The sequence below is a fragment of the Microcoleus sp. B4-C2 genome (assembly GCF_036705265.1).
GTDB lineage: Bacteria > Cyanobacteriota > Cyanobacteriia > Cyanobacteriales > Microcoleaceae > Microcoleus.
In genome coordinates this window covers 1-48,993 of the sequence record NZ_JAUBUB010000044.1, presented here as the reverse complement: position 1 = coordinate 48,993, position 48,993 = coordinate 1, and the positions used below count along the sequence as shown (strand labels likewise).

The window sequence follows — 48,993 nt, the reverse complement described above, 5'->3', positions numbered from 1 at the left end:
GCGGACTCGAGCCGCTCGCGCTCGACTATTATAATTTACTTGGGGACAATTAATCCACCCTGCCTAGCCCCCCTTAAGAAGGGGGGGACAAGAGTCTTATCAAAGTCAACCCCTACTCCCCTTCTTAAGGGGGATTTAGGGGGATCTAGACTTGGCTATGAACGAGAGATACCAAGGCTTTCAGGTTTAAGTTGACACCTATGGGCATGGCGCCGTGTCCTACTCTCCGCGCCGGAAACGGCGAAAGCGTTTGTCCCTATCAGATATCGCTCAAAAGAGAAGCTTTTGTTTGTTCCCCGATTGATTTTCTAAGCACAATTGGGTGATGGCCGCCGCCGGTATTGGTTTGCTAAAGAAGTAACCCTGACCCATATCGCACTGATGCGATCGCAAAAACGCCAACTGTTCTGCTGTTTCCACTCCCTCAGCAATCACCTGTAAATTCAGGCCCTGTCCCAAGGCGATCGCCAGTTTCACAATAGTAGCACCGCTGCTGCCAGTCACCAAATCGGCCACGAAAGATTTGTCTATTTTTAAATTATTGAGGGGAAAGTTTTTCAGAGACCACAGCGAAGAATAACCGGTGCCAAAATCGTCCAGAGAAATGTTAATTCCCATGTCCTGCAACTGCTGCAATACCGACACCGTAAAACTCACATCTGTCATGGCAATGCTCTCGGTAATTTCTATTTCTAAATATTCGGGATTTAACTTGGTTTCTGATAAAATTTCAGCGATGGTTTGTACCGTGTGAGGTTGCAGAAACTGGCGGGCTGATAAATTCACTGCTATCCGCATCGGCGGCAATCCCAATAACTGCCACGCTCGATTTTGCAAGCAAGCAGTCCGCATCACCCATTCGTCAATTTGGCAGATTAATCCTGTTTCCTCAGCTAAGGGAATAAATCGATCGGGAGGAATCAAACCGCGTTCGGGATGCTCCCAGCGAATCAGAGCTTCCACGCCCACTATTTTGCCAGTATTTAAATTTATTTGCGGTTGATAGTACAGGACAAACTCAGATTTTTTTAGAGCTTTGTAAAGATGATTTTCTAAGTTAAGATCCTCGGAGACTTTACTGCCGATCGCCTGCGTGTAAAACTGATAATTATTGCGACCTTTCTGTTTAGCTTTGTACATCGCAGCATCAGCATTTTTTAGCAAAGTTTCTGCATCTTCTCCGTCGTAAGGAGCCAAAGCAATTCCCAAGCTAGCCTTAATATAAAGTTCCAGACCCTCAAAATCAAAAGGAGTGCTTAAACTCTGGATAATTAGCTGGCAAATCTTAGTTGCTTCCTCTGGCGTGTTGATATTGTACAGCAGCACAGTAAATTCATCTCCGCCCCAACGAGCCATCGAATCCCCCACGCGCAAACAGTTAGTCAAACGCCGAGATACACTTTGCAGCAACAAATCCCCCACTGGATGACCGAGAGTATCGTTAACATTTTTAAATCTATCTAAATCTAGAAAGATTACCGCCAGCATTTCTCCATTTTGGTGAGCGCTAGCTAAAGCTAAAGACAGCCTTTCATTAAACAGTAATCTATTAGGTAAACCAGTTAAGGGGTCGTGAGAAGCTTGATGTCGGATCATCGCCTCGACACGCCTCTGCATGGCAGCCATGTACAGGTGAGTTCCTAAAGATTGTGCTAGCTTCTGTTCCTCGCTAGTCCACTTTTGAGCTTCGCCTGTTTTGATTTCTTTCCAAGCTGCAAATGACTGTCGGGGACGATCGTGCCGGGTGTCCGAACTGCAACGGCCCGCCCACAAAATTTCGGTTTGTATAGGGCTGCGAAAAACGGTGAGACAGCCGATGCACTGTTGGCGGTATTGCAGCGGTACTGCCAAAAATGCTCGAATGGAAGCTGCGACTAAATTGGCAGATACAGATTTGAGTTGAGGTTCTTTAGAAATATCAGAAATTGCGTACAAGTGCGGTACGATAAAACTGGAAATATTACTGTCAATTGAGCTGTAATGCTGGGAATAGAGATTTTCAAAAATACCTAATTGGCTGGTATGATTAGCAGTTTGTGCTGGATCGTCTTGGTTTGCCCTCCCCATAATCTGCTGCCAAAATGGGCTGAGTTCAAGGTCGATGTCCGCAGGCTGCTGGCCACAGGTATAAAGCAAAGCGGGCCGATCGCCAAACTCGGCTGCAATGTAGAGTCGCCCTCCTGAACCACGCAAATGCTTGACAGTTTGTTCGAGAACAGCTTTCCGAATTTCGTTTAGTTCCAGAGGAGAATGCAGCAAACTGGTAATTTGGTTGATAACGGCTTCGTCGCGCGCTTGCTGTCTAGCTTGACTCAGTAGAAAAGATTGGGCGATCGCAATTGAAAGTTGATCGACAAGCAACTGCACCATTTTCAATTCTCGATCGCTAAACCGTTTTGGTTGGCTATGGTGAGACACCAACAGCCCCCAAAGGTGATTTTGATGCAAAATCGGCACCGTCAGAGAAGAACGTGCCCCCATAGCCTTCAGATATTCAGCGTGACAGGGGTCTACAGGACGATAGCTAATATCTTCAACTGCTAAAGTTTTGCCGGTTTCGGGACAATCTAACCGATTAATTGTTTGATGCTTCAATTCCACATCTACAATCACTCGCTGCCGCGCTTTGAGAAACATTTCCCGAGCACTATGGGGAATGTCGCCTGGTGGAAAGCGCAAACCCAACATAGATGGCAAATTGTCACCGTTGATGGACTCAGCAATGACCTCACCGCTACCGTCGGTCTCAAAGCGATAAACTTTTACTCGATCGCTCTCTAAAAAGCTGCGGATTTCTCGCGCTGTGGTCGTCAAAATCTCTTGGAGTTCTAAAGAGTTGCGGATGCGATTGGTAATTCGATTGAGTAAAATCTCTTGTTCTAAAGTCGATCGTGACATTTGTCTAACTTTGGTGCGGGTCATCGCTTTTGATCTCCCGGGCTGTTGACAGCATTTTTGCGAGCCACAGTCTTAACTTGCCCTGTATTATACAATACAATACTTTCGCCCCGTCTAGGGGCTAGACCCAACCCAAGAGCGCGAAACTCGGTTTCTGGGGATATTTCCACTTTTTAGACAAATTTCAGTGATAAATCGAGTTTTTCACAGCACTTACAAGGCAAGGAAAGAGCGATCGGGCAATTAGTGAGGACGAAAGTTCGATCGAGTTGAATCAGGACTCCAGTCCTCACTACAAAGCAATTGCAGAGCTACAACACAAAAGGTATAGAAAAACCGATTTGAGCAACCAGTATTCTGCCCTCTGGAGGGAGAATACTGATTGCTCAAACCGGCTAGTAAGTATTTATACCTTAAACGGTCTTATTAAGCCGACTCCCAAATTCCCCGAATTCTGTCCGGCAAAAAGCCAGCTATTTCCTGAATTCGCTCCTCGGACAGCTCATCCTTCGTCGCCGAAAATACAGCGGCGATCGCAGTTTCCGGTTTTACTCCCGAAGGAAGTGCGCCTTCTAGTTCCACCCTCCGTGCAAACAAATTGCCATCGATCCCCGCAGGTGCAGGCGGGCCGGTCAAAGGCTGACGTATCCGGCTCAGCAATCCCACCAGCGGATTGGTATCTTTCCAGAGGTCTGCTATTTCTTGTTGCAGGGTTTTGTCATCAGTAGGCAAAACTTCTTTGTGCAATTCAGATTCCACGCGATCGCTGGCTTCTGTTGTCATCACATCGCGCATGATCCGGTACACTACTTCGGTAATGTCGCGGGCATCAAAAATATCCTCCAAGTGACCTTTTACCATCACTTTTTCCAAAAACGGCATATCCTTTGAAGCGATAGGAACTGCCGATCCTTCCTGGTGGAGCGACTTCGGAGGATTCGTCTCCATTTTGTGTAACAGTTTGCGACCTTTTTCTGTTAACTCAGCTTGTTGAAATGCCACTAAAGGCGGCAATAACTCAGTTCCTCCATAAGGCTCGCCACTAAACTGAGCTTTGATAAATTCCCTTTGGTTGAGGTAGTCTAAATGACCGAGCAATTCCGCTTCCGCCACTTGGTGACCGACATATTCTTCGGCTGCGTTCCTAATTTCCGACTCTCCCCTGCCGTTTCCGCTGCCAATCTTTTTGAGCAAAATGTAAGTCAGGTCGTCTCTGATTGGAATTGTCATTAAAACCTCCTAGGTTAATATCCGGTAAAGCTCAGGTAAAAAATGATTTTTTTTACTGGCTTAAATTGTGATTATTACTACTTAAAAACATTGAAGTCTAAAGTAGAGTAATCAAGTATCTCTCAGCAGGTGTAAGTTATTCAAATAAAGTAACGGTTAGAATATTCCTTTAGGTAGATCCAGGTAGGGAAACCCATGTTTAATGTGGTTAATATCCGAAGAAGCTGTCGCCACTCTTCAATGCTATTAAGCGAGAATGCTTTATTGGTAAGAGTTTTCGTATTTATTGCGTATTTTTACCATGGCTGACGCACCAAGAGAGCCTCAGTTGGTAATTGGCGCTGGGAGAGGTAGAATTAAGCAGATGCTATGGAATGAATCAACTGCGGTCGTTTTGCCCGCAGCTTGTAGCGATATTGTATCGGGTTAGACCAAAAACTGGTCATGGGAGAGCTACAAATACGAGCCAATCTGTGTCAAGTGCCGCAGCGCCACTTGAAGAATGCCTCGGTAACAAATTTTTTGATCGTTGCGATCGGCATTTATGAACTACCCTAATTGGAACAATAAATTGGAATCCTCGTCTCTCATTAGCGGTCAACCCCCGGTTGAAAAGCGTCCTTTAGTGTTGGCGGTAGACGACAATCCTGACAACTTAGAGCTGCTGACACAAATACTCGATTTATTCGGGTGCGAGTGTGTGGGAGCAGTGGACGGGTACGCAGCTCTTTCTGCAGCAGTCGATCGACAGCCCGACCTAATCGTACTCGACATTTGCCTGCCGGATATAGACGGTATGGAAGTAGTAAAGCGCGTCCAAGAAAACCCCGCTATCAGACATATTCCGATTGTTGCTATCACAGCACTAGCAAAACCAGAAGACCGCGCTCGAATTCTCCAAGCAGGCTGCGTGGAATACCTTTCCAAACCTTTTAACATCAAAGATTTAGAAACAGTTATCCGCCAGCACCTCAACTCTCCAATGCTTTTGGTTGAGTTTTAGATTTATAGTTAGAATCACGAACTTGAGGTGCAGAGTCCAAAATTGCGATCGTTCCAGTGCGGCCTGTCTCCAAGGTCGCATCGCGGAGCAAATCAGTAACTCCCACGCCCAAAACCTTTTGGATTAATTCTTTCAGTGGCAATTCCAGAACTGATTCTAATTGTGTCCGCACCTGCAAAGCCAAATCTTCCTGACCGTTCTGAGCCAGCAGTTTTTCGGGTTGAGTAAGCCCATTTTCCACAACTATTATCAATTTGTTATCCAAAAGATTGCACAGCGCCTGACTCGTTGGGTGTCCGAGTTTAGAGCGGTACAAAGCTTGAATTCCCTGCGAAAGAGTCCGTTCTAATTTACCGCGAGTAGGTTCTAAGGTTTCCCCTGTCATATTTTTTATTGACACCATGATAGATAAAAAATACTGTTAGCAGCAGTTAACAGTTACAGTAAACTTAACTACTGCTAACAGTCAACTGCTAACTGTTAGAAATAAAGTCGCTTTAGCCGACAGTAACTTGATTAGTTTCCACCCCAGTTGCACCCTTAACGCCTTTAGCAATTGTCACCAACTTGTTGACAATTTCCTGACTGGGAACTGTACCTTTGAGAACCACAGTAGTGCCAAGTTGAGCCACATAAACAGTCTCAATATCCGCAACATCGGGATTTGCATCGAAAGCCTGAGCTACCCGTTTAGCTAAACCGCTTTGATCGTATTCTCCGTTCAAGCCCATGCGTTCCGGCGGGATTGTCTGAGCGCTCGCAGCAGGTTGAGCTTGAGCTTGAGATTGAGCTACAGGTGCTTGATAAGCAGGAGCGTCAACAGTTTCTTGATTTTCTTTTTTTTCTAAACCAAACAATCTTTTTAGCCAGCCCATAAAGTTTGTCCTCCGACAAATTTGTGTTAATTGACGTGTTAATTGACGTATTAATTCGCGATTGGCACGTCACCCTGTAATTGTTATTCTCAATACCAGGAATTACGATCGCACTCTTGGATGCAGAAACCGAGTTTTTTTACAAAAAAGTATCGTTACAGCCATCCACCTAGGTAGAAAAACCCAGTTTGTTGAGTTGGGTGCGCCCATCCTAAATATAATTTACAGTTGTACAACTTCGCATATCATCTGCCTGCAGACATAATTCTCCGGCTCTCAAACAAATACTTGCGCTGACCATTCCGGCAAATCAAACTTAAACCCTTCTTCTCCAACTTCTACTATTTTGTTGTACATCCACTCGTACCAAGTTCCCGCAGCCGGAAGCTTAGGAATACAGTTACCAGATAGATAAGTCTCCGAAAAATTAGCGACAACTACTGCTCGCGTTCCCTCATCGCTCCAGCGGTAATAAGCCAGCACTTTGGCTTCGGGATTTTCGTGGATAAATTCAATATTGTCGGTATAAAGTGCCGACAAATGTTGCCGCAGCCGAATCACCTGTTTGTAGTATTCCAAAAACTCATGATTGGGCGGATTTTTCAACAAATACCATTGCAGTTTATGCGGCTGGTTGGGAGTTTGCCGAGAGGATTGTCCAAACTCTTCGCCCATCCACAGCATCGGTATTCCTACTGCTGTGACTAACAAAACCGGGCGTTGCTGATTTATGGTATGAAAGGCTAAATATCCAAGTCATAGAAACCATTATCTACAAAGCTTCGGGATTTTCAACTTATTTTTTTTCCTACCCTGATTAAGCAACGCCCTGAATTTTAGTGCGGAAATAACGTTTGTCATCTTTTTATCTTTTTTTAAGGGAATTTCTGCCCATTGGGAAAAGGAGCCGAGCAGTGTAGCTGCTTTGTTGTTGGAAGCAAAGAGTTTGAATTCAATTGCAGCGGCCATGAATAGCTTGTTTGGAGAACTTAAGCTGTTCGACATTTAAAGGACGATTGTAGGGTGCGGAGCGTACATAAGCGTTTCCCTTGTAACTGTAAGTGTTCGCGAATGACGCACCTTACCTGGTTCGTTAGTCGTTTAAATGCTCCACAGCTTATAAGTGTGATTAGTATTGATTTTTACAATTTGGCAGATTGGTCGCCATCGTTGTTAAGAGTTAACCCTGTAACTCTTATGTTGTAACCTGTACAGTGGGCAGCCGGAGGATTTAGTAGTAGACACTACGCACCAGCACGCGGAGGCCAGATTTAAATCAAAAATGTAGTTAAAGTAACTAAAAATTATTAAGCGCTGTTTATGAAAAGTAATTTAACTTTTGATAACTAGATAAATCGTGGTGAATATTTAAAATTTGTAACTAAAGAAACATTTTTTGCCCTACAGGAATAATACCGTAGAAAGATGTAATTTTATGCGGAAACAGCGAGGATGAGCGTGTAATTGTAAGGCAAGGGAAACCCGAACCATGAATCCTTTATTCAACTCGGTTTTCCCGCGACTTTAAGCCAAGTTTGAGCCGAGAATAGCAATGATTATTTTTGCTTATGTCTTGGTATCACTTGTTTTATAGTTTTTGACTGGCAAACTTTGTAGAACCTTTCATCAGCTTTAACGACTGCTGCTACCTCAGTAATTGGTAATTGATGAAAATCTCATTCGTCCCTATTACCCGTTAGATATTCCGAGCAGTGGCTCTAAGGCTCTAAAAGTTTAATGTGGGATGTTGGCGAATTACCGTTACTGTAAAACTCTGGAGTGTTAAAAATGCTAAAACAAATGTGTTGGTTGCCCAGATTGGGACGCAATGGAGAAAAGATATTGCACTTACGCACCGATGCCCGTCAAGGGTGGCGGCCTTATACAGCTTTTCCGCAGTTCGCTGTATCCGACTACCGGGAACCGGGCGGTTCTAAGGGATGGGCAACATATCAGAAGCTGAGAACTCAAGGGTGGAATTTAATATCGACCGCAGAAGGGCAGCAGTCGATTTTTGGCGAACAGAAAAGTGCTTAAAAAACCCGAAACCGCAGCAATAAAAGAAGAGGTAAAATCCTCTTCTTTTTATTATTTTTGGGGTGCTGCTGAATTCAAGTATGATTTTGCCTGATGAAGTAATTCTAAGTCAGCGGTGGGGCAACCACGGGGGGATTGCCCCTACAAATTTCATACCCCAATTAAGCAACGCCATTTTTGGATACAGAAACTGGGTTTTTAACCATCCTACTTGGTAGAAGGGGTAAGGTGTGCAGTGCTCACCTTACATAATTTTGAGATGTTTGCCAGTTGCAAGTAAATTAGGCGATCGCCCTTTCTCTCTCTCCTGTAATTGCTACGTTATGGAGCACCGGCTGGTGAGTTTTCAAGTTAAACCGGTATCCGTGGGGGAGGATGTGCAACTTGGCCCCGCAAATCGCCAAAGCCTCATCCTTCAACAGTCCCTCCAGATTGTCGTGGAGTTGTTCAGACGAGTCGATGACAGTTACAGAGTTTTCGCCAATGACTTCCAACTCGTCACCGTGGACTAAAATAGCTGTATTTTCGTCAATACCAAATCCCAACACGGCAGGTTGCAGCAAGAGTGCGGAAACTAAGCGTCCCAGACGACCTCGCTGGGCGAAATGTTGGTCGATGACAACTCCTGGAAGGAAACCCATTCCCGGCCCCATTGCTACCACATCAACGCGGGGATTTGTCTCCGAGTCTCCTTCAATAATCATCACGTCTGGCATCATCGCCGCGCCGGCACTGGTGCCACCAATGATAATACCTTCAGAGAAGCGTTTGTGCATAGCTGCGTCGAGTATGGTGTCTTTCAAGCAGCTAATAATCCGCGCTTGCTCTCCGCCGGTAAAGAATATGCCGGTGGCTTGTTCGATCGCTTCTAAATAATCTGGATTGTTGGCATCTTCCGGTTTCTGGGTGTCAACAACTCGCACATCTTCAGCGCCAAGTCGCTCAAACACTCGGATGTAATTATCTCCTACTTCTCCCGGCAGGCTAGTGGCAGCAGTCATGATCACAATGTGGGCTTTAGTGCCTCCGGCGCACCGCAAGAATTCCCGCAGAATTTTGCAGTCCCCCTCTTTGTCTTCCGCGCCACCGATAATTAGCAACTTCCCCTGAACTTCGTTGCTCGCCATATTATCTCTACTTTTAATTTATTTAATTTCACTAAAACACAAACTTATTTTTTCCGAAAACTGCCAAAAGGTATATATAGATACAAAAAAAGCTCAGACTTTTACCACTTTAGAACGCACACAGCAAGGGTGATATGGAAGTTTACTCATCTTCGACGATCGACAAAACAAACTTACCCCCCCTAACAGGAGATAGGAGGGGTCAAGAAATGAGCTTAAACTACAGGGCCCACGCGCGCGCGGTGATCGATCCGGTTTCTGATCCGATGCTTCGCTAATCCTCCTCTGATTGCTCGTAGAAATCCGGTTGATGAGCGTAAGTCCTTAATTAGTCCGATCGCTCGTTAGTGGGATCGATCGATCAAATTGCTCAATATGGTACTCGCCCGTTCTAAAGGTAGGTGTCTGGGTTTGCCGTTCCAGACAATCTGATATTCGTTGCTGTTTTGACCATCGCCGTAGCCAGAAATTAGCTTCCGGTGAAATGCTTCCTCAGCTAAGTGGTGAACTTTTTCTCTGAGAGCAGTTTGTGCGATCTTCATAATTTGCTGCCTCTTAAATTTTCTTTCACTGTCATAAACAATTATAAGTACACAGTGTACCTCTCAAAAGTTATAGCTTTTTTTGGGAGGGGGGAAAGAAGTAGTCATTAGTCATAAGTGCTTAGTCATAAGTGCTTAGTTATCAATGCTTAGTTATCAATGCTTAGTCATCTATACTTAGTCAGATGTTAAAGGAAGAAGGAATACTTTCCTACTCTCACCCACTCCCCCTCTCCCCATCCCCCCATCTCTCCCACTCCCCCTATCGGGCAATACTGAAGGCAGAATTGGTCGGAGTATTTGTCTGACTGCTGGAATATCTATGCCCCCAGGTAGTATCCCCTGCACCAACTATAAAGTTACCGTAAAAAATTAGCTCAAAGGAGGTTAGAAAATGCTGCAAGAAAAAAGCACAGAAACAGCGCGCGTCAATGCTCGAAAAACCGATATTTTCGATGTGTTCAACTTCAAACACTATATCGGGCCCAACCCTTATTTAGACACCGCGGCTTTAGTTTTTGATTTAGCGGTGACGGGGGGGAGCGAACCTTTGCCGATCGCACATTACCATACAATTATTAGCGATCGCTACCCGCAACTGCTGCACGAAACTTTCTCGAACCATGCCCAACTGTTCGGTCGTACCGCCTCAGAAGTAGCAAAACTCGACATGGGTTTGCACTTCCAACACTGGAACATCAAGCCATTTTCTTACTTTAACAGAATCAGCATAGAAGCACTTCACGCCCGCACCGCCAGAGCCGTAGTTTACGCAGTTTGGGATTGGTTTGAAGCCATTAATCAAAATCAAGACTTTCCCTTAGAAGCACAAATGGGCGCGCTGCAAAATATGTTCCGGCAGTCAGTTTACGGAGGGCCGACAGTTTATTCGTTAATGCGATCGGCATCCCAAAAAGGCATTCCCGCATTTTATTTGTGGGATGAAGGACTAATGCAATATGGGTACGGTAAAAAACTGGTTCGTGGCTCTGCAACTACTTTTGATTCTGACAGCCATTTAGACTCAGATTTTACCACGCGCAAAGACGATTGTAAAGCTTTTCTCGCTACATTAGGATTTCCTGTTCCCCAAGGCGATATCGTCTCCACAGAAAACGGAGCTCTGGCAGTTGCTAGAGAAATTGGCTACCCAGTTGCTATCAAACCAGTAGTCGGTCATAAAGGAATTGGCGTCACAGCAGATGTCCGAGATGGTGAGGAATTGCAGGCAGCTTTTAAAAGAGCAGTTAAGGCAATTCCCGAAACAGATCCGGTGCGAGTAATTGTGGAAAACAGCATCAAAGGATCGGATTTTAGGCTGCTGTGCGTTGACGGCAAATTTGTTTCGGCAACTGAACGCCGGCCCGCTTCGGTAACAGGTGATGGCGACTCAACAATTCGCGAATTGATCCGCCGTGAAAACCGCAAACCAGAACGTTTGGATACGCCTACTTCGGCGATGAGCAAAATTCAGTCCGACGAAGCGATGGAAATGTATCTGGAAGAACAAGGGCTGTCATTAGATAGTGTACTAAGTCGCGATCGCACTGTGTCTCTACGCAAAGTCGCTAATCTTTCCGCAGGCGGCGTCAGCATCGATGCTACCCGCAATATTCACCCGGATAACATTGTTTTAGCTCAAGATATCGCCCTACATTTTCGGTTAACTTGTTTGGGAATTGATGTGGTAACAGAAACTCTCGCCAAATCTTGGAAAACCGGGAATTTTGGGATTATCGAGATCAATGCCGCGCCGGGAATTTTTATGCACCTTAACCCTGCTGTCGGCGAAGGAGTTGATGTACCTTCCCATATTATCGAAACTTTCTTTGAATCGGGAAAATCAGCCAGAATTCCGATTATTACTTTCAACAGAATTTCGGTACATGACCTACAAGAAACCATCGACCATATTCTGTTGCAGCATCCCGATTGGACAATCGGTGCTGTTTGTCGCGGTGGACTTTTTGTTAACCGTTCTGAAAAAGTTTTGAATAAGAATTACCATCTGAACTTGCAAAGTTTGCTGCGGAATCCCAAGCTCGATTTGTTAATTGCTGAATATCCCGAAGATATTTTGGAAGCTGAGGGAATGTTTTATCGGGGCAGCAATATGGTGGTGCTGGACAATCCGGGGGAAACTGAGATGATGTTGGTCAGAGAAAGCACTGATGACGATACTGTTGTGATGAGGGAAGGAAATAGTATTTCTATTCGCCGCCAAGGATTGATCGAACAGTATACTCTGGGGGATGATGAACCGTTTACACGGGTTTATTTGAAGGAAATAGGGACTGTTTTGTAAGCGGTTCCACCTTTAAGTTGGCTTTGTGGGGCGGGTATTGAGTACCCGCCCCACCAGATCGAGGCTTTTTCTTGTTCCCCGGTTCTTCCGGGGCAGGAACTTGGGAGCGCCGAGATGGGAACTGACTTCGTTACACTTAGTTACAATTGGTTTTAATTCCTCAGTAAGCTGTTCTCCATTTAAATTGTGTGTCAAAAATCACTCAAATTATTGTGGGATGGGCACGCGAGCCCGTCCCGAATATGCAATTTAAACGCGCAACAGCTTAGTGGATGCACTATTCGGAAGAAACCGGGTTTCTTCCCAACTTTCTCGTTACACATTAATATTTTCGTAGAAATTGGGTTTCTCAAGGTAAGTTCTATTTCTGCGATCGTAAGTTTTTAGACAATCTTGTTTGTCGGCTGTCGATCGTGCTATCAAGGACTTTTACAAGTCTTTAAAAAATAGCACTCCGGTGGCAGAAGGTGTGGAAATATGAATTTTGCGAGCAATTGGTTTAATTCGCTGACCGAAAGTTTACAGTCGCACCGTCGCTACATTCCAGCAGCGCTGACTCTTTGCACAGGTACGAGTTTGTCCTTGGCAGCCGCAGCCGTTGTGTGGCATTCGGAAAACCAACGAATGCAAGCTGAATTTCATCAGCAAGCCGATCGCCTGAATGTGACTTTGCAGCAAAGCATCAACAAAAATTTAGAAGTTCTGTACTCACTGGAAGCATTCTACAGGGCGTCTACTGAAGTTAGCCGACAAGATTTTAAGCAATTCGCTCAACCTGCCCTTGCCCGAAATACTGCTATACATTCTGTTAACTGGATTCGGCGCGTGCCTGCTGCCCAAAAAGCAGCTTACGAACGGACAATTCGAGCCGAAGGTTTTCCGGCATTTCAAATTTACGAACGAACTCCTGACAAAAAGCAGGTCAAAGCAAAAGTGCGATCGGAATACTTTCCTATTATTTACAGAGAAGCATTAGAAGAAGATAACAAAGTGATCGGTTTTGATGTTGCCTCCAGCCCCGATCGCAAAACAGCTTTAGAGAAGTCGGCGAATACCGGGAAAATAGCGGCTTCCGGGCGGATTAGATTAGTCAGCAACAATCAACCAGGATTGCAAGTATTTCTACCAGTACCCCGCCCCACAAATTCTCCAGATAATTCGGTCAACGGCCGCCAAAACCTCATGGGAGTGATTGCGGGTCTGTTTCAGATCACGAGTATGGTCGATTCCTCTTTAGAATCGCTAAATTTAGACAAGATTAATTTTTACCTCTATGACAACTCTGCTATAGAGAAAGAACGCTTTCTGGTGCGCTACGACTCACAAGCTAAGCAGTTGATAGATAACCCAAAACACGAAAAGCCAGAGTTAGCTAATCTGCGGGGAAAAATCTGTAAAAATCCTAGTGCTTGCACTCGCCTATTTAACGTAGCAGACCGCCAGTGGAGGCTGCTAGTTTTGCCTGGAAAGGGGTACAACAGTCTGAGGACGCATCAGGGTTCGCTGGCCATTGGGGCGATCGGGCTATTGATGACTGGCAGCTTGACGATTTACCTGTTGATGTCTCTAGAACGTACTGCAAAAGTAGAACAGCAAGTGTACGATCGTACAATTCAACTAAAACAGCGCACCGCTGAACTAGAAACGGCACTAAAAAATTTGCAGGAAGCTCAATTTAAACTAATCCAAACTGAAAAAATGTCCAGCCTGGGGCAGTTGGTGGCTGGAGTTGCCCACGAAATTAACAATCCTGTCAACTTCATCTCTGGCAACCTAATCCATACAGGCGCATATACTAGAGACTTGCTGGAACTTGTGGAAATATACCAGCAGCAATATCCCAACCCAACGCCCGAAGTGCAAGCGAAACTAAAAGATATTGATTTGGAGTTTATCAGTGAAGACTTGCCTAAAATCCTAAAATCTATGAATATGGGAGCTGAACGGATCAGCCAGATCGTGCTTTCTCTGCGTAATTTTTCGCGCTTGGATGAAGCTGAAAAGAAGTCGGTTAACATTCACCAAGGCATTGACAGCACCTTGATGATTTTGGATAGTCGGCTGAAACCCCAACCTGGTTTTCCGGGCATTAAACTTATCAAAGAATACGGAAATTTGCCATTGGTGGAGTGCTGGGCGGGACAATTGAATCAGGTATTTATGAATATTTTGAGCAATGCTATTGATGTTTTATCTGATGCAGAAAATCAAAAAAAGCTCGAAAACAACGCCTCGAATTCTGCCTTTTTACCTACTATTCGGATTCGCACTGAACTTTTAAGTTCTAATTGTGTATGCGTGCTAATTGCTGACAATGGGACGGGCATGACGGAGAATGTAAAAAAACGTTTGTTTGATCCGTTTTTTACTACCAAGCCTGTAGGCCAAGGTACTGGCTTGGGATTGTCTATCTGCTATCAAATAGTGGACAAACATCAAGGTTCGCTCAGGTGCGTGTCGGCTCCGGGGGAAGGAACTGAATTCTGGATTGAGGTGCCGGTGCGACAACAGTCTAAGCAATCTATTTCTAAGGTTTTACCTGCAGTAGGTGTCAATCGATTTTAGATTTTAGATTTTAGATTTTAGATTGACTTGCGCGAGATAGATTCGGGGGGGCAAGTTTCATCGGATACAGGTTTTTTATTTCTTCATTAATTAATCTGGGGGCTTGTATCCTGGATGCTTTCGGTCAATTGGAATTAGCGGAACAAATCTCGCTTCTAGCGGAGTCTTGCTGGGAGCATCTCAATGAAAGCAGCCCAGCTATAAATTGGAGACAGGAAGCAGGAGGGGGCAGGGGGCAGGAGGCAGAAGGCAGGAGGGGGCAGGGGGCAGAAGGCAGGATGCAGGAGGAAAGAGGCAGAAGGCAGGAGCCAGAAGGAAGGAGCCAGAAGAAGTGTTTTTACAAATATGAGATGCTCCCTAATTCCTGTTTATAAAACGTAAAATCTCCGCATTTTACTTGGGAAAGTTTCGGATTTAGCACTCTACTTTCAACGGTTAACTGTCAACTGTTAATTGTCAACTGTCAACTGTTATAGTTATTAGCAAACCTGTGCTAAGTTCAGTGGAATATTGCCGAAAAAAATATCTGGGGTTTTACCCGTCGTAACAATTTATAATTGTAGCCAGGCCAGATTACCAATTATTAACTACGATGTCTTTACAATCTATTAGCATACCGCCCACAACGGATCGCAAACCTGTCGCTTTGATGGTCGCTTTACATGGATGGGGTGCTAATGCTCGGGATTTGACTTCCTTAGCACCCTTTTTCAATTTGCCGGATTATCAGTTTGTGTTTCCCTATGCCCCCTTTCCCCATCCCCAGGTAACGAGTGGCAAAGCGTGGTATAACCTTCAAACCAAAGACGCTCAGGGATTGGTAGAAAGCCGGCAATTGCTGAGGGAATTTTTGCTGTCTTTGGAAAGCACCACGGGCGTGCCTTTGTCTCGCACGATTTTAGGCGGTTTTTCTCAAGGCGGAGCGATGACTCTAGATGTGGGATTGACTTTGCCCCTAGCTGGTTTAATTTGTCTGAGCGGTTATTTACACCAGATTTCGCCAGTTGCGGGGAGTGTTTTGCCACCTGTTTTAATCGTACACGGTACTCAAGATACTATTGTGCCTGTTAGTGCTGCTGTGCGATCGCGCGAGAGTTTGACGGCTTGGGGAGCTCCGGTGCAGTATCGAGAATTTAACATGGGACACGAGATTCTGCCGGAAGTTATAGAGGTAATGCGAAGTTTTGTTGTAGAAACTGTGTCGAAATCTGATTAAAGGTTTAGTATATAGTATGGCGGAAGTCTCGGGCAGGGGAAAAAAATGAAAACTTTAACCAAAGCATCGCGCGATATAGCTGTACTTACTTCTCAGGACGTGGCAGAATTGGCTGTCCGTTTGGAAGTTGACGATTATACAGATCCTTTTGAGGGATTGAATGATTGGCATTTGTTGCGATCGCTTGCCTTTCAGCGGCCGGAGCTAGTTGAACCTTATCTCCACCTTCTGGATATGGAAGCCTACGACGAAGCATAGACTGAAAAATCTAGCTCAAAAATTTCGACGGAATTGAGGAAGAAGTTAGCAGCATATTTTGTTGCAGATTAAACAGATGAATGAGGGATTTTAGTCTGTTTTTATCTTAATTTCTTTCTTGATTCTTTTTTATGGAAAAATGACACCAGTTTCAAAAAAGAATGTGAATGTAGGCCAGCTCTCAACCCTGGTATTCATCAGTCATTCCCAATTTAAAATCTAAAATCTAAAATCTAAAATCTAAAATGGTATGACATGAAAGGCAGACGAATTTTAATCGGCGTTAGTGGCGGGATTGCGACTTATAAAGTTTGCGAAGTAGTTTCAACTTTAGCGAAAGCTGGAGCGGAAGTTAAAGCTATTCTTACTGATGCGGCAGGGGAGTTTGTAACGCCTTTGACTTTTGCTACTCTGTGCCGCCATCCTGCTTTTACTGACAAAGATTTTTGGCAACCAAGTCACGGGCGCCCCCTGCATATTCAACTGGGAGAATGGGCGGAAGTTTTTGTGATTGCTCCCCTGACGGCTAATACTTTGGCTAAGTTGGCGGGGGGTTTTGCTGATAATTTGCTGACTAATACTGTCTTAGCTTCTACTTGCCCAATTTTGCTGGCACCGGCGATGAATACGGATATGTGGGAACAGCCGGCGGTGCAGCGGAATTGGCGGGAAGTGTTGAGTTATCGGCGCTATCATGCTGCGAATCCGGGGGCGGGTATGCTGGCGTGCGATCGCGCGGGTGTCGGCCGCATGGCAGAACCTGGTGAGATTTTGCCTCATATTGAGTCGCTGTTGTATGCGAAGGGCGATCGAGATTTAGCGGGCCTTCGGGTGTTGATTAGTGCGGGAGGAACGCGGGAACACCTCGATCCGGTGCGGTTTATCGGCAATCCTTCCAGCGGCAAAATGGGTATAGCTTTGGCGCAAGCTGCACAGCACCGGGGCGCGACAGTGACGCTGGTACACAGTATAACTGGCGAATTGCCGCTGTCAGGTGTGCGGGCGATCGCAGTTGCGAGTGCAGAAGAAATGCGGCAGGCGATGCTGCAATGCTTTCACGATGCGGATTTGACGGTGATGGCGGCGGCGGTAGCGGATGTGAGGCCGGCTGAGTACAGTAGTGAGAAATTGCCGAAGCGATCGCTCCCGAATTGTTTGCCTTTGGCACCGGTAGCGGATATTGTGGCAGAGTTGGGAAAATTGAAACAGCCACACCAAAAATTAATCGGGTTTGCAGCACAAACTGGGGATATTGTCAAGCCTGCCTTGGAGAAATTGCGATCGAAGAAACTGGATGTAATTGCCGCCAACCCGATCGATCAAATAGGTGCAGGTTTCGGCAGCAATACCAATCAAGCAATATTAATTAATGCCGCCGGCAAGCAAGTAGAAATAGCACCTTGCAGCAAGCTAGAAATGGCTCACCGATTGTTAGATTTTGTGATGAACGGGTGAGGGCGCGATTTACTCATTAACTGGGATTAATTACTACTGGTTCGGGCGATAATTCTGATTCCCCAAAATCCGTTGATTCCGAGTCAGCCGATAACTCAGTATCTGCGACAGTAATTTCTAGTTTAAATCCTAATGCTTCGAGCAATTCTACCAAACTATAAATTTCCGAACCTGCACTTTCGGTCAACATCTTGTCAAGCTTTTCCCATTGAAGTTGAGCTGACTCTGATAAATTGTTGAACTTTAGCCGAGAATCTACAACGTCTTTGAGTACCATTTGGAGCAATTTAGGTTCATCGCTGGCTTCTGTCAATGTCACCTCGATATAACCTGCTGCTTCTTCGGCATTTCTCAGAGATTCGATCAGAAATTCTTGGTAACTCCTACTCGTTGGTGCTTTCACGTCTTTCATAGTCTCTCCAATATTGAATAGCTTTGCCAATATCTCGCTCTTGAGTGCTCTTATCTCCACCTATTAGCAGAAGTACAATTGTCAGCCCGACTTGTCCAAAGTAAAGCCGATATCCAGGCCCAAAGTCAATTTTGAGTTCAAAAACTCCTTCTCCGACGGACTTACAATCTCCTAGATTACCAGTCATGACTCGCTTAAGCCTTAACCGAATCCTATTTTTGCCTGTGGTATCCCGGAGCGAGTTATACCAATCTTCAAAAGGATTTGTCCCATCTGCTCTCAGGTAGTTGCGAATTTCCCTGGGTTGTCCTTCCATGATTTTATCCTATTTGCTCAACAATTTGTATAATAGGGCGATCGACAGTGCATTAAGTGGGCAAATAAATCATACTTAAGACAGAGGTATTCGATAGACAAAATAGTAAACCTTGTTTGAGGGAACAAACTTTAAATCAAACAGGGGATTGTGAATGAATTTTAAATCGATCGCAAAAACCAATCTACTATTCGGCAGCCTGATAATTAGCCTCGGATTGCAAGCACTTCCAGCAGCAGCGCAATCAGTCACCGACGCGCAAGTTTCCGCCCTCGTAGAAGCGCTGCGACAAGCCGCCCCACCACAAGCCGCAAATGACGGAATGTACAGTCAGTGGCAAGTTTTACCGAACAATATTTCCCGCTGGGCAAAATTCTGTACCAAACAAGATTTAACACCGCAACAATTTGAGGCCGACGCGACAAAAGCCAAATCAATTGTTACCTGTATCGTGGGCGATTTGCTGCGCGACGAATACAAAGCTAGCAGCAACAATGAAACAGCCGCTGTACGCCGCGCCGCTTGCTGGTGGATGACTGGCGAATCCGCAGCTTGTAAAAGTGGCGCCACTGCTACTTATGCCGATAAAGTTGTCAGCGTTTACCAGCAGCAGCGGGCTAAAAAGTAAAGTTTGTGCTGGCGGAATTTATATTTTTTTACCGCAGATGGACGCAGATGGTTTTGTGCTGATGGACAGATAAGAGCGATTTGATATCAAATTCAATTATCCTATAAGCGCCAAAGATTCTTGAGAACATTAATCAGCTCTTTCTGTCGTCGAGCGATTACTTCTGGCGTCCATTCCTGTTCCCGCAGCACTTGGGTAGTAAGCACACAGGGTGAAACGCCCGTTTTAGTAGTGAAATACTTCTGCTTTTTCACATCAAAATCATAATTTTTTGCCTGAGTGTTTTTCGCACCAGATAGTAAAACTAAGTTGCCAAGACGATGTACATATTGATCGCGCTCTTCCTGACTAGGAAACCACTTCATCCACTCACTATTAGCCCCTGGATTTTGGGGAAGTACGTGCTCGACAGTAATTTTGGAGAAGTTGTAAGATGCTTCACCTTCTGACAGAGCAGCATCTAAGCGCAGCAAAACATAAAGACGAATTTTTTGGATTAGGTAAAGGTCACTATCGAGGACTCTAAGGATATTGTTTGACTCTTCAGGAGTAAACTGGAGCGGTGAATTGGAATTGAATAAATCTTCCTCTTGTTCAATAGCAGTAAGCAATCTGCTGTAACGTTCAATCCGTTTATTAATATTGGCGCGGACAATCATTAAACCTGCGGCTAGGCGGTCTAAATCTATAAAAAAACGCACCAAATTATCGGGGTTATTACGGTTACGCGATAGGTAGAAAATGGCAGGCGGTATCCAGTCAACATTCTCAATTTTGTTTAACCATTTAAATAGTTGATTAATTTCCTCGGCACGCCGCTCGCTTTCATAGGTTGAGTTGTGAATTTCCGAAAAAGCCTTAGCATAAGGAGCTAAAATTTCATCAATGAATTGCTGAGACCCTGCCGCAGGATTGATGTTTTCCTGAAACTCTTTAAGGATACTCTTGCTAAGTTTTTTCTTTTCTTTAATCATCCGAATATGAGAAAACAAGTCTTTGAATAACTCGCGTCCCAGCTCCTCCTCGGTATCTTCCCACTTTTTAGTATATTTTTCTTGTTGGCTTTCGGGTATTTTTCCGATAATGTCCGCTTTCAAGATATCAGTTATGGAGAGATCCAATCCCCTGTTGTTCAACACAGAAAATATCCGATAAGCAGAGTCAAAGTCAGGCGTAGAAACCACTACCAAGAAGCACTGGGTAATGATGAACTGGGCAAGACGTATACGGTGGGATTCAGCGATAGTCTGCAAACGTTGCAAGAATAAATGTGCATTTTCTTTAATAAGCTTCTGACTATCCATCAGCTCAGCAATGTTAAAATTTTGGAGCTTGTTAATACCTCCTTCATTTTGAATATATGTCTTGAAAAATTCTGCATCTCGCTCGCGCAAAGTCAGACGGTAACGATTAGAGATATTCGCGATTAAGCTGCCTCTTTGGTATAGATAAGTGGTCAAGTCATTGGCGTGTTGTGTTGGCAATGATGCTCGGAGAGCAGCTAGTAGTATGGTGAGAGTTGTTAGACGTTGCTGACCATCTACAATTTCAGCGGCTGGCTGCTCCGATTTGATCAAAACAATGCTGCCTAGAAAGTAGGGGTTGAGTTCATCAATCGTCTCGTTACCATCTCCCAAGAATGTTAACAGGTCTTCGAGCAGTTCCCCAGCTTGCTCATTTGTCCAAGCATAGGGACGCTGGTAGAGGGGAATGGTAAACATAAAGTCATCGCTAAAGATTTTCCTAATGGGGTGTTCCTCACCCTTGATGCTGACACGGTTCATGCTTGGTTCCTGTGTTAGGTGTGGTTGGTAATTGCTTCCCGAAAGTCAATTTTCCCTGTTGCTAGAATACCATGCTCAAGCTTGGAAAGGCGAACTCTCATCTTAGCCTGTGCAGGCTGGTTTCATTCGTCCCGCTGTAGGCTTCAATCTGCGGCTGAATTACCCATTTTCCCCCTGACTTCTCATCAACTTCTGCACGCTGGCTAAAGCCCGATTTAATTCATAACTTTTTCTTTCTGAATTCTGCAAAAAAGCCTGCTGTTCTTCTTCAATCATTAACACATCCTGCCGCACCAAACCATCTAATAACTTTTGAGCCGCGCCGAAGCAACTATCTTTGATAAACTTGCGAAACCAAACAGGCAATTTGTGCAGCCGCCAAAACGCATTTAATGAGGTAAAATGAATTAAATAAGCGCGAGTTGCTGTTTCGCTCACCGGACAAACCAAGCAGTAAATCTTAAAGTCGCTCCCCAAAGTGGAAACCCAGTGCGGGTAAACATAACTCACCTCCAGCGGTTCCGGGTGCAGTCGGCGCAAAGATTTAAAAAACAACTGAGAAATTGACCAAATTTTATCTATTTTGTAATAACTTTGGGCCTGATAGCGAGCAGTTACTTGATGCTCCTTTTCTTCTAAAGTATCTAACACCGGATTTGCCCAAGCTTGCCAATCATCGTGCAAGTGCCCGTGGTACATATCCATCAAGTTTTCAATTAAAAATGAATAGTGTGCCTGACAGTCGATGACTGAAACAGTGGCAATATAATTGAGATGTTCCCACTCTGGCAAATCCAGTAAATCTATTTGATCGGCTTGGGTTTCGTCGCCGGGAAACAGCCAGATAAAACCGTTTTTTTCCTGGACAGGATAGGAGCGAATTTTGCAGTTAGGTAGCTTTTGATTTTCTGCTAAATAATCGACTTCGGCGCATTCTCCCCTTGCATTTAACCGCCATCCGTGGTAAGCGCATTCGATTAAATCGCCTTTAACTTGACCGTGGCTGAGTTTAACTTGTCGGTGCGGACATCTATCTTCTAAAGCGTTGATTTTGCCTGCACTGTCGCGGAAAAGTACGATCGCCCGATTCCAGATTTTCGCAGCTAGCGGCCCAGTTTGCACCTCGCTGCTGCGGGCGATCGCATACCAGCGATCGAGATTAATGCCCAACTGGCGGATGTGAGTTTTTTCCCCTTTTCCAGCTACCGATTTTATCGCGTTGTTTTGCATTACAAATATTCCCAAATTACGCCCATAAAACAACCCAATTTTACAAAATAACAGCCCGGAAAGCAACGACCGTAAATTTTTCTAAATCTCTGTTCTGACAAATACCTATCGCTAGCTAAATGCTTCAACCACCCTGGCGACAATCTAAATTTTAATAGTCTTAAAGCATTGCGAAATCCGTAGGTGGAACAGTCGGGATTAAAATCTCTCGCTGCACCTAATATGTAGCCTATTGTAGCAGGTGTCTCGACTTCCGATATATTATCTATAAAGACGATTTTTCCGTGCGGATTTAACAATTGTTTAATTGCATGGAGGGCGGCTGGGAGGTTGGGCAGGTGGTGAAAAGTAGCAGCACTAACTATTAAATCAAATTGGCGATCGAGCGCTAATTGACTGGCATCCATTTGGATATATTCGATATTGGGGGCTGAGCGTTTTTGACGGGCTATATCTAGCATTTTTGCTGACAAATCGACGGCGACCACATTATCGTAATACTGGGCTAATTCAAAAGCAAGAATTCCCGAACCGCAGCCAATATCTAATACTGAACCTTTGCTGACAGATAGGTTGTTAGTAAAAAAATCGTTCTGGTTTTGCAAGGTGGCAGCGAAATCGTATTCTGTTGCAAAAGCATCAAACGTTACAGATTTATTGCGAATTTTGCAGTTATTATTCAGCATCTATTATTGCTTTATACTAATTCAATATTTTAACCGCATATCCACCCCGCTTAACGCAGAGATTTTTTTTGTTCGCAAGCTCTGCCTTTTCTCCTCCGGGAAACCATACCCACAAACCGTAACTAATCTTAAAAAAAGAATGCAACTGTAGGAAACCTCTAAACCCTTATTGGATCAGTCATTCCCATTTCTTCAAATCTAAAATCTAAAATCTAAAATCTAAAATGGTAGGGCTGGGGGCGGGTTTCACCGAGGATACCAGCCGATGATTGACGATTTATAAAGCCCGCCCCACTGCAAACCTTAGATTTTTAACACGCCTTCGGGATTCACCGTCAAGAGCGATCGCCTCTGCAAACCCTCCTGGTATAAAATAGCATTAGCTGCCAACAAACCGCTGCTAACCGCCCTTTCCATTAAACCGCATGGAAACGGCATTTTCACCCAATCTCCCGCAAACAACAGATTAGGTACAGCGCAGCAAGTCTCCGGGCGTTCCGCATAACTACCGGGCGGATATCCAGAGAAATTCTTTTGATTTACTAATTCCCGGTGCAGCAGGTTCGCTGCTTTTAATTCCGGTACAATTTCGTACAATTCTTGCTCAAAAGTAGCCAGCAAAACTTCCTGGTTGGGAAATTCCTTCTCCTTGTAACAATAAGCGTGCAGTTCCACGACACTACCGCCAGTTTTCTGATTCCACTCGATGAACTGATCCTGAATTCGGTGGTAAAGCGTGATGCTGTCAGTCAGTTTGTAGCCGGAAAGCGAACTGAAATTGCTGTGTTCCCAGGGAAATTCGCGATCGAACCAAAAACGGCCCACCGCAAACGGATCGGCTATTTTCAAACTCTCTATCCGACTCTGCACCTGCGGATTCACCTCACCGCTAGCCAAACTAAACAAATGCTGCATCCCCGGAACATCGGCCGCCAAAACATAGTAATCAGCCTTCAATGTTTCTCCCAAATTTTGCGGCTGCGATTGCTTAACCGCTGCTACTAACTGTATTTCATCTGCTTTTTCATCGACTACCTTAAATCGAAGCAAATCCCGCTGAGCAGGCCCGCTCACAACTCGCCCTTCGGCATCAAAAACTGCCCCGTGACAAGGACAGTGAAATTGACCGTCGTTCTGTTTCTGAACAGTGCAGCCTTGGTGAGTGCAGCTCAGAGAAATTGCCTCTTTTCCCGACGGTGCGGCGGCAAATACGCTGTCCCCAGCGCCGAAATATTCGGTAGAGTTGCTGTCAGTTAACAGCGCGTTTCGCTTCACCCAAAAAGGTATTTTACTTTGCACGTCTCCCGACTGGTAACTCAGAGAATCAATCTTGCCGTTTTCCCAGCGAATTTCACTGACTGCGACATCTGTCAATACTTTGCCGCCTTTGCTTTCAATGGCTTTGGCAATAGGCTGCACCAAACTCGTGCCCATATCTTGCCGCGTACCGTTGAATGCCAAACCCTCTGGATTTCCGAAAAAGTAAAAGTGGAAAAATTGCATTAATTCTCCCGCGCTCAATTCGTCTGGAGCGTTGAGGCTGGACTTGGCAAAAGGCAGAAAATACAAGTCATAAAGTCCGCGCGGAAATTCACCTTTTACCCAGTCGGCAACTGATATATTGTCGAGGCGATCGAAACTTTTTTGAGTTTGAAAACCGCCGATTTCCCGAAATACTTGCCAGTGAGCGGGTTTTGTAAGATTGATTCCCCACTTGAGCCGATTGGGAGAAGATATCCCCAAGTCAACTATATTCCAGGGAAAAGCTGAATGGTTGGGACGGAAAACTTCGGGTTTGTATTTGCCGTCTCTAAACAGAACGGCGTAGGATTCTAAAGATATAAAGTTATCGGTAATTTCTAGTTCTTCAACCACACTTTTGAGGTTGTAGTATTGCGGAAAAAAACCGTGGAAACCGTGTTCCATCATAAAAGTTTCGTTCCCGACTTGTATCGGCCAACTAGCAATTTTGCCGCCGAGTTGGGGCGATTTGTCCAGCAGCGTCACGGCGAAACCCCGCTGACTGAGCTCGTAAGCACAGGCGAGCCCTGCTAAGCCTGCGCCTACAACTGCAACGGTTTTGCGGTTATTCAGCATTCGCGGCAAGTCAAGAGAATCTTGCACAAAAACGGCGGGCTCTGGCTTGGAAAACCGAGAGTAGCCCAGCAGCCCGCCTGCGGCACCGACTCCGAGGAATTTGAGGGCGGTTCTTCGAGAAACTGGTTGGGATAGCGGTGAATTGGTTGATTGACTCATCAGCGGTACGCGGTAACGGGCTTTAAACACAAATACGCCATAAGGCATATATCATAGACCGAAATCAGGATATGTGAAGAAATACTAAGACACATCCCCCAATCGGATCGCGATCCTCTTCGAGGGCTGCGCTAACGCACTTGATATGGTTCGATCGCACACAATGTATAGCAGAAGCAAGAAGGCTTTAGTTATTTAGGAGAAAAGAAGAAAAAAGCGATCGCCCGCCTAGCGTAAAATTCTCTAAATAATTAAGTGTTTTTATTTATCTTGCTCAACTATTAGCAACCGCCGCCAATGATGTTAAAAAACTATGAGGTTTTCCGGCAAAATCTTATGCGAAAAGCAGTCTTGGCGAATTGTACGAAATAACCTGGCAGATATCCGAGGCAAAACAATTAACCAGCCGAGCTTTAACTAAGTTTGGGCGAAAAAACCTAACTATTTTAAAATAAGTAAATACAGAGAATATATCTACTGAGGTAACTCAATATATCGGCGATCGATGCAGGGTATTCCTCACTTAATACCAAGACAAAACTCGATTCAACCTGAGAAGTGCGGATGTGCCGCAAAAAGTCAAAGACGCCCGTATAGCTAATGCCGGTTAAACTCACATCTTGCACCATTCTTAAGAACGGGCAAGATGCCCGTTCCACAAAAGATGAATTTTTTGTGGAACAGGCATCTTGCCTGTTCATAAAAGGATTATTGAAAATGGTGCAACATCTCAGTTTTTTGCGTAAGTCCTGTTTATGCAAAACCCCTGCATAATTTACAAACTTTTACATAAATCGCGAATTTCTTGGCGTGGGGCCTCTGTTGCTGCTGGTATCCACACCCTACGGTAGATATTTGGGGTTGGTCTTGAATGCTATAATCGGCCGGCGATCGCCAGCACAGTCAATCGATTTTAGATTTTAGATTTTAGATTTTAGATTAAAGAATTGAATGAAGCATTGACCCCACGGATAAATTCGGGGGGGAAGTTTCTCGGATACAGGTTTTTTATTTCTGGACGGATGAATCCGGGGGCTTGTATCCTGGATGCTTTCAGTCAAAATTTCCACCCACATTCAAACTTTTGCCAACTGCTGCCGCCAACGGCGCCCTTAACCGCCCCAAAATCATGCACTACCAATCCCAGCAGCAACGCCAAAAACACACGACTCAGAAAAAAATTAAAAAAGCTATTTTTTACTGCTTGATAGCAATATTTTTCTGCTGGAGCACGGCGAACCTCGCTACAATTGCCCAAAACGCAGACCAGGGAGGGCTTAACGGGCAAGAAATGAGAAATTTGCTCGATCGGGGAAACCTCACCGAAGCCGTAACCATAATCGAAGAAAGCTGGGAAGAAGAGTATCAAAACTACTTTGAACAAGACTTTGAAACCCGTGCGAAAACGGCCGAAGCAATATCAAAAAGTCTCTCCCGTCTAGCAGTTCAAACCAAGAAAAAACCCGCTTTAATTTATGCTATTCCACGCACCGATCAACTAGAATTAATATTAATATTGCCCGATCGCCCGCCCATTCTCCGCAGTGTCCCCGAAGCCAAACAAGAGAAACTGCTCTCAGTAGTCCAAGAATTCCGCAGCGAAATCACCAACCCGGTAAAACTCAACACTACCACCTATTTAGAACCAGCCCAACAACTCTACAAATGGATAGTTGCACCCCTAGAAAAAGATTTGCAAACAGCAAAAATTGAAACATTGCTGTTCTGCGTCGGCGCAGGTTTGCGAACCGTACCCTTAGCAGCAATGCACGACGGAAAGCAATTTCTGATCCAAAAATACAGCCTCGCCCGCATCCCCGCCTTCAAACTCACAGACAGCAATTACACCGACCTCAGAAACGTGCAAGTCCTAGCAATGGGAGCATCAGATTTCGCAGAAACGGCGAACAAAGAACCGCTGCCAGCAGTTCCATTAGAACTAGGCGCGATCGCCCGACAGTGGCCCGGTCAATCCTTTCTCAACCAAGACTTCACCATAGTAAACTTGCAATCCCAGCGACTGCAACAAAAATACGGAATCATCCACCTTGCCACCCACGCCGAATTCCGCCCAGGAACCCCAAATAACTCCTACATTCAATTTTGGGACACCCAACTCGGTCTCGATCAAATGAGAGATTTAAAATGGAACAATCCGCCCCTCGAACTATTAGTATTAAGCGCCTGTAGAACCGCCTTGGGAGACAAAGAAGCAGAACTAGGATTTGCAGGTTTAGCGCTGCAATCGGGAGCAAAATCAGCCCTCGCCAGCTTGTGGTACGTCAGCGATGCGGGGACTCTCGCCTTGATGACAGAGTTTTACCAGCAGTTAAAAATCCGCAGGCCAAACGACCCTCCAATCATTAAAGCTGAAGCAATGCGGCAAGCACAAATCGCTGCGATCGAAGGCAAAGTGACGATCGAAGGCGGTCAACTGCGAAGTTCCCGAGGCGACATTCCCTTGCCCCCGTCCATCCCCAAACTCGACAGCAAAGATTTATCCCATCCGTATTATTGGGCAGCATTCAGCATAATCGGCAGTCCTTGGTAAGTGGGCCTCTTGACCGACAGTGGTGATAGGCTATAAAACATAAGTAATTTAATATCTGTAGCTGTCGCTCAACAAACCACCACCAACCTGTGACGAATCAAGCGGGAGCCTTCAAGGGGAAAGAAAGATGAAAAAATTAGAATTTTTGCTACAGAAAGAGGGCGATCGCGCCTGGTTGCCCCTAGAAACCTCCGACGTGGAAATTCTAGAAGGTAAATACCGCGTGGTTGCTCGCATTCAGCACCCCAACACCGACATCGAAATTCGCGTTACCCATACCTCCTTCGACCAAGGGGCGCAGCGGAAAGTCCAAAGCCGATCGGCCCGCACCAACCCCGAAGGATTAGTCGTGATCATTCCCTACACCAGGCTCAAACCCGGACTGTGGGAACTATCCTGCTTGCCAGATCCCAAAGCAACACCACTAAAACCTTGGCAGTACGGCGTTCAGTTAGAAGTATTGCCCGCAGAATCGGAAACCTCCGAACCGCTACCGCCGATCGACCAAATCGAACCCGCCGCTTCCCCCTCAGCCCCAAAAATCGCTTCCCCGGTCGATCGCGCAGCCCCACAAATCGCTTCCCCGGTCGATCGCCCCGCACCAACCCAAATCCCAGCAGCCGATTCAGCACCGCAGCAGACCAAAATCTACCAATTTCCTATTCCCCAAACCCCCGAACCAAAACCGGGCGTCCAACTCGAACTCCTCCTCGATCGAGAAACCTTCGTCACCCAACTCGGTCGCCCCTTAATCATTTCCGGCAAAATCGACATTCCCCAAAACCCGCAACACCCCCAACAAAGCAGAAAAACAGCAACTCTCATCCCCGAATCCGAAGCGATAGAACTCAAACAACTCATCGGTTCAGCACAACTGCAAATTTACCTGCGTGACCCCCAAACCTCAAAAATTCTCGCAGAAATCCAGCAACCGATGCCAGAACAAGTTCCCCCCTGCATCTTTGCCTGCGTCACCTACATCCCAACCGAGTGTAAAAGCCGCCTCATTTTAGGAGAAGCAATTCTTAGCAGCGGCGGCGTCACCCTAGCCACCAAACTATTCACAATTACAGCTCGTTTAGAGCACCTTCTAGAGGAAATTAAAGACAATTTCATCGAAGAAAAGCATCAAGCTGAACCCTCCCCAACAGCCTCAAAACCGTCTGGAAGCGCCAAAAATATATCCTTCCTCAAGCTAGTAGAAAAATCCTTAGACCCTCCCTCCCCTGCTGAAGTCCCAACCACTGAAGCCCTACCCCCTCTACTGGCTTCGCGTCACACCCCAAGTGCAGGCGGTCTAGAATTGCCCGCATTCGGTAACAAACTGCCCGACAGCAGCAGATCGCAATTGCTGTCGGAAATCTCCGATTCGCCTCAAACTGCCCCAGAGTCGATCGACCCACAAACCAAACCCTCAGACATCTCAAATCCCACTCAAACAGCCGAAATCGGAGCGATCGACCAAAAACCCGAAAACAGCCCAGAATTAGAAACAACCGCCCCAGAAACCGCGCCAGCACCCACAAAACAGGCATTTCAAACCTTAAACGTCGAAAGTCGATTTTGGTCGCGACTGAGTTCCCTAGCCAGCAACGGTGAATCCCCCGACTGGCTCAAAGCAACCACCCTGTCACCAAATCCAACAGCCGCCGCCAATAGCAGCGACGAAATTGCCGTTGTGGAAGAAGAAAGCAGCCCAACCCAGCAGCAACCCGAAACCAGCGAAACAAATTCCGATCCCAAATCTACTAGCCCAGAAGCCAGAGAATTTGTCGTTTTTGACGAACCCCCGCAGCCGAAACAAGTTGCTCAAAAAACCAGAACAGTCGCCACAGAAGACACTCCCCCAACTCCCTACGTTTTGCCAGAAGACGAGTTAGTACCGATGCCGATTTTGGAATTGCCGCGCGCCGAAATCATCGCGGGCCAGGCTGTAAAAGTGCAAGTGCAACTCCCGGAATTAATGCCCCGGATTTATGTGAAAGTTTGGGTGTACGATCGACAAACATACCTGATTCTCGACGGGCCGCGCTGGATTACCGAATTTAAAGCTAACGGGTTGGGAAATGTGCGAGCAAGTGTCGAGTTAGAGATTCCCTACGGCTGCATGGAAGTCGAATTTGAGGCGATCGCCGTCGAAATGCAAACTCAGCGGGAAAGCCACAAAGTAAGCGTTCACCGCCAAGTTTTACCCCCAGCCGGGCCAACTTTACCCCTCGAAGGGTAAGCCAAAATCCGCGTGCATCCCCGTTCATCCGCTGACATCTGCGGTTAAAAAATCCTACTTACTTGCCCGCCAACTGCCGAAACTTCTTCTTAAACTTATTCTTATACACGTAGATCGATCGCTGTAAATCCTCAACTTGCAGCGACATCTCGGCAGCCAAACCCGTGCGGTTCCAAACATCCTCCTCACACTTGCGGCGGCAAAAATTCATCGGTTCCGAGTAAACTTTCCCAGTAGATAAAGTCGGCTTCGGCCCGCACCAGTGAATCACCGTCGCCTGAGTGCGATCGCCCGCAGGCCCGCTTGACTCAACCGGAAACCGCTTTCTCAACAAATCCTGGTCAAAATCCGGCACCAACAACTGCATATCCACATTCTGCACCCGCAGTCGATTTTCTTGTGCCGCCCGGAAAATCATAAAGTTCAAAAAACCCATTTCTCCGTACTTAAATATCTTCGGATTTGCCGCCGTAAAATCTAAAATTTCCACATATTCTTCCAAGCTAAAAACGCCGCGTTTAGCAAAGAAAGTACCCGTGCAGAAATAGTTCGATCGCGATTCCGACCAACGAAAATTCGGGAAATGCTTCTCAACGCCCGGAATGTCAAAGAAAAATTCCGAAATCTCCGCATCCGGGTAATCGTAACAAGGCTTGTCTACAATAAAATCAAACTCTTGAAAGTTAGCCAATTTGAGAACATCGCCCCAGACGATCGTATCGGCATCCAAAACCATAAAATTTGACCAAGGACTTTCCCAGAAAGCAATCATTTTAGTTTTGCCCCAACCAAAACTTCTTTTCCTGAGAACTTCTTCAGAAACAGTTGTGCGATCGATAACCCGCACCCCATAGGCTTTTTCCAAAGCACTCACAGAAAACGTACCGTCAATCAACAGACAAATCGGCACATCTCCCAGGAAATAGCGGATGCTAGCACAGCAACCCTTAGCAAACAGATAATCTTGGTCGCAGCAGGCAATAATAATACCAAAATCTTCCATAAAACCTCACTTTTTTACTAATACCAGTTACCCAAAATAATGCAAGTGTATGCCGATGTTTCCAACTTGTATGTCATCAGTTATTTCCAATTCTTTAATCGAAAATCGAAAATCGAAAATGGTATAACTTGCCCACCCACAGCGTTTCGGTTTTTTGTTCTGACAGCAGCTCTATTTTTGAGTTTGGCATTTTAGCCAGCTTAGCACTAAACTCCTGCGATCGTCCGTAGGTAAAAACATCGTTCAAACCGCTAGGAATATCGGGCATAGTCGATCGGTCAAGCAAGTGAGCTTTCCCTGCGCCAACAGCGGGTCAATCGATTTTAGATTTTAGATTTTAGATTTTAGAATTGAAGCATTGACTTGCGCGAGATAAATTCGGGGCGCAAGTTTCATCGGATACAGGTTTTTTATTTCTGGACGGATGAATCACGTGGCGGGTATCCTGGATGCGGGAATTGTCAAGCACTACCAGTTCAGTCGTACTCAAACAACAAAAAAGTTGTGTTAAAATAGCCGGAAATTAAACCCGCCGACGGTTAGTCTCAAAAAAGGCGATCGTCCTGGCAAGTCCCGACGGCAGCGGGCCTCAAAAAAACAAAATTGGTCAAGCCTGAACTTTGGTTTGGATCGGGTCAATCTACCAGCCTTTAAGTCTCAGTTCCCCACTCATGGCGGGAAAATAGCCCCTGCCGGGTCGCGAGGTTTAAACTTAGGTTAAAAACCTTGACATTATAGGAGATAAAGCTGTATAAGGGATGCGACAAGCAGCCACAATCCTACCTATAACTGTCTGTTAAGTCGGGCGTAACCGAGGACTCTGGGCAGTTGTCAGTTACAGGCAGATTGTGGTTGAACCCGTAGAACCAGTTATCGATCGCCCGCAGAGCAATTCAAGCAAGTCGGGCGATCGAGAGATGAAATTAGCACGTGATGGTATAATCTACTGTAATGTAATGTGGGCTTGACCTGAATTGATGCCTGGGGGTATAAGGGCTGGGCCCCTACGTTCAAGCAGAAGTAGACACGCCTACTGTGAATCAACAGTGAATCAACAGTTATGGATAGGTTCTATTTTGGCAGTTATTGTCAACAGGCAAGCAACCACAAAAATTAGCAGTTGGGAATTGCTGCTCGTCGAGTTGAATAGAGTGTGAAGGTGTGAGGAAAATGAACAGAACTTTTTGGAATTTACTGCTAGTATCCCCGGCAATTCTGGGGCTATCATCAGTCATGAGTGCCACTGCGATCGCCGCAGAAGCGACCGCAACCCCTGAAGCCAACCAACTAGCTAAAGCTCAGTCATCTGAGTCAAAAATTGCAGAAATAGTTGGAGAAATAGTTGCAGAACCAGTTGCAGCAGCCCCTGCTGCCCCAGAAAACCTGGCTTTAAACAGCAGCCTCGAAGCGGCCCCAACCCCGGTCGTTAAGGAAGCAGACGCTGAAAAAATCGCCTCAATCGAACCAGAAACCAGCGCGGCAGCACTGCAAACAGCACTGCAAACAACAGGGAGCGACATCGAGTTAGCAGCCCCAATCGCTCCGGCCAGCGCAGCAGCGACTGAACCCCTAGCAGCAGCAGGCACTGCCGAACCCTCGCCCCAAGCATCCGACTTGGCAGAGCAAATCAGCCAGACAGAAGTTGCTGGGAAAATTGAAGTGCCAGCAGTCGCCAGCACCCCAGCTACTACCCCAGCTACTAAGGTAGAAATTGCTCAGACAGTACCCGGAGGAATGGGCGGCCCCATCGTCCCTGTTGCTCCCCAAGCACTGCCGGCCCAACCGTCGGGAACCATGTCCCAGGTGACATCAGTCACTCAGCTCTCCGACGTGCGGCCGACAGATTGGGCATTCCAAGCCCTGCAATCCCTAGTCGAACGCTACAGTTGTATCGTAGGTTATCCCGACGGCACCTTCCGCGGCAACCGCGCCCTGACTCGCTACGAATTTGCAGCCGGCGTCAACGCTTGCTTAGACCAGATAACCCAACTAATTGGGTCAACAGGTAACTTAGTTACCCGAGACGACTTAGCCATCCTGCAACGCCTGCAAGAAGAATTTGCAGCCGAACTCGCTACCCTGCGCGGACGAGTAGACGGCCTAGAAGCTCGCACCGCAGAACTCGAAGCCAACCAGTTCTCCACCACCACCAAATTGAATGGAGAAGCCATTTTTGCAGTCAGCGACACCTTCGTCGGAGATGATCTCAGCCTTGAGGACGACGACACTGTCACCAACTTCGGCTACCGGGTGCGCTTGAACTTAAACACCAGCTTCACCGGTCGAGACTTGCTCAGAACCCGCTTGCAAGCAGTCAACACCGCCCGCTACGATAGAGCCACCGCTACCGGTACAAACATGGCTCGCTTGGCTTTTGACGGCGATGATGGCAGCCAATTCACACTAGACGAAGTGTACTATCGGTTCCCGGTCGGTCGCGCTACAGTCTTTGTCGGTCCTAAAGGACTTGACCTCGATGAAATTGCAGACCAGGCTTCTACCTTTGGTAACTCTACGAGTTCCGGTTCACTTTCCAGATTTGGAGTTCGCAACCCGGCAGTATTCCGCGGCCCGCAGGGAGCAGGCGCAAGTGTGAGTTTCAACTTGGGCAGCCTCCGAGCTACCGCAGGCTATCTAGCCTCCGACGGCGATGCTCCCAACCCAGCAGACGGCAGGGGCGTTTTCGACGGTTCTTTCAGCGCTCTGGGTCAGATCGGCTTTTTTAGCAGACCGTTTGACTTGGGCTTGACTTACACCCGGAAATACAATCGAGCAGGCGATGTTAGCCTCATGGGCGGCGTCGGCAGTTCTTTGGCTAACCGGCCCTTCGCTCAATCGCCCACCGCATCAGATAACTATGGCGTGCAAGTTAACTTCAAACCCAGCCGTCGCTTTCAGATTGGCGGTTGGTACGGTTATACGAAGGCTGAACAACTGCGGGGCGGCAACAATGACGCGACGATCCAAAATGGTGCTATCACTTTGGCCCTGGCAGATTTTGGGCGGCAAGGCAACCTCCTCGGCTTCGTCTTCGGTGTACCGCCAAAAGTTACCGAGAGTGATGTCGCCAGAAACCGCGACACCTCTTATCACTTAGAGGGTTTCTATCGCTTCCAAGTCAATGACTTTATCTCAGTGACACCGGGCGTTTACGTGATTCTGAATCCCGAACACAACAACAACAACGACGATATCTGGGTCGGACTCCTCCGTACAACCTTTAGTTTCTAAGGCTTCTAGACATCTAGTTACAGCTAAAAGCGGCAGGCGACTGCCGCTTTTATTTATTGGTCATGAGGCGATTTTAGATTTTAGATTTTAGATTTTCAACAGTCAACAGTCATCAGTCAACAGTTCACCAATTATGAATTTTGGCGGCAAATCCCGAATACGGATGTGTAGCCGTGCAGAAATGTGCTGCCGCCGACGGGGCCGATTTCGCCGTTGCAGAAAAAGCCGCCCAGGGGGATGTTTTTGAGGTATCGGCCAAAAAGTCGGGAGTCAAAGTTCGATTCCCCGTAAAGCCCTTCACCGCGCCCCAGACAAGAGAACATCAAGGCGCCGACGCTGGATGTACCACTGTACTCGGCGGCCCGCTGATAGCGATCGAGCAGCATTTCTAGGTCTTCTGCAGAGGTGCGCGCGTCCCGCAGGTGAAATTGGATGCGCTGTCCGGGACGGACTCGATCGCCGATCGCAATTGCTCCCACTTTCGGATCTACTCCCAACAGATTGCGGATTAAAAAATCTCCCGGCTCTAATTTCAGTTTGAATTCATCGCTGACTAAGCCTACAAATAACGAGTGCTGGGCTAATTCTCGGTCTTCTTCGCTCAAAGTTTGAACTAACTCTCGCAAAGCCTCTAAGGGCGATCGCTCGATGCCCCCGCTGCCGATATCATCGGTTTGTTCTTCGAGTTTCAGCAAAATATTGCGATCTCCTTCCGTCACCCGATAAGGATGCCCGATCGGCCTGCAGCCTTGAGCGACGATCGTTTCCAAAACTATATTGCCGCTCAAAGCTACCCCAACCGTCCCTTCTCGGTAAAGCTGATAGTCGCAAAACAGCGCCGCGCCCCTGCCCGCACCGTCCCCCCCAGCGAGTCCCCCTACCTTCGCCGCGCCCGGATAGGCATAATCGAGCCCTTGTAGCAAATCGTTAATTTTTGCGGAAAAGGGGTCAGCCAAGATGATGAACTGCGGTTCTTCCTGGGCCGGCACGCCCAAGAGATCCACCCAAGTATCCGGGGGACTGTCTAAGTCGGGCAGTTCTTCTGAACCGACATGAAAAGTTCTGACATTCACTCCCGGCAAGCGCGCCAGACTGAGGCTGACTGCGGGAGATCCCTCGACTTCTTCGGTGAGGCCCCCCCGGTTCGTGCCGATGACTCCTCCCCCGCCACATCCCAGGATCGCGGGCACTGGCAGCATTTCTCGGAGTAAAGGCATCAGCCGAGAATACTCGCTGGCAAAGGCAGACGAGATAAATATCAGTGCTAAATCGGCCTGGCCTTCTAGGTCGCGATCGGCTTGTTCTACAACTTCTTTGAGGGCGGATTCCAAAGAGGGACGGGTTGATAAAGCGCTGACCCATTGCATTTGGTTTTGGGTGTACATAAGGCAAACTTCTCTATAAAACTATTTCTATACATTAGGCTAACTGGAACTGGCCACTGGGGGGACGCTATTCTTGGGCGATCGATTCCCCCTCGATCGCCGTTCTTGTGTTAACATAAGTTAACATGAGTGTCCCATTAATCTGTTAACTGTTAAATCCCGTGTTCAGCTAAATCTTAAAAGATAAAGCTCAATACAGTTTGACACACCAACCTCGTGTAATGTTTTCATCAAAAGTAAGGTTGGCTCGACCTACATTGATGCCTGTGGACTAGAATCCGCCTACGGGCTAGTAAAGCAGGGAGTAGAGACGGCTACTGCGATCGCAGTTATGGATGGTTTCTCTCTGGGCTGCTGCAACCGCACCGCATCTCAAGCTATTATTAGCTGGGGTCGCCAGACCGAAACAGCAAATCCAACCCAAACTAACATCCCAAAAGAAAACCTTTCTTACTTAATAAGGTCAACGACCCAGGTCTAAAGACACGCTCGCTTCGAGCCTTTGACTTAAACCACAGTTGACCAGCCGTATACTTTAGAGGTCTACGTTTTTTGAGTTATGACACCAAGTGGCTGCTTAGCTAGTCCCTTGCTCTGTCGTTAACGGTTAAACATCTTTATTTGGGTTAAGGACGTGCCGTTAGCCGAACAAGCTCACTAAACAAAGGCGCGTGCTAACATTACCTAGAAATAGGTCGGGGACAACCATATTCTCCTACACATTCATACCAACAAGTTTTATGACAACAACACCCGCAGGCAACATCCAAGAGAAAATTGAAGAAGAACTAGAAAGCGCTCGTACCGTCTGTGACCTCAAGGGCGCAACTTCCGGGGAATGCGCGGCGGCGTGGGACGCAGTTGAAGAACTGCAAGCAGAAGCTTCCCACCAAAAGCAAGTCAAACCTAAGAATTCTTTTGAAAAATTTTGCGACGACAATCCTGACGCTGCTGAGTGCCGCATCTACGAGGAATAAACGAGCCATTTAGCTCTATGCCGAACCTCCCGCGCCGAAATCTAACTTTTGGCGCGGGAGAATTTTATTTTAGGGGTTGAGCCTTGAAATAATGGTGAGATTTGCCCTCTATCCCAATACGGTTCAAATCCGCCAGCTTCCCCCTCGCCCCCCAAGGGGGACAAGAATTTGCTCTTGCGTCCCCCAAAAGGGGCGAGGATGGGAAGGAGATATCTCAAGAATAAACAGTTTTAACTCAAGCGTATTGCCGTCTATCGTGTCTCAAGTACCTTTCAAAGCGCGCCAAGTACCTTAGAAAATGTAGCAGTAACTAAAACATTAAGACCGTGTTCTGGTTGCTGATTTTTTAGCATTTTTGTAGTAAAATTTGTGACAAATAAGTGAGTATATTTTCCCAAAGATGTTGAGTCTTTTATTGGCAGCCACCGGGCCTTGGTTTCAACCGCTAGTGTGGATGGATTACCGTTTGTCTGTGTTATTAACAATTTCGATCCCGCTGGTAGTGCTGATTTGGGCTGTTGTGGCAAAAGCTGAGGCGATCGTCCGTTTGTCGATTATTTATTGGCGGGTGGCGAGTTTGCTGGCAATTACACTTTACCTGATGATGGCTGCGCTGCCTGTGAGCTTTGTATCGTCGGTGATTGGGAGGGCCTTAATTCCTGCGAGTCTGTGGTTTTGGGAGGATTTAAACGAAGAAATTGCCGATCGACCGCAGTCGCCCCTGAAACTGGCTTTTACAGCTTGGCGGTGGGCGATTACTGTTTACAGCGGTTTGGGCGCTCTTGCTCAACTTCCCTTCTTAAGCTGTGCTTTTAAATCGCAAATTGAGGTAATTGACGAACCTTTTTGCCGCATTTGGTTAGACCCACCTTGGCTCTATAAACAAATGTTTCACCCTACTACAACCCCTCAATTTTTGGGATTGTTGGGTCTGATTGGTTTAGCTATCTATGTAATTTTCTTGTCATACTTTGTGCTAATTAGACTAGGAAAACAGGGGAGGTCAGCTACCGGAAATTAAGTTTAGTTTTAGTTAGTATTTCCCTCCTAAATGGCAGCTAAATTATTCCACCAAAATCTCATAAATCCCAAATAAAAACAGCCGGGGCGCATCTAGGATAAAATCAAACTAACAGCCGGGTGGCTGACGTGACCCGCCCAAAAACGGATACAAGCCGTGGACTCCAGTCGTGGATATCTAACAATTTTAGACTAAGGTTCCAGCTTCCAGATTCATCTGTCGAGAAAATCTAAAATCTAAAATCTAAAATCGACTGACAGTAATGTTATTGGGAAAGACTGTGATGGATAGCAAACAAGCCTACTTACAGTGCTTAGACAGGCTGATTTGGGCGATCGATCGCCTGGAAGCAAAAGTCGAACCAAGTGAACTCGCTCGGATTGCCGAACTGATTGTTCAGCCGATGATGGGGCCCTGGCGGTTTTTTCACACTCCCGAACATATTTTTGATGTGGGGGGAGATGAAGATGCGATCGAGGTTTTGGCAGCTTTATTTCACGATACCGTCTACCTACAAGTCGATCGCAGCATTAACTTTAACGTCAGCTACTACATCACTCCTGTTGCAAAAGAGGTTAACCAACACCTACAAATTCGGGATAAATCTGAACTGCCTGCGGATGCTACCTTCGAGATGGTAATGCTGGTATTCAATTTTGTACCGGGCGAAGTCCTCAATCCTTTGGCTGGACAAAACGAATTTCTCAGCGCTGTCGTAGCAGCAAAAGCTCTAGAACCATTTCTCAAACGCGAGCAATTGCTTCAAATTGCCGGCTGCATTGAAGCAACAATTCCGTTTCGCGCCGCCGATGCGGGAGTAACGGTAAGCCAGCGTCTTTATGAGCGCTTGCAAGCAATAAATAGCCTGTTTAACCTCAGTTTAACGGACGAGGAAATGCGGGAAACGGTCAAAAAAGCTGTGCGAATCTCTAACCGGGATGTGATGAGTTTTGCTCACCATAGTTCAGCCCATTTTTTGGCAAATACCTGGAATTTACTGCCGGAAACCAATCACAATCTCATATGCTGGGGTTTTTACACGGTTCGCGACTACCGAGTTGCTTTGGTGAAGATGGAAGGTTTTCTGAATTATCTCAAGCCAGAAATAATTTTCCGACAGTTTGAGGGATATCCAGACGATCGCACCTATCAGCGCTGGGAAACTACTGCTAAGTACAATCTCGAAATTGCGAAGCTTTATTTGGGGTGCAAACTGGCTGCCCTAGCCCTGCTAGAAGCTCTTTCTTCGGATTTGGGGATTGAGGTTTCTCTGGCGATGATGATGGGAGGAATTCCGGCTCAAGTTCCTAACTGCGTGCGCCTGGAAAGCTTTTTTCCAGAAATAGAGAAACCTTATAAACCTAAAATTAGTTTAGAAGCGGAAGTATTGAATTTATTAGAAAATGGGCGGGCTAAAAGCACTTCTAATACCGATTTGGAGAGTTCGCCCCTGACAACGTTTGTGGTAAAAATTGTTGGCTTTGACGAAATGCGCTATCAGTGCGATCGAGCTAAGGAATTTTTTAGAGAAAATCTCAACGCCGACGAGTTTATTTCTGACTTTAACCCGATAGTTACAGAAATTGTCATAGATTCCATTCTCAAGTTGTTTGACAGCCGGAAATCTACTATTTACCGATACTACGATATCACTTCTAAGTTAAAGTCGCAACCCCAGACCAATTTTCCCGATCGCCCTTTTCGCTCAAATGGTTAACTAGCTTTAAATACAGTATTTTTGCCTACTCTATAGAAAAAACCCTTACTCAGCTTATACAAGAGTGGAGCGATTACACCGTGACACGATTGATTGCCTCGCTTTCCCTACGTCAATCTGCCTATCCATCCCGACACCAACAGCCCTACAGGTATGCTGTGGGGCTTCCGGCAAAGATGCTAAAAGTTGATAAAAAATGGAAATTCGCTGCTGTTTGCCTTTGACAATTATTTTATACAAAAGGGATTTGATAGCGGGCTGTCACTCATTTGAGCTACCCCAAATAAGCGTCACTATAAAAAGCGACTGTTAAAGCACTTCCCCCCACAGCTACAACTGGGGAATAGCAAGTTCAAACGACTTGCAAACCACTAATCCCCAATCAAACAATGCAAACCACAAACCCTATTTACGCTCAATTGCCTCTTTGCTCTTCACTGCCCACACTGAAACGAAATAATAGCACCACTGCCAATCAAAACGTCCGCTATCTCCAACAATCCTTAGTTGAAAACGGATATCCCGTCGCAACTGATGGATTCTTCGGCCCAAAAACCGAAGAAGCAGTCATCAGATTTCAAAAGGAAAATCAGATTGCTGTTGATGGCATTGTTGGCCCTCAAACTTGGAGTCTATTAGGCGCTTGTTATACAGGTGAACCCGGATGTTAAATCCAAGTTAACTAATCCTAGGCGCACGGGTAGCAAGAAACTGGGTTGTTTCACTGCAATACTTCTTTTTCGCCCCCAGAAACGCTAAAAAACCTGGTGGTTGAGCGAAGCCGAAACCTCGTTTATGCCCGTTAAAAGTGCATCCAGGAGTATTAACTAACATCTTTTCCCCACTTCTCTACTTTTAAACAACTTGCAAACAACCAATGGAGAATCAAACCATGCAAACCACAAACGCAATTCGTACTGAATTACCTTCCTGCCGTTATTTTCCCATACTAAAACGCAACGATGGTGTCACGCAAAATGAGGACGTTCGCTACCTTCAGCGACTCTTGAACACCAAGGGATTTTCTTTAAATACTGATGGAGGATTCGGCCCGAAAACCCAACAAGCCGTTATCAATTTTCAAAACCAACAACAAATCGTTGCTGATGGCATTGTCGGCCCTAAAACTTGGAATAAATTGGGTGTTTGTACAACTATATTTTAAAGTTTGTGCAACCATGTGTTAAACAGAGTAGGGCGTGCAGTGTGCGCCCTATTTTTCTGTCGAAGTTTCCACCCCACACCACCCCTCCGGGGCTCCGTACATTCGATACTTGCGAGAGCGTTTGAAATACAGCATTGCTACCCGATCGTCTGGATTGATTTGTAAAATATTCTGAAATACTTTTTGGGCGGCAACAAATTTTTGCTCGTAGTAAAAATTGAGGGCTTCTTGAAAAACCTCCGCAGTTTGCTGCTTGAGTACAATGCTTTCCTCTGTTTCTGTATCGTAAATTTCAAACACCGACACAGCATTTGTCTTTCCTTTCACCGTTACTCGATCGACAAATCTGTACTTATATTTTTCTGGATCGTCTAGGCGATCGATAATTGCACCGCTAACTAGAATGCCCGCGCCGTAAACCTTAGTCAATCCTTCCAAACGAGACGCGAGATTCACCGCATCAGCAATCACCGTACTTTCCATCCGTTCTCGTTCGCCGATGGTACCCAACATCAAATTGCCCGCGTGCAAACCGACGCCGATCGCGATCGGAAACAAGCCATTTTTTTCTCGCTGCTGGTTATAGAGATTTACTTCTTTCTGCATATCAATTGCTGCTCGCACACCATCTTCAGGGGATGTAGGAAACAGTGCCATTACTGCATCACCAATGTATTTGTCAATAAACCCGTTATTTTTCCTAATTGCAGGGCTAACCCTTCCCAAGTAAGTATTAATAAATGTAAAATTTTCATCCGGTGTCATATTTTCGGAAAGCGCAGTAAACGAGCGAATATCAGCAAACAGCACTGTCATATCTCTTTCCTGATGTTCGCCTAATTTTACTTCAATAATACTCGGCTTTTCCAGCAAGTTTAGAAAATCGTGCGGCACAAACCTGCCGTAGGCTGCATTCAGTTTTGCTAGGCGAATTTGCGTATTAATTCTCGCCAACAATTCCTTTTTTATAAAAGGTTTAGTTACATAATCATTGGCTTCTAAGTTAAAAGCTTCTACCAAGTCAGTAGTTAGATTTTTTGCCGTCAGCATCAGAATCGGCATTTCTAAAGGCGAGTATTTTTTGCGGACTTCTCGACATACTTCATAACCCGTCATCTGCGGCATCATTACATCAAGTAAAATTAAGTCCGGCTTAAATCCTGATTCAATCAGATTTAAAGCTTCTAAGCCGTTGCTCGCTTGAGTAATTTCGTAGTTGGCTAGAGAAAGACTGTTGATGATGACATGAATATTAATCGGCTCATCATCAACTACCAAAATTTTTAATTTTTCACTTTCTAGCGACTCGGTATTGTCTAATACCTGAGAATTTATTATAGAGGATTGGCGGGCTAGTTCAGGAGTAATAAAAATGGGAGAACCCTCGGTTAAACGCGGCTGTATGCTGCTAAATTCCGGTTGACTCTCAGATACGGGCAAAGTAAAGGTGAACTGGGAACCGACGCCTACAGTTGAAGATACCGAAATTTTACCTCCGTGCAATTCCACTAATTGCTTGGCAACAGTTAACCCTAAACCCGTGCCGCCATATTCTCTAGCAGTGGAACCGTCAGCTTGTTCAAAGGATTCAAAAATTCGCTCTAATTTATCTTCGGGGATGCCAATACCGGTGTCAGATACACTAATCGCTAATTGGGAATTAGGCAGTGATTGTGCGTTGCCCGTTACCAATTCTGCTGAAATTTCAACTCTGCCGCTTTCGGTAAATTTAATTGCATTGCCGATTAAGTTGTAAAGTATTTGCTGCAAGCGATTCTCGTCTGCTGCTATTGGCGGCAATTCAGGAGCGACTGAGTTAATCAACTGCAAGTTTTTTTTGCCTACTAATGGCTGAGACAAAGTGAGAATTACAGAGACTATTTCTCGAATACCGACTGACTTAATTTGCAGTTCTATCGTTTTGTGTTTTAGCTGAGAAAAGTCCAGAAGATCGTTAATTAAAGAAGACAATCTTTTGCCCGATGATGAAATTAAAGCTAAGTTAAAATTTGTTGGTTCTGGCAGTTGTCCAGTAGCACCGTCTATTAAAGATTCTGCAATACCAATAATGCCGTTGAGCGGAGTGCGGAGTTCGTGGGAAGTATTGGCTAAAAATTCGTCTTTCAGTTTGTCGAGTCGCTGCAATTCGGTATTTTTAGTTTCTAATGCAGTAAAAGATGCTTGCAGTTGTTGTGCCATGCTGTTAAAAGCAGCGGCAAGTACGCCCAATTCGTCGGATCGATCGAGCTTGACAGTTTGGTCAAATTGTCCTTCAGATAAAGCTATTGCTGCATTTTTTAATTTTATAAGAGGTTTGATAATCCAGCGAGAAGTGAGAATTCCTAACACACTTGCCATGCCCAAAGCTGCCAGACATAGCAACACTGTAGTTCGGTTGCCCGCATGAATTTGTTCCATAAAGTCGGCTTCGGGAACGACAACGACAATCAGCAAATCTAAACCCTTGTCGTCTTGAAATGGCAGGACTTTTAAAAATTTCTGCTGGCCGTTGATTTCAACATTTATTTGCTGCGATTTTGTAATTTGGTGCAAGTTTTGAAAGTGACTTTCTAAATATTTAGCTGTAGTTTGCGTTACTGCGTCGCTGCTTTCTGTAACTTTAAACAGTTCTTTTTGACCGTTTTGGGTGCGGAAAGGTTTTTCGGCTGTGGAAGTTGCCAGCAGCGTGCCGTTTCTTTCGATAATAAAAGTTTGACCAGATTTACCTATTTTGAGGCTGTTTAAAAATTGACCGATACTGTCGAGACGCAAAGCAGCAATTAATACTCCTTCTAGCTGTTTCTGGCTGTTGTAAACTGGTTGCAGCGCGCTGAGGAGTAAGGTGGGTTCTAGGAAGGATATATAAACTGAACTCCAAGTTGGTTTGGCTTCTAGAGCCGCATAGGCGTAGGAAGGGTGCTGTCGGATGTCGAAGTTTTTAACGGAGGCGGCTACTGTCGTGCGATCGCCCGTATCATTAGTATTGTAAGAATAAAAATTAAAATTTGTAGAAGGCCCCGATGCGTTAATCAATAAAGTGCCATTAGACATCTTTTCGCCAGTGCGATATTCTCCATCTTGATTAGCGATCGATGTAAAATTGATATAAGGATATAATTGCACTTGTCGCCATAGATACTTTTCCCAAGCTGACAAGTCTTTCATGTTCACAAAACCGAGTTTCACCGCATCCAGCTTGCTTTGATTGATTTGGTGCGGAGTTTGCAGATAAGTTCTCAAATTTTGCTCGATGCGATTGCTCACCTCCCCCATCAACTGATCCGCAAGGTCATTCACTGCTCTTTGAGAGTTCCTAAATGATAAGTATCCTACAATACCCACCGCTGCAAATACTTGCAAGACAAAGGGAACTATGAGTACAGTTTGCAGCGTTGCTTTTCTTGAAAGTTTTGCCACTAAGTGCTTGAGAGAAAGAGTGGACATAACATTAGTTTAGGTTGAAAAACCCAGTTAATACTTGGAGCTAGTTCTTACCGCTGGTAAGTATTATAAACCATTTTGTACTTAAACACAACTTACACAAGGAAGACGCGATATCGGTTCTACAATCTTTCATCTTATACCAAATTATTAAAAGTCAAAGCGAACCGTAGAGACACGGCATTTCCGTGTGCTCGTCCCCGCGCCGGACAAGGCATTTCCCTGTCCCTACCGATGTTCACATACAATATATCTGTATCACTACTTTTCATCCAAAGCTTCTATCCCCGACTATCCTTGTGGCACTCCAGACATTCCATTATTTAGAGAGCGCTGAGAGTAAATTGCTGCTAAGGAATGAGAATTAAATAACTTCCACTCTTGAAAGTGGGATGGGCGTCTCGCCCGTCCAAAAAGGACGGGCGGGAGGCCCATCCCACAATAACAATTAAAATTGTAAGTTATTTAATTCGCGATCCTAACTTATCTTGAGGCTTTCTTTCGCAAATCTTATTGAATAATTTTTGCGTCTAAGTAAAATTTTTCTCGAAATAAAGCTCCAGACATTTTTGAAATTCACCAGCAGTTGCCTGTTTTAGTTGAATGCTTGGTTCTGTTTCTGCATCATACAGAATATTCCAGGTTTATGAATTATACCGCGCTCTCACGGGGTTTATTTACAGTTCTCGCATCTTAACTGATTCTGTTGATCGAAACCCGGTTTATCCGTACTAAATATACATAAAATATGCTGTAAAATATTGAACAAGTAGGTTTTGCTGACGGAAAATATTGCAACTTTTTTTTTACACAATTTATATTATGTGCGCTTACTTCCGGCTGTTAAAAAAGGTTTAATTAAGAATAAAATATTGGCTCGCTGCCCCTGAAATTAGCCACAAAATTAAGCTATATTATAGCAGATTTCAGGAAAGTGATATTTGCTATGGCTGACTCTATTGCTCGTCGCTTGGAACAATACACGGTAAAACGATCGCACGAAGTTTTAATCGTCAAGGCCGAAATTGACGGCGAATTCGATGAAATTGCTATTTTTAAAGGCTTTTCTAGCTCCCTGACGCGATCGACCGCGAGCGATCCAGAGGTTCCTGTTTTGCCGGAGGAAGCAAAAATCATCAGTATCGATCGCGTGGAGAGTCCCTACAATCCAAATAACCCCCGCTATCTTCAGCAGGGGTTATCTTGGGAAACAATGCAATCTCTATTGTCCGAGGCGGGAGTTTAGGGCGGACACGAGTAAATTTGGGCGGGCACGGGGGCACCGCCCCTACTGAGAAATCTCGCTTTTACCTGAGTCTTGATCCCCCTCGCATCCCCCTTAATAAGGGGAGTAGGGGTTGACTTTGAGTAGGATCTTGTTCCCCCCTTACTAAGGGGGGTTAGGGGGGATCGAGGCCTTACCGTCAGACAGCAGACTGATACTAGGTTTGACGTGTTTTTTGACACCAATGGGGCAGTGCCGTGTTCCTATTCTATATCTTGTACTTCACCCAAGGGAGAAATGCTAGAGCGTGCCGCCGGCAGCTTGGAAACGAGCTCTCGCGCGTTTGATTGCTTGCTTAGCTTGAATTTGCTCTTGCAAAGTGCCGGTAGTAGCCTTTTGCAAACGAGCTTCTGCTTCGGTGTAAGCAGTACGAGCAGCTTCTTTATCAATGGTTTCGCCTTTTTCAGCGCCGTTGACAAGAATAGTAACTTTGTTTTCTTGGATTTCTGCAAAGCCGCCCATCAGAGCAATAGACACCCATTCCTTGCCGGGACGGACGCGCATCACTCCGGTATCCAAAGCTGTCAACATTGGAGCGTGACCGCTCAAGATACCCAGTTGGCCTGTGGTGCTCGGCAGAATTACTTCTTCAGCATTAGAATCCCAAACAGTTTTGTCTGGGGCCACTACGCGCACAGTTAATGTCATAAATTGTCCTTAGTCATTAGTCATTAGTCAGCAGTCAGCAGTCAGCAGTAATTAGTAATTAGTCATTAGTCAGCAGTCAGCAGTCAGCAGTCACTTAGTTGTTAACAGTTAAAAGTTAACAGTTAACAACTAATGACCAATGACTAATGACCAATGACTAATAACTCATGACTAAAATTACTTGGCGTCAGCCTTCATTTTTTCAGCTTTGGCGATCGCCTCGTTGATATCGCCCACCAAATAGAAAGCTTGTTCTGGTAACTCATCAAGTTCGCCAGCCAAAATCATCTGGAAGCCCTTAATGGTGTCTGCCAGCTTGACGTACTTGCCGGGGGAACCGGTGAACACTTCAGCCACAAAGAACGGTTGAGACAAGAACCGTTCAATTTTGCGAGCGCGAGAAACTGTCAAGCGGTCATCTTCCGACAGCTCATCCAAGCCCAAAATTGCAATAATGTCTTGCAATTCCTTATAGCGTTGCAGAGTTGACTGCACCTGACGAGCAACACCATAGTGCTCTTCGCCGACAACGCTAACTTGCAACATCGTAGACGTAGAATCCAGCGGGTCAACCGCAGGATAAATCCCCTTCGCAGCCAAGCCGCGAGACAACACAGTTGTAGCGTCCAAGTGAGCAAAAGTCGTAGCCGGTGCGGGGTCAGTCAAGTCATCCGCAGGTACGTACACAGCTTGAACTGAAGTAATCGAACCTTCGGTAGTCGAAGTAATCCGTTCTTGCAAGTCGCCCATGTCTGTACCGAGAGTCGGCTGATATCCCACAGCCGAAGGCATCCGACCCAACAGAGCCGATACCTCAGAGCCCGCTTGCACAAACCGGAAGATATTGTCAATGAACAGCAGCACGTCTTGCTTGCTGACATCACGGAAGTATTCGGCCATCGCCAGAGCCGACAGGCCCACGCGCATCCGAGCACCAGGCGGCTCGTTCATTTGACCGTAAACCAGAGCAATTTTTGACTTGCTGCGGTCTTCTTCGTTAATAACCCCCGACTCGATCATTTCTTTGTAGAGGTCATTACCTTCGCGGGTGCGCTCGCCCACACCACCGAACACGGACACGCCACCATGAGCCTTGGCGATGTTGTTCACGAGTTCCATCATAATCACGGTTTTGCCGACGCCTGCGCCACCGAACAAACCGATTTTGCCGCCGCGACGGTAGGGGGCCAGCAGGTCAATCACCTTGATCCCGGTTTCAAACACCGAAGGCTTGGTTTCCAGTTCGGTGAAAGCCGGCGGGTTGCGGTGGATGGGCATACTTTCGGAAGTATTGACCGGGCCGAGGTTGTCTACGGGTTGACCGATGACGTTAAAAATCCGGCCGAGAGTTGGGATTCCGACTGGAACTTGGATCGATTCCCCGGTATCTACTACTTCCATGCCACGCACCAAGCCGTCGGTGGTACTCATGGAAACTGCACGCACTTGGCTGTCTCCGAGCAGTTGTTGAACTTCGCAGGTAACAGCAATGTCTTGACCTGCTTCGTTTTTGCCGGAAATCGTGAGAGCGTTATAGATTTGGGGCAGTTTGCCGCCTGGGAATTTTACGTCTACAACCGGCCCAATGATTTGGGTGATGTAGCCTACGTTCGTTTTTTCTGCGGTGGATACCATGAATAGTGCCTTTGTTAGGATGCTATTTTTCCCGTTATGGAAAAAGTCTTAACATTTAGAAATGCTATTCCTCAGATTACCACTGAACAGACGCACTATTTAGATTTGTATGGGTCTGGTTAAGAGTCATTTTTATGGTTACTGCCCTCGCTTTTTTTTCCTGCGAGCCGCAGCCAAAGCCCCGATCCCCAGGATAGTCCCGAATACTGTGACTGGTTCGGGGACTGGTTCGGGGGCTGGTTCGGGGACTGGTTGGGGGACTGGTTGGGGGACTGGTTGGGGGGCTAACTGAGCCAACACGGTGAAGTCGTTGAAGTCTAGCTTGGTTCCTGGTTCGGCATCGTCGAAGGAGATTTTTGTGCCATTAGCCAGTTCGGCCATTGTGAGGGATGAAAATTGCTCTGGGCCTTTACCGCCGTTGATGTTTGCAAAGGAGCCACTGGAGTTGTTGGGGAGCACAAAGTTACCTAACACAGCAAGCTGACATCCCGCCACCAGACATTCATCTCTTCGGAACTGGGTGCCAGCGGCCCGCCATTGGGAGCTGTTCATGAAGGTGCTTGACGAGACGTATTGCGCGAGAGGGTTGCCACTGCCGGTGTCGCTCCACAGCAGCAGGGCATAAATTTGATCCTTCAAAAATCTGAAGTTTTGGGTGATGGAGCCGTTTTCGGAGGTGACTGCGTTGCCGAAGGTTCCTTTCCAGTTGTTGGCAGAGCCGTTATCTGAGGGTGTAGTCTCGTAAAACAGTCTGGCGATGTTGGTGTAGCCATTGTTTTGTGGCTCAGCAGCTTTGGCTGCTACCCACAAGCTGGACTGGTAAGAGTTGTGAGATTCTAGGAATGTGAACTCTACATTGGTATCTTGATCGAACTGGATGCCGTCGGTGCCAAACATGAAAGCTCGGACGGGCAGGCAGATGCTGAGCAACATTGTGGTTGCCAAGCTGGCGACTGTAAAAGATGTTTTTTTGACTAGCGTTAAGGTAGTCATAACCCTGATTCCTCCTGTATTGTTAGGTAGTTAGGCCCAAAATGCCCTAAATGCCATGTTGCCGTGACGCGAATAGACGATCGCGAGACTGCGATATTTAGGACGATCGTCAAACCTGAAGAAGAGGCTCCACACCAGTGAATATACATACATATCTCACTTAAGGGTGTTTTGCAGTAAATGAGTGCTTCTTCTAAGAGTTTTCACTGACACTAGATTGGCACAGTTTAATCTGTAACAGCAAGATTTTCATCCGGCCTAGACTTCCAAGCTACTACATTTACTTGGTTTCGGTAACTGTCTAAAGTTGAGTGCAAGACTTGCCTATATTGGCTTTCATCAAAAATACATAAAAATTTTACTCGATCTTTATGAAGTTTTGGTAAAGTTCCTCCATAAAATATAAAGTTTTTGAGAGAAAGTCGGCTGTTCGGTTAGTTGCTCCTGAAAGCGGGCTGCAAGCTGCTCGCCCGATGCAGAAAGAAGCGGGAGCGCCGGCGAGTAGGGATTTGAGCGAGTTTTTTGCTACTTTAAGCAAGATGTATAACAGGCGAGCGATACTTACGTAGTTTTGACTAAAATTCCGAGTTTTTTAAACCCCTAAACCTCGCGTTATGTGCCATATTTTCCGCCACAGTCCCGAACAAATTAACCCGGTTGTTTAAGGTAATTGTGGTAAGGAAGCAGTGAAAGTCAAAAAAAGAAACCAAGTTTGATTTACCTCGCATGATTCCTAGTAAAAAAAAAATATGTAAATCATACTAAGGCTCGCGAATTAAATAACTTACAATTTTAATTGTTATGGTGGGATGGGCGTCCCGCCCGTCCAAAAAGGACGGGCGGGACGCCCATCCCACTTTCAAGAGTGGAAGTTATTTAATTCTCATTCCT

General features: G+C 45.9%; 40 protein-coding genes. 18 read left to right on the top strand and 22 right to left on the bottom strand.

The window, feature by feature from the left end; genetic code table 11:
• Nucleotides 1-270: 270 nt before the first annotated feature.
• Nucleotides 271-2,922, bottom strand: coding sequence for an EAL domain-containing protein (locus QUB20_RS14755; RefSeq protein WP_333246436.1), 2,652 nt, complete (start codon nucleotides 2,920-2,922; stop codon nucleotides 271-273).
• Nucleotides 2,923-3,324: 402 nt separating this feature from the next.
• On the bottom strand, nucleotides 3,325-4,128 hold the full coding sequence (locus tag QUB20_RS14750; protein WP_333246438.1) for a DUF2267 domain-containing protein: 804 nt from the start codon (nucleotides 4,126-4,128) through the stop codon (nucleotides 3,325-3,327).
• 301 nt (nucleotides 4,129-4,429) lie between these two features.
• On the opposite strand from QUB20_RS14750, the gene QUB20_RS14745 reads away from it, so the two are divergent.
• A complete protein-coding gene (locus QUB20_RS14745) occupies nucleotides 4,430-4,558 on the top strand; it encodes a hypothetical protein (protein ID WP_333272936.1) in 129 nt (42 codons plus the stop codon).
• Nucleotides 4,559-4,699: 141 nt separating this feature from the next.
• Nucleotides 4,700-5,131, top strand: a complete 432-nt coding sequence (locus QUB20_RS14740) for a response regulator (protein WP_333291440.1) — start codon at nucleotides 4,700-4,702, stop codon at nucleotides 5,129-5,131.
• On the opposite strand, the gene QUB20_RS14735 is transcribed toward QUB20_RS14740, so the two are convergent.
• The 4 genes from QUB20_RS14735 to QUB20_RS14720 all read right to left on the bottom strand — a co-directional run bounded on the left by QUB20_RS14735 (nucleotide 5,100) and on the right by QUB20_RS14720 (nucleotide 6,975).
• The gene (locus QUB20_RS14735; protein WP_333291438.1) at nucleotides 5,100-5,534 is read right to left on the bottom strand and encodes a DUF2294 domain-containing protein; all 435 of its coding nucleotides are present in this window, start codon (nucleotides 5,532-5,534) and stop codon (nucleotides 5,100-5,102) included. The two genes, QUB20_RS14740 and QUB20_RS14735, sit on opposite strands and share 32 nt — an antisense overlap.
• 94 nt (nucleotides 5,535-5,628) lie before the next feature.
• Complete coding sequence (locus tag QUB20_RS14730) at nucleotides 5,629-6,006, bottom strand: BON domain-containing protein (RefSeq protein ID WP_333240642.1); 378 nt, start codon at nucleotides 6,004-6,006, stop codon at nucleotides 5,629-5,631.
• A gap of 276 nt (nucleotides 6,007-6,282) precedes the next feature.
• Nucleotides 6,283-6,717: an alpha amylase C-terminal domain-containing protein gene (locus QUB20_RS14725; protein ID WP_333246444.1), complete on the bottom strand. Its 435-nt coding sequence runs from the start codon at nucleotides 6,715-6,717 to the stop codon at nucleotides 6,283-6,285.
• 57 nt (nucleotides 6,718-6,774) lie between these two features.
• Nucleotides 6,775-6,975 carry a hypothetical protein gene (locus tag QUB20_RS14720; protein ID WP_333246446.1) on the bottom strand — a complete coding sequence of 67 codons (201 nt, stop codon included), beginning with the start codon at nucleotides 6,973-6,975 and terminating at the stop codon, nucleotides 6,775-6,777.
• A gap of 819 nt (nucleotides 6,976-7,794) precedes the next feature.
• Between QUB20_RS14720 and QUB20_RS14715 the strand changes: the two genes are divergently transcribed.
• Nucleotides 7,795-8,043: a hypothetical protein gene (locus QUB20_RS14715; protein ID WP_333145102.1), complete on the top strand. Its 249-nt coding sequence runs from the start codon at nucleotides 7,795-7,797 to the stop codon at nucleotides 8,041-8,043.
• Between the two features lie 281 nt (nucleotides 8,044-8,324).
• On the opposite strand, the gene QUB20_RS14710 is transcribed toward QUB20_RS14715, so the two are convergent.
• Complete coding sequence (locus QUB20_RS14710) at nucleotides 8,325-9,170, bottom strand: cyanophycinase (RefSeq protein ID WP_333240652.1); 846 nt, start codon at nucleotides 9,168-9,170, stop codon at nucleotides 8,325-8,327.
• A 344-nt stretch (nucleotides 9,171-9,514) separates the two neighbouring features.
• Nucleotides 9,515-9,712 carry a hypothetical protein gene (locus tag QUB20_RS14705; protein ID WP_333057913.1) on the bottom strand — a complete coding sequence of 66 codons (198 nt, stop codon included), beginning with the start codon at nucleotides 9,710-9,712 and terminating at the stop codon, nucleotides 9,515-9,517.
• A 394-nt stretch (nucleotides 9,713-10,106) separates the two neighbouring features.
• Here QUB20_RS14705 and QUB20_RS14700 point away from each other — a divergent pair, with 394 nt between their 5' ends.
• From QUB20_RS14700 to coaBC, 5 genes are all read left to right on the top strand, one after another.
• Complete coding sequence (locus tag QUB20_RS14700; protein ID WP_333246448.1) at nucleotides 10,107-12,017, top strand: ATP-binding protein; 1,911 nt, start codon at nucleotides 10,107-10,109, stop codon at nucleotides 12,015-12,017.
• 477 nt (nucleotides 12,018-12,494) lie between these two features.
• On the top strand, nucleotides 12,495-14,582 hold the full coding sequence (locus QUB20_RS14695) for a CHASE domain-containing protein (RefSeq protein ID WP_333246450.1): 2,088 nt from the start codon (nucleotides 12,495-12,497) through the stop codon (nucleotides 14,580-14,582).
• Nucleotides 14,583-15,174: 592 nt separating this feature from the next.
• Nucleotides 15,175-15,798 (top strand): alpha/beta hydrolase, encoded by a 624-nt coding sequence (locus tag QUB20_RS14690; protein WP_333240665.1) that lies wholly within the window; start codon nucleotides 15,175-15,177, stop codon nucleotides 15,796-15,798.
• Nucleotides 15,799-15,843: 45 nt separating this feature from the next.
• Nucleotides 15,844-16,056 (top strand): protein IsiD, encoded by a 213-nt coding sequence (gene isiD, locus QUB20_RS14685; RefSeq protein WP_006632739.1) that lies wholly within the window; start codon nucleotides 15,844-15,846, stop codon nucleotides 16,054-16,056.
• Between the two features lie 255 nt (nucleotides 16,057-16,311).
• Nucleotides 16,312-17,511 (top strand): bifunctional phosphopantothenoylcysteine decarboxylase/phosphopantothenate--cysteine ligase CoaBC, encoded by a 1,200-nt coding sequence (gene coaBC, locus QUB20_RS14680; RefSeq protein ID WP_333246452.1) that lies wholly within the window; start codon nucleotides 16,312-16,314, stop codon nucleotides 17,509-17,511.
• A gap of 16 nt (nucleotides 17,512-17,527) precedes the next feature.
• On the opposite strand, the gene QUB20_RS14675 is transcribed toward coaBC, so the two are convergent.
• Together QUB20_RS14675 and QUB20_RS14670 are read right to left on the bottom strand one after the other, a co-directional pair.
• Nucleotides 17,528-17,923 carry a transcriptional regulator gene (locus tag QUB20_RS14675; protein ID WP_333246455.1) on the bottom strand — a complete coding sequence of 132 codons (396 nt, stop codon included), beginning with the start codon at nucleotides 17,921-17,923 and terminating at the stop codon, nucleotides 17,528-17,530.
• Nucleotides 17,895-18,239, bottom strand: a complete 345-nt coding sequence (locus tag QUB20_RS14670; RefSeq protein WP_333246457.1) for a type II toxin-antitoxin system RelE/ParE family toxin — start codon at nucleotides 18,237-18,239, stop codon at nucleotides 17,895-17,897. Before QUB20_RS14670 ends, QUB20_RS14675 begins: the two co-directional genes overlap by 29 nt.
• A 154-nt stretch (nucleotides 18,240-18,393) precedes the next feature.
• Here QUB20_RS14670 and QUB20_RS14665 point away from each other — a divergent pair, with 154 nt between their 5' ends.
• On the top strand, nucleotides 18,394-18,867 hold the full coding sequence (locus QUB20_RS14665) for a hypothetical protein (protein ID WP_333057919.1): 474 nt from the start codon (nucleotides 18,394-18,396) through the stop codon (nucleotides 18,865-18,867).
• A gap of 101 nt (nucleotides 18,868-18,968) precedes the next feature.
• On the opposite strand, the gene QUB20_RS14660 is transcribed toward QUB20_RS14665, so the two are convergent.
• The 5 genes from QUB20_RS14660 to QUB20_RS14640 form a co-directional block, all read right to left on the bottom strand.
• Nucleotides 18,969-20,651, bottom strand: a complete 1,683-nt coding sequence (locus QUB20_RS14660; protein WP_333246459.1) for a DUF262 domain-containing HNH endonuclease family protein — start codon at nucleotides 20,649-20,651, stop codon at nucleotides 18,969-18,971.
• Between the two features lie 159 nt (nucleotides 20,652-20,810).
• Complete coding sequence (locus QUB20_RS14655; RefSeq protein WP_333246460.1) at nucleotides 20,811-21,881, bottom strand: aromatic ring-hydroxylating dioxygenase subunit alpha; 1,071 nt, start codon at nucleotides 21,879-21,881, stop codon at nucleotides 20,811-20,813.
• Nucleotides 21,881-22,567 (bottom strand): class I SAM-dependent methyltransferase, encoded by a 687-nt coding sequence (locus QUB20_RS14650; protein ID WP_333246462.1) that lies wholly within the window; start codon nucleotides 22,565-22,567, stop codon nucleotides 21,881-21,883. The genes QUB20_RS14655 and QUB20_RS14650 overlap by 1 nt, the downstream gene beginning before the upstream one ends.
• Before the next feature lie 303 nt (nucleotides 22,568-22,870).
• Complete coding sequence (locus QUB20_RS14645) at nucleotides 22,871-24,871, bottom strand: FAD-dependent oxidoreductase (RefSeq protein WP_445299404.1); 2,001 nt, start codon at nucleotides 24,869-24,871, stop codon at nucleotides 22,871-22,873.
• Between the two features lie 398 nt (nucleotides 24,872-25,269).
• Nucleotides 25,270-25,524, bottom strand: a complete 255-nt coding sequence (locus QUB20_RS14640) for a hypothetical protein (RefSeq protein WP_333246465.1) — start codon at nucleotides 25,522-25,524, stop codon at nucleotides 25,270-25,272.
• A gap of 383 nt (nucleotides 25,525-25,907) precedes the next feature.
• Here QUB20_RS14640 and QUB20_RS14635 point away from each other — a divergent pair, with 383 nt between their 5' ends.
• Together QUB20_RS14635 and QUB20_RS14630 are read left to right on the top strand one after the other, a co-directional pair.
• A complete protein-coding gene (locus QUB20_RS14635; protein ID WP_333291435.1) occupies nucleotides 25,908-27,374 on the top strand; it encodes a CHAT domain-containing protein in 1,467 nt (488 codons plus the stop codon).
• 127 nt (nucleotides 27,375-27,501) lie between these two features.
• Nucleotides 27,502-29,601, top strand: coding sequence for a hypothetical protein (locus QUB20_RS14630; RefSeq protein WP_333246469.1), 2,100 nt, complete (start codon nucleotides 27,502-27,504; stop codon nucleotides 29,599-29,601).
• Nucleotides 29,602-29,659: 58 nt separating this feature from the next.
• Here the strand turns inward: QUB20_RS14630 and QUB20_RS14625 are convergent, their stop codons facing one another.
• Both QUB20_RS14625 and QUB20_RS14620 read right to left on the bottom strand, forming a co-directional pair.
• Nucleotides 29,660-30,604, bottom strand: a complete 945-nt coding sequence (locus QUB20_RS14625; RefSeq protein WP_333246471.1) for a hypothetical protein — start codon at nucleotides 30,602-30,604, stop codon at nucleotides 29,660-29,662.
• A gap of 94 nt (nucleotides 30,605-30,698) precedes the next feature.
• On the bottom strand, nucleotides 30,699-30,872 hold the full coding sequence (locus QUB20_RS14620) for a hypothetical protein (RefSeq protein ID WP_333291433.1): 174 nt from the start codon (nucleotides 30,870-30,872) through the stop codon (nucleotides 30,699-30,701).
• Nucleotides 30,873-31,774: 902 nt separating this feature from the next.
• Between QUB20_RS14620 and QUB20_RS14615 the strand changes: the two genes are divergently transcribed.
• The gene (locus QUB20_RS14615; protein WP_333246474.1) at nucleotides 31,775-33,835 is read left to right on the top strand and encodes an iron uptake porin; all 2,061 of its coding nucleotides are present in this window, start codon (nucleotides 31,775-31,777) and stop codon (nucleotides 33,833-33,835) included.
• Nucleotides 33,836-33,966: 131 nt separating this feature from the next.
• Here QUB20_RS14615 and QUB20_RS14610 read toward each other — a convergent pair whose 3' ends face one another.
• Nucleotides 33,967-35,220 (bottom strand): FIST N-terminal domain-containing protein, encoded by a 1,254-nt coding sequence (locus QUB20_RS14610; RefSeq protein ID WP_333246476.1) that lies wholly within the window; start codon nucleotides 35,218-35,220, stop codon nucleotides 33,967-33,969.
• Nucleotides 35,221-35,960: 740 nt separating this feature from the next.
• Here QUB20_RS14610 and QUB20_RS14605 point away from each other — a divergent pair.
• From QUB20_RS14605 to QUB20_RS14585, 5 genes are all read left to right on the top strand, one after another.
• Nucleotides 35,961-36,197, top strand: coding sequence for a Calvin cycle protein CP12 (locus tag QUB20_RS14605; RefSeq protein WP_190662788.1), 237 nt, complete (start codon nucleotides 35,961-35,963; stop codon nucleotides 36,195-36,197).
• Between the two features lie 400 nt (nucleotides 36,198-36,597).
• Nucleotides 36,598-37,218, top strand: a complete 621-nt coding sequence (locus QUB20_RS14600; RefSeq protein ID WP_333240730.1) for a DUF3177 family protein — start codon at nucleotides 36,598-36,600, stop codon at nucleotides 37,216-37,218.
• Nucleotides 37,219-37,480: 262 nt separating this feature from the next.
• Nucleotides 37,481-38,935, top strand: a complete 1,455-nt coding sequence (locus QUB20_RS14595) for a hypothetical protein (RefSeq protein ID WP_333246478.1) — start codon at nucleotides 37,481-37,483, stop codon at nucleotides 38,933-38,935.
• A 389-nt stretch (nucleotides 38,936-39,324) separates the two neighbouring features.
• Entirely contained in the window at nucleotides 39,325-39,606 is a 282-nt protein-coding gene (locus QUB20_RS14590) for a peptidoglycan-binding domain-containing protein (protein WP_333246480.1), read from the top strand.
• Between the two features lie 221 nt (nucleotides 39,607-39,827).
• A complete protein-coding gene (locus QUB20_RS14585) occupies nucleotides 39,828-40,100 on the top strand; it encodes a peptidoglycan-binding domain-containing protein (protein ID WP_333057934.1) in 273 nt (90 codons plus the stop codon).
• A 48-nt stretch (nucleotides 40,101-40,148) separates the two neighbouring features.
• On the opposite strand, the gene QUB20_RS14580 is transcribed toward QUB20_RS14585, so the two are convergent.
• Entirely contained in the window at nucleotides 40,149-43,544 is a 3,396-nt protein-coding gene (locus tag QUB20_RS14580; protein WP_333246482.1) for an ATP-binding protein, read from the bottom strand.
• A gap of 943 nt (nucleotides 43,545-44,487) precedes the next feature.
• Between QUB20_RS14580 and QUB20_RS14575 the strand changes: the two genes are divergently transcribed.
• Nucleotides 44,488-44,787 (top strand): DUF7734 family protein, encoded by a 300-nt coding sequence (locus QUB20_RS14575; RefSeq protein ID WP_333240746.1) that lies wholly within the window; start codon nucleotides 44,488-44,490, stop codon nucleotides 44,785-44,787.
• A 279-nt stretch (nucleotides 44,788-45,066) separates the two neighbouring features.
• Here the strand turns inward: QUB20_RS14575 and atpC are convergent, their stop codons facing one another.
• From atpC to QUB20_RS14560, 3 genes are all read right to left on the bottom strand, one after another.
• Nucleotides 45,067-45,474, bottom strand: coding sequence for an ATP synthase F1 subunit epsilon (gene atpC / locus QUB20_RS14570; RefSeq protein ID WP_333058306.1), 408 nt, complete (start codon nucleotides 45,472-45,474; stop codon nucleotides 45,067-45,069).
• 177 nt (nucleotides 45,475-45,651) lie between these two features.
• Nucleotides 45,652-47,109, bottom strand: coding sequence for a F0F1 ATP synthase subunit beta (atpD, locus tag QUB20_RS14565; RefSeq protein ID WP_333240747.1), 1,458 nt, complete (start codon nucleotides 47,107-47,109; stop codon nucleotides 45,652-45,654).
• Between the two features lie 138 nt (nucleotides 47,110-47,247).
• Nucleotides 47,248-48,102, bottom strand: a complete 855-nt coding sequence (locus QUB20_RS14560) for a PEP-CTERM sorting domain-containing protein (protein WP_333240749.1) — start codon at nucleotides 48,100-48,102, stop codon at nucleotides 47,248-47,250.
• Nucleotides 48,103-48,993: the final 891 nt, after the last annotated feature.

Bases quoted from the DNA above. Each gene is read 5' to 3' on its own strand.
- QUB20_RS14605 (WP_190662788.1), top strand. From the start codon at position 35,961: ATGACAACAACACCCGCAGGCAACATCCAAGAGAAAATTGAAGAAGAA.
- atpC (WP_333058306.1), bottom strand. From the start codon at position 45,474: ATGACATTAACTGTGCGCGTAGTGGCCCCAGACAAAACTGTTTGGGAT.
- coaBC (WP_333246452.1), top strand. From the start codon at position 16,312: ATGAAAGGCAGACGAATTTTAATCGGCGTTAGTGGCGGGATTGCGACT.
- QUB20_RS14640 (WP_333246465.1), bottom strand. From the start codon at position 25,524: ATGAACAGGCAAGATGCCTGTTCCACAAAAAATTCATCTTTTGTGGAA.
- QUB20_RS14610 (WP_333246476.1), bottom strand. From the start codon at position 35,220: ATGTACACCCAAAACCAAATGCAATGGGTCAGCGCTTTATCAACCCGT.
- QUB20_RS14650 (WP_333246462.1), bottom strand. From the start codon at position 22,567: ATGCTGAATAATAACTGCAAAATTCGCAATAAATCTGTAACGTTTGAT.
- QUB20_RS14695 (WP_333246450.1), top strand. From the start codon at position 12,495: ATGAATTTTGCGAGCAATTGGTTTAATTCGCTGACCGAAAGTTTACAG.
- QUB20_RS14675 (WP_333246455.1), bottom strand. From the start codon at position 17,923: ATGAAAGACGTGAAAGCACCAACGAGTAGGAGTTACCAAGAATTTCTG.
- QUB20_RS14645 (WP_445299404.1), bottom strand. From the start codon at position 24,871: ATGCCTTATGGCGTATTTGTGTTTAAAGCCCGTTACCGCGTACCGCTG.
- QUB20_RS14715 (WP_333145102.1), top strand. From the start codon at position 7,795: ATGCTAAAACAAATGTGTTGGTTGCCCAGATTGGGACGCAATGGAGAA.
- QUB20_RS14575 (WP_333240746.1), top strand. From the start codon at position 44,488: ATGGCTGACTCTATTGCTCGTCGCTTGGAACAATACACGGTAAAACGA.
- isiD (WP_006632739.1), top strand. From the start codon at position 15,844: ATGAAAACTTTAACCAAAGCATCGCGCGATATAGCTGTACTTACTTCT.
- QUB20_RS14580 (WP_333246482.1), bottom strand. From the start codon at position 43,544: ATGTCCACTCTTTCTCTCAAGCACTTAGTGGCAAAACTTTCAAGAAAA.
- QUB20_RS14560 (WP_333240749.1), bottom strand. From the start codon at position 48,102: ATGACTACCTTAACGCTAGTCAAAAAAACATCTTTTACAGTCGCCAGC.
- QUB20_RS14665 (WP_333057919.1), top strand. From the start codon at position 18,394: ATGAATTTTAAATCGATCGCAAAAACCAATCTACTATTCGGCAGCCTG.
- QUB20_RS14730 (WP_333240642.1), bottom strand. From the start codon at position 6,006: ATGGGCTGGCTAAAAAGATTGTTTGGTTTAGAAAAAAAAGAAAATCAA.
- atpD (WP_333240747.1), bottom strand. From the start codon at position 47,109: ATGGTATCCACCGCAGAAAAAACGAACGTAGGCTACATCACCCAAATC.
- QUB20_RS14585 (WP_333057934.1), top strand. From the start codon at position 39,828: ATGCAAACCACAAACGCAATTCGTACTGAATTACCTTCCTGCCGTTAT.
- QUB20_RS14700 (WP_333246448.1), top strand. From the start codon at position 10,107: ATGCTGCAAGAAAAAAGCACAGAAACAGCGCGCGTCAATGCTCGAAAA.
- QUB20_RS14625 (WP_333246471.1), bottom strand. From the start codon at position 30,604: ATGGAAGATTTTGGTATTATTATTGCCTGCTGCGACCAAGATTATCTG.
- QUB20_RS14600 (WP_333240730.1), top strand. From the start codon at position 36,598: ATGTTGAGTCTTTTATTGGCAGCCACCGGGCCTTGGTTTCAACCGCTA.
- QUB20_RS14745 (WP_333272936.1), top strand. From the start codon at position 4,430: ATGGCTGACGCACCAAGAGAGCCTCAGTTGGTAATTGGCGCTGGGAGA.
- QUB20_RS14710 (WP_333240652.1), bottom strand. From the start codon at position 9,170: ATGGCGAGCAACGAAGTTCAGGGGAAGTTGCTAATTATCGGTGGCGCG.
- QUB20_RS14705 (WP_333057913.1), bottom strand. From the start codon at position 9,712: ATGAAGATCGCACAAACTGCTCTCAGAGAAAAAGTTCACCACTTAGCT.
- QUB20_RS14590 (WP_333246480.1), top strand. From the start codon at position 39,325: ATGCAAACCACAAACCCTATTTACGCTCAATTGCCTCTTTGCTCTTCA.
- QUB20_RS14620 (WP_333291433.1), bottom strand. From the start codon at position 30,872: ATGCCCGATATTCCTAGCGGTTTGAACGATGTTTTTACCTACGGACGA.
- QUB20_RS14755 (WP_333246436.1), bottom strand. From the start codon at position 2,922: ATGACCCGCACCAAAGTTAGACAAATGTCACGATCGACTTTAGAACAA.
- QUB20_RS14735 (WP_333291438.1), bottom strand. From the start codon at position 5,534: ATGGTGTCAATAAAAAATATGACAGGGGAAACCTTAGAACCTACTCGC.
- QUB20_RS14655 (WP_333246460.1), bottom strand. From the start codon at position 21,881: ATGCAAAACAACGCGATAAAATCGGTAGCTGGAAAAGGGGAAAAAACT.
- QUB20_RS14630 (WP_333246469.1), top strand. From the start codon at position 27,502: ATGAAAAAATTAGAATTTTTGCTACAGAAAGAGGGCGATCGCGCCTGG.
- QUB20_RS14660 (WP_333246459.1), bottom strand. From the start codon at position 20,651: ATGAACCGTGTCAGCATCAAGGGTGAGGAACACCCCATTAGGAAAATC.
- QUB20_RS14690 (WP_333240665.1), top strand. From the start codon at position 15,175: ATGTCTTTACAATCTATTAGCATACCGCCCACAACGGATCGCAAACCT.
- QUB20_RS14595 (WP_333246478.1), top strand. From the start codon at position 37,481: ATGTTATTGGGAAAGACTGTGATGGATAGCAAACAAGCCTACTTACAG.
- QUB20_RS14720 (WP_333246446.1), bottom strand. From the start codon at position 6,975: ATGGCCGCTGCAATTGAATTCAAACTCTTTGCTTCCAACAACAAAGCA.
- QUB20_RS14670 (WP_333246457.1), bottom strand. From the start codon at position 18,239: ATGGAAGGACAACCCAGGGAAATTCGCAACTACCTGAGAGCAGATGGG.
- QUB20_RS14615 (WP_333246474.1), top strand. From the start codon at position 31,775: ATGAACAGAACTTTTTGGAATTTACTGCTAGTATCCCCGGCAATTCTG.
- QUB20_RS14750 (WP_333246438.1), bottom strand. From the start codon at position 4,128: ATGACAATTCCAATCAGAGACGACCTGACTTACATTTTGCTCAAAAAG.